Origin of the sequence: Peribacillus sp. Aquil_B1 (assembly GCF_022603275.1) — a bacterium.
Lineage (GTDB): Bacteria > Bacillota > Bacilli > Bacillales > DSM-1321 > Peribacillus.
Genome location: NZ_JAKXEE010000009.1, coordinates 1 through 55,552, shown reverse-complemented (window position 1 = coordinate 55,552; position 55,552 = coordinate 1). Strand labels below are relative to the sequence as shown.

The 55,552-nt window shown below is 41.1% G+C and carries 71 protein-coding genes and 2 other annotated features (1 of these 73 cut by a window edge); of the genes, 68 read left to right on the top strand and 3 right to left on the bottom strand.

From position 1 onward, the window contains the following. The 61 genes from disA to rpsI form a co-directional block, all read left to right on the top strand. A protein-coding gene (gene disA, locus MPH60_RS26780) for a DNA integrity scanning diadenylate cyclase DisA (protein WP_241593922.1) crosses the window boundary here: on the top strand, nt 1–918 show its 3' portion. 156 nt of this gene lie to the left of the window's left edge; only the last 918 of its 1,074 coding nucleotides appear in the window; the start codon falls outside the window, past its left edge; its stop codon occupies nt 916–918. A gap of 226 nt (nt 919–1,144) precedes the next feature. After that, nucleotides 1,145–2,224, top strand: a complete 1,080-nt coding sequence (locus tag MPH60_RS26775) for a PIN/TRAM domain-containing protein (RefSeq protein ID WP_241593924.1) — start codon at nt 1,145–1,147, stop codon at nt 2,222–2,224. 21 nt (nt 2,225–2,245) lie between these two features. Continuing rightward, on the top strand, nt 2,246–2,935 hold the full coding sequence (ispD, locus tag MPH60_RS26770) for a 2-C-methyl-D-erythritol 4-phosphate cytidylyltransferase (RefSeq protein WP_241593925.1): 690 nt from the start codon (nt 2,246–2,248) through the stop codon (nt 2,933–2,935). Between the two features lie 14 nt (nt 2,936–2,949). Then, a complete protein-coding gene (gene ispF / locus MPH60_RS26765) occupies nt 2,950–3,429 on the top strand; it encodes a 2-C-methyl-D-erythritol 2,4-cyclodiphosphate synthase (protein WP_241593927.1) in 480 nt (159 codons plus the stop codon). Between the two features lie 90 nt (nt 3,430–3,519). Next, nucleotides 3,520–4,977, top strand: a complete 1,458-nt coding sequence (gene gltX / locus MPH60_RS26760) for a glutamate--tRNA ligase (RefSeq protein WP_241593929.1) — start codon at nt 3,520–3,522, stop codon at nt 4,975–4,977. A 42-nt stretch (nt 4,978–5,019) separates the two neighbouring features. Further along, nucleotides 5,020–5,268, top strand: a binding site (T-box leader). An 84-nt stretch (nt 5,269–5,352) separates the two neighbouring features. After that, nucleotides 5,353–6,003: a serine O-acetyltransferase gene (gene cysE / locus MPH60_RS26755; RefSeq protein ID WP_101225864.1), complete on the top strand. Its 651-nt coding sequence runs from the start codon at nt 5,353–5,355 to the stop codon at nt 6,001–6,003. A gap of 1 nt (nt 6,004) precedes the next feature. After that, nucleotides 6,005–7,402 carry a cysteine--tRNA ligase gene (gene cysS, locus MPH60_RS26750; RefSeq protein WP_241593936.1) on the top strand — a complete coding sequence of 466 codons (1,398 nt, stop codon included), beginning with the start codon at nt 6,005–6,007 and terminating at the stop codon, nt 7,400–7,402. 3 nt (nt 7,403–7,405) lie between these two features. After that, complete coding sequence (locus MPH60_RS26745) at nt 7,406–7,828, top strand: Mini-ribonuclease 3 (protein ID WP_241593938.1); 423 nt, start codon at nt 7,406–7,408, stop codon at nt 7,826–7,828. Next, nucleotides 7,825–8,568 carry a 23S rRNA (guanosine(2251)-2'-O)-methyltransferase RlmB gene (gene rlmB, locus MPH60_RS26740; RefSeq protein ID WP_137016895.1) on the top strand — a complete coding sequence of 248 codons (744 nt, stop codon included), beginning with the start codon at nt 7,825–7,827 and terminating at the stop codon, nt 8,566–8,568. Before MPH60_RS26745 ends, rlmB begins: the two co-directional genes overlap by 4 nt. Nucleotides 8,569–8,572: 4 nt before the next feature. Beyond that, nucleotides 8,573–9,082: an NYN domain-containing protein gene (locus tag MPH60_RS26735; RefSeq protein ID WP_034305067.1), complete on the top strand. Its 510-nt coding sequence runs from the start codon at nt 8,573–8,575 to the stop codon at nt 9,080–9,082. 85 nt (nt 9,083–9,167) lie between these two features. Then, nucleotides 9,168–9,800 carry an RNA polymerase sporulation sigma factor SigH gene (gene sigH / locus MPH60_RS26730; protein WP_094246690.1) on the top strand — a complete coding sequence of 211 codons (633 nt, stop codon included), beginning with the start codon at nt 9,168–9,170 and terminating at the stop codon, nt 9,798–9,800. A 201-nt stretch (nt 9,801–10,001) separates the two neighbouring features. Further along, nucleotides 10,002–10,151 (top strand): 50S ribosomal protein L33, encoded by a 150-nt coding sequence (gene rpmG, locus MPH60_RS26725; protein ID WP_101225867.1) that lies wholly within the window; start codon nt 10,002–10,004, stop codon nt 10,149–10,151. Nucleotides 10,152–10,201: 50 nt separating this feature from the next. Next, nucleotides 10,202–10,384, top strand: a complete 183-nt coding sequence (gene secE / locus MPH60_RS26720; protein WP_034305062.1) for a preprotein translocase subunit SecE — start codon at nt 10,202–10,204, stop codon at nt 10,382–10,384. Nucleotides 10,385–10,639: 255 nt separating this feature from the next. After that, entirely contained in the window at nt 10,640–11,173 is a 534-nt protein-coding gene (nusG, locus tag MPH60_RS26715) for a transcription termination/antitermination protein NusG (RefSeq protein WP_048677866.1), read from the top strand. 174 nt (nt 11,174–11,347) lie between these two features. Next, nucleotides 11,348–11,773 (top strand): 50S ribosomal protein L11, encoded by a 426-nt coding sequence (gene rplK / locus MPH60_RS26710; RefSeq protein ID WP_034305057.1) that lies wholly within the window; start codon nt 11,348–11,350, stop codon nt 11,771–11,773. A 104-nt stretch (nt 11,774–11,877) separates the two neighbouring features. After that, nucleotides 11,878–12,570, top strand: a complete 693-nt coding sequence (gene rplA / locus MPH60_RS26705) for a 50S ribosomal protein L1 (protein ID WP_076372881.1) — start codon at nt 11,878–11,880, stop codon at nt 12,568–12,570. 50 nt (nt 12,571–12,620) lie between these two features. After that, nucleotides 12,621–12,771: a sequence feature (ribosomal protein L10 leader region), on the top strand. A 39-nt stretch (nt 12,772–12,810) separates the two neighbouring features. Further along, nucleotides 12,811–13,311, top strand: coding sequence for a 50S ribosomal protein L10 (gene rplJ / locus MPH60_RS26700; protein WP_241593940.1), 501 nt, complete (start codon nt 12,811–12,813; stop codon nt 13,309–13,311). Between the two features lie 62 nt (nt 13,312–13,373). Further along, nucleotides 13,374–13,733, top strand: coding sequence for a 50S ribosomal protein L7/L12 (gene rplL / locus MPH60_RS26695; RefSeq protein ID WP_241593942.1), 360 nt, complete (start codon nt 13,374–13,376; stop codon nt 13,731–13,733). A gap of 195 nt (nt 13,734–13,928) precedes the next feature. Next, a complete protein-coding gene (locus MPH60_RS26690) occupies nt 13,929–14,534 on the top strand; it encodes a class I SAM-dependent methyltransferase (protein WP_241593964.1) in 606 nt (201 codons plus the stop codon). A gap of 238 nt (nt 14,535–14,772) precedes the next feature. Continuing rightward, a complete protein-coding gene (gene rpoB / locus MPH60_RS26685) occupies nt 14,773–18,342 on the top strand; it encodes a DNA-directed RNA polymerase subunit beta (protein ID WP_241593943.1) in 3,570 nt (1,189 codons plus the stop codon). 183 nt (nt 18,343–18,525) lie between these two features. Further along, the gene (gene rpoC, locus MPH60_RS26680; protein WP_241593944.1) at nt 18,526–22,125 is read left to right on the top strand and encodes a DNA-directed RNA polymerase subunit beta'; all 3,600 of its coding nucleotides are present in this window, start codon (nt 18,526–18,528) and stop codon (nt 22,123–22,125) included. 291 nt (nt 22,126–22,416) lie between these two features. Then, nucleotides 22,417–22,665, top strand: coding sequence for a 50S ribosomal protein L7ae-like protein (locus tag MPH60_RS26675; protein ID WP_034305040.1), 249 nt, complete (start codon nt 22,417–22,419; stop codon nt 22,663–22,665). 104 nt (nt 22,666–22,769) lie between these two features. Continuing rightward, the gene (gene rpsL, locus MPH60_RS26670) at nt 22,770–23,192 is read left to right on the top strand and encodes a 30S ribosomal protein S12 (RefSeq protein WP_034305038.1); all 423 of its coding nucleotides are present in this window, start codon (nt 22,770–22,772) and stop codon (nt 23,190–23,192) included. Between the two features lie 41 nt (nt 23,193–23,233). After that, on the top strand, nt 23,234–23,704 hold the full coding sequence (rpsG, locus tag MPH60_RS26665; protein ID WP_048677878.1) for a 30S ribosomal protein S7: 471 nt from the start codon (nt 23,234–23,236) through the stop codon (nt 23,702–23,704). Nucleotides 23,705–23,748: 44 nt separating this feature from the next. After that, nucleotides 23,749–25,827 carry an elongation factor G gene (gene fusA, locus MPH60_RS26660; RefSeq protein WP_053537044.1) on the top strand — a complete coding sequence of 693 codons (2,079 nt, stop codon included), beginning with the start codon at nt 23,749–23,751 and terminating at the stop codon, nt 25,825–25,827. A gap of 121 nt (nt 25,828–25,948) precedes the next feature. Next, nucleotides 25,949–27,136: an elongation factor Tu gene (gene tuf / locus MPH60_RS26655; protein ID WP_054398381.1), complete on the top strand. Its 1,188-nt coding sequence runs from the start codon at nt 25,949–25,951 to the stop codon at nt 27,134–27,136. A gap of 420 nt (nt 27,137–27,556) precedes the next feature. Continuing rightward, complete coding sequence (rpsJ, locus tag MPH60_RS26650; protein ID WP_019244375.1) at nt 27,557–27,865, top strand: 30S ribosomal protein S10; 309 nt, start codon at nt 27,557–27,559, stop codon at nt 27,863–27,865. Nucleotides 27,866–27,905: 40 nt separating this feature from the next. Further along, complete coding sequence (gene rplC, locus MPH60_RS26645; RefSeq protein WP_076372869.1) at nt 27,906–28,535, top strand: 50S ribosomal protein L3; 630 nt, start codon at nt 27,906–27,908, stop codon at nt 28,533–28,535. A 25-nt stretch (nt 28,536–28,560) separates the two neighbouring features. Further along, entirely contained in the window at nt 28,561–29,184 is a 624-nt protein-coding gene (gene rplD, locus MPH60_RS26640; RefSeq protein ID WP_034305025.1) for a 50S ribosomal protein L4, read from the top strand. Beyond that, entirely contained in the window at nt 29,184–29,468 is a 285-nt protein-coding gene (gene rplW, locus MPH60_RS26635) for a 50S ribosomal protein L23 (RefSeq protein WP_034305023.1), read from the top strand. Before rplD ends, rplW begins: the two co-directional genes overlap by 1 nt. A gap of 26 nt (nt 29,469–29,494) precedes the next feature. Next, nucleotides 29,495–30,325, top strand: a complete 831-nt coding sequence (rplB, locus tag MPH60_RS26630; RefSeq protein WP_034305021.1) for a 50S ribosomal protein L2 — start codon at nt 29,495–29,497, stop codon at nt 30,323–30,325. 60 nt (nt 30,326–30,385) lie between these two features. Next, nucleotides 30,386–30,664 (top strand): 30S ribosomal protein S19, encoded by a 279-nt coding sequence (gene rpsS, locus MPH60_RS26625; protein WP_034305018.1) that lies wholly within the window; start codon nt 30,386–30,388, stop codon nt 30,662–30,664. A 17-nt stretch (nt 30,665–30,681) separates the two neighbouring features. Then, nucleotides 30,682–31,023, top strand: coding sequence for a 50S ribosomal protein L22 (gene rplV / locus MPH60_RS26620; protein WP_034305017.1), 342 nt, complete (start codon nt 30,682–30,684; stop codon nt 31,021–31,023). A 3-nt stretch (nt 31,024–31,026) separates the two neighbouring features. Further along, a complete protein-coding gene (gene rpsC, locus MPH60_RS26615) occupies nt 31,027–31,683 on the top strand; it encodes a 30S ribosomal protein S3 (protein ID WP_034305014.1) in 657 nt (218 codons plus the stop codon). Nucleotide 31,684: 1 nt separating this feature from the next. Beyond that, the gene (gene rplP / locus MPH60_RS26610; RefSeq protein ID WP_034305012.1) at nt 31,685–32,119 is read left to right on the top strand and encodes a 50S ribosomal protein L16; all 435 of its coding nucleotides are present in this window, start codon (nt 31,685–31,687) and stop codon (nt 32,117–32,119) included. After that, nucleotides 32,109–32,312, top strand: coding sequence for a 50S ribosomal protein L29 (gene rpmC, locus MPH60_RS26605; protein WP_034305010.1), 204 nt, complete (start codon nt 32,109–32,111; stop codon nt 32,310–32,312). Before rplP ends, rpmC begins: the two co-directional genes overlap by 11 nt. 18 nt (nt 32,313–32,330) lie before the next feature. After that, entirely contained in the window at nt 32,331–32,594 is a 264-nt protein-coding gene (gene rpsQ / locus MPH60_RS26600) for a 30S ribosomal protein S17 (protein WP_048677887.1), read from the top strand. Nucleotides 32,595–32,635: 41 nt separating this feature from the next. Further along, a complete protein-coding gene (gene rplN / locus MPH60_RS26595; protein WP_034305005.1) occupies nt 32,636–33,004 on the top strand; it encodes a 50S ribosomal protein L14 in 369 nt (122 codons plus the stop codon). Between the two features lie 43 nt (nt 33,005–33,047). Next, entirely contained in the window at nt 33,048–33,359 is a 312-nt protein-coding gene (gene rplX / locus MPH60_RS26590) for a 50S ribosomal protein L24 (protein WP_214751051.1), read from the top strand. Between the two features lie 29 nt (nt 33,360–33,388). Further along, nucleotides 33,389–33,928: a 50S ribosomal protein L5 gene (rplE, locus tag MPH60_RS26585; RefSeq protein ID WP_048677889.1), complete on the top strand. Its 540-nt coding sequence runs from the start codon at nt 33,389–33,391 to the stop codon at nt 33,926–33,928. A 25-nt stretch (nt 33,929–33,953) separates the two neighbouring features. Then, on the top strand, nt 33,954–34,139 hold the full coding sequence (locus MPH60_RS26580) for a type Z 30S ribosomal protein S14 (RefSeq protein ID WP_034304998.1): 186 nt from the start codon (nt 33,954–33,956) through the stop codon (nt 34,137–34,139). 30 nt (nt 34,140–34,169) lie between these two features. After that, the gene (rpsH, locus tag MPH60_RS26575) at nt 34,170–34,568 is read left to right on the top strand and encodes a 30S ribosomal protein S8 (RefSeq protein WP_034304995.1); all 399 of its coding nucleotides are present in this window, start codon (nt 34,170–34,172) and stop codon (nt 34,566–34,568) included. 30 nt (nt 34,569–34,598) lie between these two features. Then, complete coding sequence (rplF, locus tag MPH60_RS26570; RefSeq protein WP_192207445.1) at nt 34,599–35,135, top strand: 50S ribosomal protein L6; 537 nt, start codon at nt 34,599–34,601, stop codon at nt 35,133–35,135. Nucleotides 35,136–35,167: 32 nt separating this feature from the next. Continuing rightward, on the top strand, nt 35,168–35,530 hold the full coding sequence (gene rplR, locus MPH60_RS26565; protein ID WP_101225873.1) for a 50S ribosomal protein L18: 363 nt from the start codon (nt 35,168–35,170) through the stop codon (nt 35,528–35,530). Nucleotides 35,531–35,552: 22 nt separating this feature from the next. Beyond that, nucleotides 35,553–36,053: a 30S ribosomal protein S5 gene (gene rpsE, locus MPH60_RS26560; RefSeq protein ID WP_034304987.1), complete on the top strand. Its 501-nt coding sequence runs from the start codon at nt 35,553–35,555 to the stop codon at nt 36,051–36,053. A 16-nt stretch (nt 36,054–36,069) separates the two neighbouring features. Further along, nucleotides 36,070–36,252 carry a 50S ribosomal protein L30 gene (gene rpmD / locus MPH60_RS26555; RefSeq protein ID WP_034304984.1) on the top strand — a complete coding sequence of 61 codons (183 nt, stop codon included), beginning with the start codon at nt 36,070–36,072 and terminating at the stop codon, nt 36,250–36,252. Nucleotides 36,253–36,284: 32 nt separating this feature from the next. Next, nucleotides 36,285–36,725: a 50S ribosomal protein L15 gene (gene rplO, locus MPH60_RS26550; protein WP_034304982.1), complete on the top strand. Its 441-nt coding sequence runs from the start codon at nt 36,285–36,287 to the stop codon at nt 36,723–36,725. After that, the gene (gene secY, locus MPH60_RS26545) at nt 36,725–38,020 is read left to right on the top strand and encodes a preprotein translocase subunit SecY (protein WP_034304981.1); all 1,296 of its coding nucleotides are present in this window, start codon (nt 36,725–36,727) and stop codon (nt 38,018–38,020) included. The genes rplO and secY overlap by 1 nt, the downstream gene beginning before the upstream one ends. Before the next feature lie 58 nt (nt 38,021–38,078). Next, entirely contained in the window at nt 38,079–38,732 is a 654-nt protein-coding gene (locus tag MPH60_RS26540; protein ID WP_137016891.1) for an adenylate kinase, read from the top strand. 565 nt (nt 38,733–39,297) lie between these two features. Beyond that, nucleotides 39,298–39,516, top strand: a complete 219-nt coding sequence (gene infA / locus MPH60_RS26530) for a translation initiation factor IF-1 (RefSeq protein ID WP_028390440.1) — start codon at nt 39,298–39,300, stop codon at nt 39,514–39,516. 40 nt (nt 39,517–39,556) lie between these two features. After that, complete coding sequence (gene rpmJ / locus MPH60_RS26525) at nt 39,557–39,670, top strand: 50S ribosomal protein L36 (RefSeq protein WP_003156543.1); 114 nt, start codon at nt 39,557–39,559, stop codon at nt 39,668–39,670. Between the two features lie 22 nt (nt 39,671–39,692). Further along, nucleotides 39,693–40,058: a 30S ribosomal protein S13 gene (rpsM, locus tag MPH60_RS26520; protein WP_034304978.1), complete on the top strand. Its 366-nt coding sequence runs from the start codon at nt 39,693–39,695 to the stop codon at nt 40,056–40,058. Between the two features lie 22 nt (nt 40,059–40,080). Next, nucleotides 40,081–40,470 carry a 30S ribosomal protein S11 gene (gene rpsK, locus MPH60_RS26515; protein WP_028390438.1) on the top strand — a complete coding sequence of 130 codons (390 nt, stop codon included), beginning with the start codon at nt 40,081–40,083 and terminating at the stop codon, nt 40,468–40,470. Nucleotides 40,471–40,647: 177 nt separating this feature from the next. Continuing rightward, nucleotides 40,648–41,592: a DNA-directed RNA polymerase subunit alpha gene (locus tag MPH60_RS26510; protein ID WP_034304976.1), complete on the top strand. Its 945-nt coding sequence runs from the start codon at nt 40,648–40,650 to the stop codon at nt 41,590–41,592. An 83-nt stretch (nt 41,593–41,675) separates the two neighbouring features. Then, nucleotides 41,676–42,038, top strand: coding sequence for a 50S ribosomal protein L17 (rplQ, locus tag MPH60_RS26505; protein ID WP_034304973.1), 363 nt, complete (start codon nt 41,676–41,678; stop codon nt 42,036–42,038). Between the two features lie 366 nt (nt 42,039–42,404). Then, nucleotides 42,405–43,244 (top strand): energy-coupling factor ABC transporter ATP-binding protein, encoded by an 840-nt coding sequence (locus MPH60_RS26500; protein WP_241593945.1) that lies wholly within the window; start codon nt 42,405–42,407, stop codon nt 43,242–43,244. After that, nucleotides 43,220–44,086, top strand: a complete 867-nt coding sequence (locus MPH60_RS26495) for an energy-coupling factor ABC transporter ATP-binding protein (RefSeq protein ID WP_241593946.1) — start codon at nt 43,220–43,222, stop codon at nt 44,084–44,086. Before MPH60_RS26500 ends, MPH60_RS26495 begins: the two co-directional genes overlap by 25 nt. Further along, nucleotides 44,086–44,886 carry an energy-coupling factor transporter transmembrane component T family protein gene (locus MPH60_RS26490; protein WP_241593948.1) on the top strand — a complete coding sequence of 267 codons (801 nt, stop codon included), beginning with the start codon at nt 44,086–44,088 and terminating at the stop codon, nt 44,884–44,886. Before MPH60_RS26495 ends, MPH60_RS26490 begins: the two co-directional genes overlap by 1 nt. An 11-nt stretch (nt 44,887–44,897) precedes the next feature. Beyond that, on the top strand, nt 44,898–45,638 hold the full coding sequence (gene truA / locus MPH60_RS26485; RefSeq protein ID WP_241593951.1) for a tRNA pseudouridine(38-40) synthase TruA: 741 nt from the start codon (nt 44,898–44,900) through the stop codon (nt 45,636–45,638). A 267-nt stretch (nt 45,639–45,905) separates the two neighbouring features. Next, nucleotides 45,906–46,343, top strand: coding sequence for a 50S ribosomal protein L13 (rplM, locus tag MPH60_RS26480; RefSeq protein ID WP_034304960.1), 438 nt, complete (start codon nt 45,906–45,908; stop codon nt 46,341–46,343). A 20-nt stretch (nt 46,344–46,363) separates the two neighbouring features. Beyond that, nucleotides 46,364–46,756, top strand: a complete 393-nt coding sequence (gene rpsI, locus MPH60_RS26475) for a 30S ribosomal protein S9 (RefSeq protein ID WP_034304957.1) — start codon at nt 46,364–46,366, stop codon at nt 46,754–46,756. A 140-nt stretch (nt 46,757–46,896) separates the two neighbouring features. Here rpsI and MPH60_RS26470 read toward each other — a convergent pair whose 3' ends face one another. Next, nucleotides 46,897–48,342, bottom strand: coding sequence for a DHA2 family efflux MFS transporter permease subunit (locus MPH60_RS26470; protein WP_241593953.1), 1,446 nt, complete (start codon nt 48,340–48,342; stop codon nt 46,897–46,899). A 171-nt stretch (nt 48,343–48,513) separates the two neighbouring features. Here MPH60_RS26470 and MPH60_RS26465 point away from each other — a divergent pair, with 171 nt between their 5' ends. The 5 genes from MPH60_RS26465 (at nt 48,514) to MPH60_RS26445 (ending at nt 52,606) form a co-directional block, all read left to right on the top strand. Further along, entirely contained in the window at nt 48,514–49,062 is a 549-nt protein-coding gene (locus MPH60_RS26465) for a TetR/AcrR family transcriptional regulator (protein WP_241593954.1), read from the top strand. Nucleotides 49,063–49,205: 143 nt separating this feature from the next. Beyond that, complete coding sequence (locus MPH60_RS26460; RefSeq protein WP_241593956.1) at nt 49,206–49,736, top strand: ECF transporter S component; 531 nt, start codon at nt 49,206–49,208, stop codon at nt 49,734–49,736. A 445-nt stretch (nt 49,737–50,181) separates the two neighbouring features. Continuing rightward, nucleotides 50,182–50,607: a DUF2521 family protein gene (locus tag MPH60_RS26455; RefSeq protein WP_241593958.1), complete on the top strand. Its 426-nt coding sequence runs from the start codon at nt 50,182–50,184 to the stop codon at nt 50,605–50,607. 83 nt (nt 50,608–50,690) lie between these two features. Then, nucleotides 50,691–51,407: an N-acetylmuramoyl-L-alanine amidase CwlD gene (gene cwlD / locus MPH60_RS26450; protein WP_241593959.1), complete on the top strand. Its 717-nt coding sequence runs from the start codon at nt 50,691–50,693 to the stop codon at nt 51,405–51,407. 140 nt (nt 51,408–51,547) lie between these two features. After that, nucleotides 51,548–52,606, top strand: a complete 1,059-nt coding sequence (locus MPH60_RS26445) for an Mrp/NBP35 family ATP-binding protein (RefSeq protein ID WP_098373554.1) — start codon at nt 51,548–51,550, stop codon at nt 52,604–52,606. Between the two features lie 44 nt (nt 52,607–52,650). Here MPH60_RS26445 and gerD read toward each other — a convergent pair whose 3' ends face one another. Next, nucleotides 52,651–53,211, bottom strand: a complete 561-nt coding sequence (gerD, locus tag MPH60_RS26440) for a spore germination lipoprotein GerD (RefSeq protein WP_101225885.1) — start codon at nt 53,209–53,211, stop codon at nt 52,651–52,653. 137 nt (nt 53,212–53,348) lie between these two features. On the opposite strand from gerD, the gene MPH60_RS26435 reads away from it, so the two are divergent. After that, a complete protein-coding gene (locus MPH60_RS26435; protein ID WP_241593961.1) occupies nt 53,349–54,029 on the top strand; it encodes a KinB-signaling pathway activation protein in 681 nt (226 codons plus the stop codon). Between the two features lie 92 nt (nt 54,030–54,121). On the opposite strand, the gene pdaB is transcribed toward MPH60_RS26435, so the two are convergent. Further along, the gene (gene pdaB, locus MPH60_RS26430; protein ID WP_241593962.1) at nt 54,122–54,874 is read right to left on the bottom strand and encodes a polysaccharide deacetylase family sporulation protein PdaB; all 753 of its coding nucleotides are present in this window, start codon (nt 54,872–54,874) and stop codon (nt 54,122–54,124) included. 132 nt (nt 54,875–55,006) lie between these two features. On the opposite strand from pdaB, the gene MPH60_RS26425 reads away from it, so the two are divergent. Next, nucleotides 55,007–55,243, top strand: a complete 237-nt coding sequence (locus tag MPH60_RS26425) for a hypothetical protein (RefSeq protein WP_241593963.1) — start codon at nt 55,007–55,009, stop codon at nt 55,241–55,243. The last annotated feature ends 309 nt before the right edge of the window (nt 55,244–55,552 follow it).

The following is a 55,552-nucleotide window of genomic DNA, read 5'->3' as shown; positions in this document are numbered from 1 at the left end:
GATGGCGGCTTTGAAATCAACTGCAGGTGTACCCCAAGCACATTATATGAGTTGGCGAAGATGGACGGGGCCATCATTTTAAATGAAACGGCCGATAAGATCATTTTTGCAAATGCCCAATTAGTACCGGATAATAGCACACCTTCCACTGAAACGGGAATGCGGCATAGGACAGCGGAACGTGTGGCAAGGGAGACCAAGTCGTTGGTCATCGCAATCTCACAACGTCGGAATGTCATCACTTTATATCAAGGCAATTTCCGGTATGCCCTTAAAGATATAGGTGTCATACTCGCTAAGGCTAATTTGGCCATCCAGACCCTGGAAAAATACAAGGTGGTCCTGCAGCAGAGCATATCGGTTTTAGGAGCGCTCGAGTTTGAGGAAATCGTGACCTATGCCGACCTTTTGCAGGTATTTCACCGTTATGTAATGGTGCTTAGAATCAAGGCCGAGCTACTAACGTACCTTAATGAGCTTGGTACGGAAGGAAGATTGATCCGTTTGCAAATGAATGAAATACTGGCAGATATTGAAACGGAAGGAAAATGGCTTATCAAGGATTATACCTCCAGCAATGATGAAAATCCCGAGGAAATCATTTTTAGGCTTCAAGAGTTGGCCATGCAGGAAAAACTGGATGAAAGCATTCTTCTGAAGGTGCTGGGTTATCATGGATACATACATCTTGATGAGTCAGTACATCCCCGTGGTTACCGTATTCTTCATAAAATCCCACGCCTGCCGGGTTTGATCATCGAAAATTTAGTGAAACAGTTCGGAAGCTTTAGTGAAGTCAATAAAGCTACGGTTGAAAACCTTGACGATGTGGAGGGTATAGGCGAAGTCCGCGCCAATAAAATCAAAGAAGGACTCCGCATTTTAAAAAATCAGCTGGTCACAAATAGAAGGATGTAAGGAGCAGCTTCCCTTTTACATTCACCTGAACCAGCTTGAAATTGATTGGTGTTTATTTTTGACACTCAAAACTCAGGGTGCTAGGCTAATATTACGAAAAAGAGAAGAAGTCGTATTTGTAAATCCACTAATTCATTAAGTGAATTTAACGTATATAATGAAAACGAATTTTCGAAGGTTTCATTTTATTTTATTGGTCAATAATGAGTAGAGGGAGGTGAAAGGGATGTTAAAACGCATTATACAAGCATGCTTCTTAATAGTCGGCGGAACACTTGGTATGTTATTAATTCCTGAATTATTAATTGTTTTACATGCAGGCGATATTGCTTTATTAAACAATCCTTATGTAAGTGTACTGTTGGGTGCCATTATCTTTTATCTTATAACTTTTTGGGCAGTAGATCATGTGATCTATTTTATGAAGTGGCTGGAGGAACAGCTTGTTAAGATACCGATTACGGATATAATCTTTGGCAGCGTCGGCCTTTTAGTGGGACTGCTTGCGGCGTTCTTGGTTGGCTCCGCCTTCAGTGCCATCAAGGTGGTACCTATCATCCTTACGCTTTTATTTGGTTATCTTGGTTTTCAGGTGGGCTTTAAAAAACGTGATGAGCTATTGAGTTTATTCATGAAAAGCAATAAGAAAAAGAATACGGATGGTGAAGCAAGCGAAGAGGATGAAGAGGGGAATAGCAAGCGGCTGAAGATTCTCGATACTAGCGTCATCATTGATGGTAGAATTGCGGATATCTGTCAGACGGGCTTTCTGGAGGGTACCATAGTCATTCCTCAATTCGTATTAAACGAACTGCAGCACATTGCCGATTCATCTGATGCATTGAAAAGGAATCGCGGAAGACGCGGTTTGGATATCTTGAATCGGATTCAAAAAGACCTACCGATTAAAGTGGAGATGTACGAGGGGGATTTTGAAGACATTCAGGAAGTGGACAGTAAACTGGTGAAGCTTGCCAAAATATCGGGCGGAATGGTCGTTACCAATGATTTCAATTTAAACAAAGTATGCGAGTTTCAAAATGTGGCGGTCCTTAATATCAATGACCTGGCCAATGCCGTTAAACCTGTTGTACTTCCTGGGGAAGAGATGAATGTTCAAGTCATCAAGGACGGGAAAGAGCAGAATCAGGGCATCGCTTATTTGGATGATGGGACGATGATCGTAGTCGAGGGTGGCCGTGACCATATCGGGAAACGGATCGATGTACTTGTCACAAGTGTATTGCAAACCTCTGCAGGCCGGATGATATTTGCTAAACCGAAACTATTAGAAAAAGCATTATAAAGAAGAGTAGGAGAAACCGTTATGTTTTATGAAGTAGTGATACCTGCAGCTGGACAAGGCAAAAGAATGAAGGCGGGCAAGAATAAACTTTTTATTGAACTATCGGGTATCCCGATCATTGTTTATACACTGCGTGTTTTCGAAGAAGATCCTGACTGTCGGGGGATTATCCTTTCGATAAACCCGGCAGAAAAGGATTATTTCAATCAATTGATAGCAGCGTATGGGCTTAAAAAGGTCAAGAAACTGGTCATGGGCGGCAAGGAGCGCCAACAAAGCGTGTATAATGGACTGCAACATGCAGAAGAAGACATCATCCTGGTCCATGACGGTGCCCGCCCTTTTATCAATCTTGGGCAAATCAGTGAATTGACTACTGCAGCCTCCCTGCATGGAGGTGCCGTAATTGCAGTGCCCGTTAAGGATACGATTAAAAAAGCGGCAAACAAAGAGGTAGTTGAAACGGTGGAACGATCAAGCTTGTGGGCGGTGCAAACTCCACAAGCTTTTCGTGTATCCATATTAAAAAGTGCGTATGAACAGGCAGAAGCTGAAGCATTTTTAGGGACGGATGATGCAAGTTTGCTAGAGCGGATCAATGAACAGGTAGTTATTATTGAGGGCAATTATGATAATATTAAAATTACGACTCAGGAAGACCTTTATTTTGCAGAAGCGATTTTACATAAACAACAACATGGAAAAAGATGATTGGGGAGAATGATATGTTTAGAATAGGACAAGGATATGACGTTCATCAGCTTGTAGAAGGAAGACCTTTGATTATTGGAGGGATTACGATTCCGTATGAGAAAGGCTTGCTAGGGCATTCTGATGCGGATGTCCTTCTGCATACTGTTGCTGATGCCTGCTTGGGTGCAATTGGTGCAGGGGATATCGGTAAGCATTTTCCGGATACCGATCCTGAATTTAAAGATGCCGATTCGGCAAAACTGCTGCAGTATATTTGGGCAATTGTAAAAAAAGAAGGATATTCCCTAGGCAATGCGGACTGTACAATCATTGCCCAAAGCCCGAAAATGGCACCGTATATTGAGGGGATGCGAGGCAGGATTGCTGAACTTTTAGATGCGTCGATAGACAGAATTAATGTAAAGGCGACCACTACCGAGAAACTTGGATTTACAGGCAGGAGCGAAGGAATCGCTGCACAGGCTGTAGTCTTATTGGTTAAATCAAACTAAATTCGTTTTTAGGGTGGATGCCTTTATCCCAATGTATTTAAATGATAATATATACAATAGAATAGAACGACTGGGAGGTCTATATATATCATGAGCAGTGATATTCGAGTTCGCTATGCACCGAGTCCGACTGGACATTTACATATTGGTAATGCACGGACTGCTTTATTTAATTATTTATACGCACGAAATAAAGGCGGGAAATTCATCATCCGTATTGAAGATACCGACCAAAAGAGAAATATTGAAGGCGGAGAGGAAAGTCAGCTTAAATATTTGAAATGGCTTGGTATGGATTGGGATGAAGGTGTTGATGTTGGCGGTGAATACGGGCCATATCGTCAATCCGAAAGGAACGACCTTTATCAGGAATTGTATCAAGAGCTTTTAGATAAGGGTTTGGCATATAAATGCTATTGTACGGAAGAAGAGCTTGAAGCAGAGCGTGAAGGACAGGTCGAACGCAATGAAACGCCAAAATATTCAGGGAAGTGCAAGCATTTAACTGAGGAAGAGCAAGCGGAACTATTGGCTCAAGGAAGAAAACCGAGCATTCGCTTTGCCGTTCCGGCTGGGAAGGTCCTTACTTTCAAAGATATGGTCAAGGATGAGGTTTCGTTTGAAGCAGATGGCTTTGGTGATTTTGTTATCGTTAAAAAGGATGGCATTCCAACCTATAACTTTGCAGTGGCCGTCGATGATCATTTGATGAAGATTTCCCATGTCCTTCGCGGTGATGATCATATCTCCAATACTCCAAAACAATTGATGATTTATGAAGCTTTCGGCTGGGAACCGCCGGTATTCGGACATATGACGCTGATTGTAAACGAAAGCAGGAAGAAACTGAGTAAACGTGATGAGTCGATCATTCAATTCATTGAGCAATATGAAGAGCTTGGTTACGTACCTGAAGCGTTATTCAACTTCATTACATTACTAGGATGGTCTCCGGTCGGGGAGGAAGAGATTTTCACGAAGGAAGAATTCATTAATAGTTTTGATGCGGACCGGCTGTCTAAATCACCTGCACTTTTCGATAAACAAAAGCTTACATGGATGAATAACCAATATGTGAAGCAATTGGACGTCAATCGTGCAGTGGAATTGTCAATGCCCCACTTAATTAAAGCCGGGAAGGTTTCAGAGACACTGACCGCCGAAGAAGAAGAGTGGGTACATGGGCTAGTTTCCCTTTTTCAAGAGCAGATGAGCTATGGAGCGGAAATAGTCGAGCTATCTGAACTGTTTTTCAAAGATGAGGTCGTGTTCGAGGAAGAAGCTAAGGAAGTGCTGGCTGAAGAACAGGTACCGGAAGTCATGAAGGCTTTCCTTCAGGAGATTGAAGGGCTTGAAGAATTTAACGCGGATGAAATCAAGAAGTCGATTAAAGCCGTTCAAAAAGGCACAGGTCATAAAGGAAAAAAATTATTCATGCCGATAAGGGCTGCCGTCACGGGTCAAACACATGGTCCTGACTTGCCTAAGGCGATTTCATTACTGGGCAAGGAAAAAATTAAACAGCGTATTCAGAGTATTTTATATTAACAATTTGTCGAAAATGTAATATAGTATTTAATAATCTTACAAAAGAACGCGTAGATGGGGAGAAGTAAGTGAACGAAGCTTTTTAGAGAGAACCATAACCTGCTGAAAGTGGTTCAAGCCTCTCGTTTTCTGAAATGCACCCTTGAGTCCTTTGCTGAACTAACTTATAGTAGGCACAGGCGGAATTTCCTCCGTTACAGGGATTAAAGTTGGGGATGAAAAAACAGGTAAAAGCTTTATCTGGTTTTTACATTCCAAACAGAGTGGAACCGCGCTTCAAGCGTCTCTGTCTATTTGGACAGAGACGCTTTTTTATATGCTTTAAAAGCTTCAAAAGGGGATGTTGAAAAAGGAAGGAACATAGGGGGAATCATTTTGTTAAAGATGTTTAAAGAGGATATCGAAGTGGTTTTTGATCAAGATCCTGCTGCGCGCAGCTATTTGGAAGTCATATTGACCTACGCGGGTTTACATGCGATTTGGAGTCATAGGATGGCTCATGCACTATTCAAGAAGAAATTCTTTTTCCTGGCAAGAAGTATATCTCAAATCAGTCGTTTTTTTACCGGAATTGAAATTCATCCAGGGGCTACGATTGGCCGTCGTTTCTTCATTGACCATGGAATGGGGATCGTCATTGGCGAAACGTGTGAAATTGGCGACAATGTATCTGTCTTTCAAGGTGTAACCCTTGGGGGAACAGGAAAGGAAAAGGGAAAACGTCATCCTACCATAAAGGATAATGTCCTGATTGCTACAGGAGCAAAAGTTCTGGGTTCCATCACTGTTGGGGAAAACTCAAAAATCGGTGCAGGATCGGTTGTTTTAAAGGAGGTGCCACCAAATTCTACGGTGGTTGGCATTCCAGGTAAAGTGGTCATTCAAGATGGTATCAAAATTAACAAAGACCTAAATCATTGTGATCTTCCTGATCCAATCGCTGATCGCTTTAAGGAACTGGATAGTGAACTCAGGGCCTTAAGAGAGAAGCTGGCTGAACAGAAGCAGGAAGAAAGGAGTCTATAATATGGCGATTAAAATATATAACACAGCAACAAGAAAAAAGGAAACCTTCGTCCCGATTGAAGAGGGAAAGGTGAAGATGTATGTATGCGGGCCCACTGTCTATAATTACATTCATATAGGGAATGCAAGACCGGCAATCGTATTCGATACCGTTCGGAGGTATTTGGATTACCGTGGATATGATGTGCAATTCGTTTCGAACTTTACGGATGTGGATGATAAGCTGATTCGCGCGGCAAAAGAATTGGGTGAAGATGTCCCGACCATCTCAGAGCGTTTCATCAAGGCTTATTTTGAAGACGTGTCGGCATTGGGCTGCAAAAAAGCGGATGCTCACCCAACCGTAATGGAGAACATGGACGCAATCATTGAATTCATCTCGGCATTAATTGAGAAAGGATTCGCTTATGAATCTGAAGGGGATGTATATTACCGCACACGTAAGTTTGAGGGATATGGAAAGCTTTCACATCAATCCATAGATGAGCTGCGAGTGGGGGCCCGTATTGAAATAGGGGAGAAAAAACAAGATGCCCTTGATTTTGCCCTTTGGAAAACGGCCAAGGATGATGAAATATCTTGGGAGAGCCCATGGGGTAAGGGGCGTCCTGGCTGGCATATCGAATGCTCTGCAATGGTCAAAAAGTATTTGGGCGATACGATCGATATTCATGCAGGGGGCCAAGATTTGGCTTTCCCGCATCATGAAAATGAAATTGCACAATCCGAAGCATTGACGGGTAAGACCTTTGCGAATTATTGGATGCATAACGGGTATATAAATATTGAGAATGAAAAAATGTCTAAGTCCTTAGGCAATTTCGTCCTTGTGCATGACATCATTCAGAAGCATGATCCACAAGTGTTACGCTTCTTCATGTTATCTGTACATTACCGTCATCCCATCAATTATAGCGAAGAAGTGCTTGAAAATGTAAAAGCGTCCCTTGAACGCTTAAGGACATCTTATCAAAACTTAAAGCATCGTCTTCAAGTAAGTGACGGATTGACTGAGAATAATGATGTTTGGTTGGAGAAGCTTAATGAATTACATGAACAATTCATTAAGGAAATGGACGATGATTTCAACACCGCTAATGCAATATCCATGCTCTTTGAACTTTCTAAACAAGCGAATTATTACTTGATGGAGAAAAACACAGACAAGGAAGTGATTAATGCTTTCCTTGATAAATTCAACATCTTATTTTCTGTTATGGGGTTATCCCTTGAAGAAGAGGGGCTTTTGGATGAAGAAATTGAAGGGTTGATACAGCAGAGAATTCAAGCGCGGAAAGACCGCAATTTTGGGTTATCTGATGAAATTCGTGATCGCTTGAAAAACATGAATATCATATTAGAGGACACCCCTCAAGGTACAAGATGGAAAAGAGGGTAAGTAATGCTTCATTACGATAGTAAGGTAGATGCAAAAATGCTGAACAGTCTTGCTTTAGCATATATAGGTGACGCCGTATACGAAACATATATACGGCATCACCTCATTCAAAAAGGAACGGTCAAGCCCAATCTACTTCACAAAAAAGCTACATCTTTTGTAGCGGCTAAAGCGCAAAATAAAATCATTCACTTTTTCCTGGAGTCAGATTGGTTATCGGAAGAGGAATCCGCTGTCGTTCGGCGCGGCCGAAATGCAAAATCCGGTTCTGTACCGAAGAATACAGATGTGCAAACGTATCGCTACAGTACGGCCTTCGAGGCACTTATGGGATTTTTGTATTTATCCGGCCGTATAGAAAGAATGGAAGAACTCATCAAAAAATCCATTGAATACATTGAAGAAGAAAAGGGGAGTAACCCATGAGCGAAGAATATATCATTGGCAGAAACCCCGTATTGGAAGCTCTGCGCTCCGAGCGGGATATTAATAAAATTTGGATAGCCGAAGGCTCGCAAAAAGGCTCGATGCAACCACTCATCGGTCTGGCGAAGGAAAAGAAGGTATTCGTGCAGATCGTACCGAAGAAAAAAATTGACCAAATGGCAGAAGGCATCCATCAAGGCGTTATCGCACAAGTGGCTGCATATGAATATGTGGAGCTGGATGATTTATTCGCAAAAGCGGCTGAACGGGACGAAGCACCTTTTTTCATGATTCTTGATGAAGTTGAAGATCCGCATAATTTAGGGTCGATCATGAGGACGGCTGATGCAGTCGGTGCCCATGGAATCATCATTCCAAAAAGGAGAGCTGTTGGCTTGACGGCAACAGTGGCAAAAGCCTCGACGGGTGCAATCGAATATATTCCGGTAGCTCGCGTTACAAATTTGGCAAGAGCGGTGGAAGAGTTGAAAGAGCGCGGGGTATGGATAGTCGGTACCGATGCGAAAGGCAGCGATGATTACCGTAACATGGATGGAAAGATGCCTATCGGACTTGTTATCGGCAGCGAAGGAAAAGGAATGGCCCGGTTAATGAAGGATAAATGTGATTTTCTCGTCCGTCTCCCTATGGCAGGTCAAGTAACTTCGTTAAATGCATCGGTAGCAGCCGGTTTATTGATGTATGAGGTTTATAGAAAAAGAAATCCTCTAGGGCAATGATGAAATGAATATTCTGTTGGTGGACGGTTATAACATTATTGGAGCTTGGCCGGAACTGAGAGAATTAAAGGAACGGGATCTTGCTGCTGCAAGGGACCGGCTGATAGAAATGATGGCGGAATATCAAGCATTTACCGGATACCGTGTAATTGTCGTATTTGACGCTCAATATGTTCAGGGAATTGCCCGCATATTCAAAAATCACAAAGTTGACGTAATTTTTACAAAAGAAAATGAAACGGCGGATGAAAGAATAGAAAAGATGGCGATTGAACTGAATAATGTCAAAACGCAAATTCAAGTGGCAACCTCTGACTTCACGGAACAGTGGGTGATCTTCGGCCAAGGGGCCCTAAGGAAATCCGCTCGTGAACTGCTTATTGAAATGGAAGAAATTCAAGGCGAAATCAAGAAAGATGTAAGAAAAACAACGACGATAAGACCCGTGGCTAAAATTCCTTTAAGTGAAGAAGTGGCAGAAATTTTTGAAAAATGGCGCCGGGGTAAAATTTGAACCATTGACGGGTAAATTTTACCTGCTGTATAATATTTCTATCTGAGTCAGGTCAGGGGGATATAATGTGGGTCTCAAATTCGGAATGAAGCTGAACGAAAAGTATCTGCAGTTTGAGGATGATGAATTGATAGGGTTGGTGCACACTGGAGACAGTGAAGCGCTGGATTATTTGATCCAAAAGTATCGTAATTTTGTAAGAGCTAAGGCAAGGACTTATTTCTTGATTGGTGCCGATAAGGAAGACATCGTGCAAGAAGGTATGATTGGTTTATATAAGGCCGTCCGTGATTTTAAAGGGGATAAGTTATCTTCTTTTAAAGCATTTGCAGAACTATGCATTACAAGGCAGATCATTACAGCTATCAAAACAGCAACACGTCAAAAACATATTCCGCTCAATTCCTATGTTTCCCTGGACAAGCCCATTTATGATGAGGAATCGGATCGAACTCTAATGGATATTATATCGGGTACGAAAGTTTTGGACCCGGAAGAACTGATCATCAACCAAGAAGAGTTTGACGATATCGAATTAAAGATGGCCGAGCTCCTGAGTGATCTTGAGAGAAAAGTGTTAGCTCTTTACCTGGATGGACAAACTTACCAAGAAATTTCAGAAGAGCTGAACCGGCATGTTAAGTCGATCGACAACGCCCTTCAGCGGGTGAAAAGAAAGCTCGAGCGCTATCTGGAAGTAAGGGAAATCAGTTTATAATCCCTCCGCTTTTTCCGCTTAATTTCATCTGTCCCTTCTCCACATGGAAGTTTATTATTCACAAAGATTTTTAATGGATGTTAAGTAAACCGATATTTTGATTTCCGGTGTCCATAATCGTCGAAACCCGCTTTGATATTGACAATAAAAAACAGCCGTGATAAGGTTTTATGGATATAGTAGATAGGATAGGTGTATCTAATGCGAAAAAAAATAGTTCTTGCCTGCACGGATTGCGGTACAAGGAATTATAGTTATGAGAGCAAACAATCGACAAGCGGCGAACGGCTGGAAATCAAGAAATTTTGCAGTACGTGCAACTCACACTCGATTCATAAAGAAACGAAATAACCGTTCTATAAATAGATTGACAGAAGCTTCTAATGCTTGGAGGTACATTCATGAAACGTTTTACCGAATTTTTCAGCGGAGTCGCTCGCGAAATGCAAAAAGTAAGCTGGCCGAAACGCAAGGAGCTTACCAAATATACAATCGTGGTGGTAACGACTGTAGTATTTATGGCTTTATTCTTTACAGTGGTGGATTTGGGCATTTCCGAATTAATTCGCTTAGTTATTGAATAAGAGATTCGAAAATAAGGTATAATAGTGATAGAATAATATGTGTCAGCAGAAAAGCCCGGAAACGGGTTTTTTAATTTGTCTTTTTTAATAAGTGAAGAAGTTCAAAATCGAGCACTGCTGTAATATGTCAATCACAATATATTCTAGTTAAGTCGGAATGACGCCGTATGGTTTTTTGGCTAAAACGTTCAAAGATAAAGATTAATAAAGAAAATGATTGATTGCAGGGAGGGAAGGACGTTAAAGTCCTAACACATGGAAAAGAATTGGTATGTAGTTCACACCTATTCAGGTTATGAGAACAAAGTTAAGGCTAACTTGGAAAAACGTGTTGAAACTATGGGGATGGAAGACAAGATCTTTCGCGTTGTAGTTCCAGAAGAAGAAGAAACAGAAGTGAAAGATGGCAAAAAGAAAGTGACCAAAAAGAAAGTATTTCCAGGATATGTGCTGGTTGAGATCATCATGACTGATGATTCATGGTATGTTGTCCGGAATACGCCTGGAGTAACTGGTTTCGTAGGTTCATCTGGAGCTGGTTCAAAACCGACTGCATTGCTGCCGGAAGAAATTGAAGTCGTTCTTAAGCGAATGGGCGTAGATGAAAGCAAAATCGAGGTTGATTTTGAAATCGGTGATACGGTTCAAGTTAAGGAAGGACCATTTGCAACATTTGCAGGCCCTATTGAAGAACTTGATAAAGATAAAGGTAAAGTAAGGGTTCTAGTCAATATGTTCGGCCGTGATACACCGGTTGAACTTGATTTTAATCAAGTGGAAAAATTATAAACGGAAAAAAACTTGAAATTGCCTTTTGAAAGTGGTAAAATTTCAAAGGTCAGTATGTTTCAATTTTTAGGCCTCAACGATACAAGCATTCTTTATTAATATATAAAGAATTCAAGATGAGTGGGAGGGTATTACCCTATTACCACATCACGGACTTATAAGGAGGTGTGTCTCGTGGCTAAAAAAGTAATTAAAATGGTTAAATTGCAAATTCCTGCTGGTAAAGCGAATCCGGCACCGCCAGTCGGTCCTGCATTAGGTCAAGCTGGTGTAAACATCATGGGATTCTGTAAGGAGTTCAACGCTCGTACAGCAGATCAAGCTGGTCTAATTATTCCTGTTGAAATCACGGTATTTGAAGACCGTTCATTTACATTCATTACAAAAACTCCACCGGCTGCAGTATTGCTTAAGAAAGTAGCTGGCATCGAGTCTGGTTCTGGTGAACCTAACCGTAATAAAGTTGCTACAGTCAAGCGTGATCAAGTGCGCGAGATTGCTGAAACTAAAATGCCTGACCTAAACGCTGCAAGCGTTGAAGCTGCAATGCGTATGGTTGAAGGTACTGCTCGCAGCATGGGTATCGTCATCGAAGACTAATCCATGTAATTGCTATTTGTTTCTACGGGGTTGCGATTGATACTCGCAACCTTTATTCGTGGGAGGTCATTCCGTTAAAACCACAATTTAGGAGGATTTATATCATGGCTAAAAAAGGTAAAAAGTATCTTGAAGCAGCTAAGCTTGTTGAAGTATCTAAGGCTTATGCTGTAACTGAAGCAATCGAAGTTGCTAAAAAAGCAAACTTCGCAAAATTCGATGCGACTGTTGAAGTTGCTTTCCGTTTAGGCGTAGACCCTAAGAAAGCTGACCAACAAATTCGTGGAGCTGTTGTTCTTCCGAATGGTACTGGTAAAACTCAACGCGTATTAGTATTCGCAAAAGGCGAAAAAGCAAAAGAAGCGGAAGCTGCTGGTGCTGACTACGTTGGCGAATCTGACTACATCAACAAAATCCAACAAGGATGGTTCGAATTCGATGTAATCGTTGCGACTCCAGACATGATGGGTGAAGTTGGTAAACTTGGACGTGTATTAGGACCTAAAGGTTTAATGCCTAACCCTAAAACTGGCACAGTAACTTTCGATGTAACGAAAGCTGTTAATGAAATCAAAGCTGGTAAAGTTGAATACCGCGTAGATAAAGCTGGTAACATCCACGCTCCAATCGGTAAAGTATCTTTCGAAGATGCTAAACTAGTGGAAAACTTCACTACTATCTATGATACATTATTGAAAGTTAAACCTGCGGCTGCTAAAGGAACTTACATGAAAAACGTTTCTGTAACAACTACAATGGGCCCTGGTGTGAAAGTTGATCCTTCTACTTTCAAATAAATAATTGACATACCAAAACTATTATTGTTATAATAAGTTTTGTTGTGAATAAATGAATACTATTTGTACCGTAGACAGTAGGTGCTCATTACGAGCTTAATTCCCTGCCGAGGTAATTCGATAATAATAGTCCTGGACTATGACTTTTGAAATTACTGCCTTCATGTCTGCAATAGAGATGAAGGCTTTTTCTTTGAAACGGTATAAATGTTTTCAAGCAAATCTACAGGAGGTGTAAGGATGAACGCAATTATTGAACAAAAGCAAAAAATCGTTGCTGAGATTTCTGATAAGTTAACTTCAAGCCAATCAACAGTAGTTGTTGACTACCGTGGATTGACTGTTGCTGAAGTAACAGAACTTCGTAAGCAACTTCGTGAAGCTGGCGTTGAGTTTAAAGTTTACAAAAACTCTTTGACTCGCCGTGCTGCTGAAAGTGCTGAACTTAGCGCTTTGAACGAATCATTAACAGGTCCAAACGCAATTGCATTCTCAACTGAAGATGTTATTGCGCCAGCAAAAATCCTTAACGATTTTGCGAAAAAACATGAAGCTTTAGAAATCAAAGCTGGAGTTATCGAAGGAAATGTTGCAACTGCTGAAGAAATTAAAGCTCTTGCAGAACTACCTTCACGCGAAGGCCTACTTTCAATGCTACTCAGCGTGCTACAAGCACCTATGCGCGGACTTGCTCTTGCTACAAAAGCTGTTGCAGAGCAAAAAGAAGAACAAGGCGCGTAAGCTGACCGCTTATTTAGCCTGCTGATTCAAAAAAAACCAACCATTTCGAGGAGGAAATAAAAATGACTAAAGATCAAATCATTGAAGCAGTTAAAAACATGACTGTTTTAGAATTAAACGACCTTGTAAAAGCAATCGAAGAAGAATTTGGCGTAACTGCTGCTGCACCTGTAGCTGTAGCTGCTGCTGGTGGCGCTGCTGCTGAAGAAAAAACTGAGTTTGATGTAATCCTTACATCTGCTGGAGACCAAAAAATCAAAGTTATCAAAGCTGTACGTGAAGTTACAGGTCTTGGACTTAAAGAAGCAAAAGAACTTGTTGACAACACTCCAAAAGCAATCAAAGAAGGCGCTTCTAAAGAAGAAGCTGAAGAAATCAAAGCTAAACTTGAAGAAGTTGGAGCTGGCGTTGAAGTTAAGTAATCTTGCATAAACAAAAAGCTCGCTATCACTGGCGGGCTTTTTTTCTTCATTTTTAAAGAAATGACGGAAATTAGCCGTTGATGGTTTGATAACGAGGATTTCGTTATTCCGACATTCCGGCATGCAAGCAACCATTCTTCAATTCTCTTCTCTCATTAAATCTTCAATATTCCTTTCTGATAGGGGGAGATGACTCTGACAGAGCATTACTACTCACATAAACCGGATGTCGTAAGCAATCCGAAGTTTTGGGATTTCACATTAAAGGGACGTACATTTCGCTTCAAAAGTGATAATGGTGTTTTTTCGAAAAAGGAAGTTGATTTCGGATCGCGTCTTTTGGTTGAGAGTTTTAACCTAAATGAGGCTGTAGAAGGAAATATTCTCGATGTTGGTTGCGGTTATGGACCAATTGGAATATCGATTGCGGCAGCTTATCCCGATAGAACGATAGAAATGATTGATATAAATAGCCGGGCAGTTGAATTGTCAAAAGAGAATGCTGCATCTAATGGGATCGCAAACGTGAAGATTTACGAAAGTGATCGTTTTGACAAAGTTGCCTCCAATCAATTCGCAGTGATTCTTACGAACCCTCCCATTCGCGCAGGTAAAAGTGTAGTCCACGAAATTTTAGAAGAAAGCTATCGCAGTTTGGTAGCTGGTGGAGAATTATGGGTTGTCATTCAAAAAAAACAAGGAGCTCCATCCGCAATGGATAAAATGGAGCAATTATTTGGGAATGTTGAGGTGCCCGTTAAGAAAAAGGGTTACTATATACTATTATCCAAAAAGGTTTGACTCTAAATTTTCGCTATGTTAGTATTATAAAATGCATATATATAATTCCGTAACTATGCAATTTTTATACCATTGATGTATAATCAATGGATAATATGGGAAAAATATATAAATAATAGTTCGTTTTATGAGAAATAGTGGTTTTTAAAATAAAAACCATTTTCTTTTTGTCTATGGAAATGATTCCTTTTCCGAGGCAAATGGATCCTTATAACGCTTGATTTAAGGGGTGAATCAGTTGACAGGTCAACTTGTTCAGTATGGACGACACCGCCAACGTAGAAGTTATGCAAGAATCAGTGAGGTTTTGGATCTTCCGAATCTGATTGAAATTCAAACAGCTTCTTATCAATGGTTTCTAGATGTAGGTTTAAAGGAAATGTTCCAGGATATTTCTCCTATTGAGGATTTTACAGGTAATTTATCGTTAGAATTCATCGATTACAGCTTAGCTGAGCCGAAGTATTCTGTAGAAGAAACAAAGGAACGCGATGTTACGTATTCTGCACCACTTCGTGTGAAAGTGCGCCTTGTTAACAAAGAAACAGGGGAAGTGAAAGACCAGGATGTATTTATGGGTGACTTCCCGCTGATGACTGAAACAGGTACATTTGTCATCAATGGTGCTGAACGGGTAATTGTATCCCAATTAGTGCGCTCACCGAGTGTTTACTATAATGGGAAAATGGATAAAAACGGTAAGCTTGGATTCTCTGCGACCGTTATTCCTAATCGTGGCGCATGGCTCGAATATGAAACAGACGCCAAGGATGTTGTGTATGTTCGAATCGACCGCACCAGGAAATTACCAATCACTGTATTGATGCGTGCTCTTGGATTCGGAACAGATCAAGAAATCATCGATTTGATCGGAGACAACGAATACCTTCGCAACACTCTTGAAAAGGATAACACCGAGAGTGTGGAAAAAGCATTACTGGAAATCTATGAGCGTCTACGCCCAGGTGAACCGCCTACTGTCGAAAACGCGAAAAGTCTTTTAGTATCACGCTTTTTTGATCCAAAACGTTATGATCTAGCTAATGTAGGCCGTTATAAAATAAACAAAAAACTGCATATCAAGAACCGTTTATTCGGACAACGTATTGCAGAGACTTTGATTGATCCTGAAACAGGTGAAATCATCGTTGAAAAAGGTACAATGCTTGATCGTCGGACTCTTGATAGGATCCTGCCTCATATCGAAGGCGGAATCGGATTCAAAACATTCCATCCATCAGGTGGTGTAGTGGAAGAAGAAACTCTTCTGCAACCTATTAAAGTGTTTGCACCAAACGATGCTGAAGGCGAAAAAGTGATCAATATCATCGGTAATGCCTATGTGACCGACCAGGTCAAAAACATTACACCGGCTGATATCATTTCTTCCATTAGTTATTTCTTTAACTTATTGCATGGTGTGGGAATCACGGATGACATTGACCATTTAGGTAACCGTCGTCTGCGTTCCGTTGGTGAATTGCTGCAAAACCAATTTAGAATTGGTTTATCACGTATGGAGCGTGTTGTTCGTGAAAGAATGTCCATTCAGGATACGAATACAATCACTCCGCAGCAACTAATCAACATTCGCCCGGTCATTGCATCCATTAAAGAGTTCTTTGGAAGCTCACAGCTTTCCCAATTCATGGATCAAACGAATCCGCTTGCTGAATTGACGCACAAACGTCGTCTATCTGCATTGGGACCTGGTGGTCTGACACGTGAGCGTGCTGGCTTTGAAGTACGTGACGTTCATTATTCCCACTATGGCCGCATGTGTCCGATTGAAACGCCTGAGGGACCGAATATTGGTTTGATTAACTCGTTATCCAGTTTTGCAAAGGTAAACCCATATGGCTTCATTGAAACACCATATCGTCGTGTGGACCCTGAAACAGGTAGAATTACAAGCCAAATCGATTACTTAACAGCTGATGAGGAAGATAATTATGTAGTTGCCCAAGCGAATGTACGACTGTCAGATGACGGCTCATTCCTTGATAATGATGTTGTTGCACGTTTCCGCGGTGAAAATACCGTTGTTCCGCGTGACCGCGTAGATTACATGGATGTATCTCCTAAACAAGTTGTATCTGCTGCGACTGCATGTATTCCTTTCTTGGAAAACGATGACTCCAACCGTGCCCTTATGGGAGCGAACATGCAACGTCAAGCAGTTCCTTTGCTTCAACCGGAAGCCCCTCGAGTCGGAACGGGTATGGAGTATGTTTCAGCGAAAGACTCCGGTGCTGCTGTAATCTGTAAACACCCTGGTATTGTAGAGCACGTTGAATCACGTGAAGTATGGGTACGTAGGGTAAGTGAAGTAGACGGACAGCAAGTAAAAGGAAATCTTGATAAATATCGTCTATTAAAATTCATTCGTTCCAACCAAGGAACGTGCTATAATCAACGCCCTATCGTCAGTGTTGGCGACAACGTCGTAAAAGGTGAAATTCTTGCTGATGGTCCTTCAATGGAAAAAGGTGAGTTGGCACTTGGACGTAACGTATTGGTAGCCTTCATGACATGGGATGGATATAACTATGAAGATGCCATCATCATGAGTGAACGATTGGTTAAAGATGATGTGTACACTTCTATTCATATTGAAGAATATGAATCTGAATCACGCGATACAAAATTAGGGCCTGAAGAAATCACCCGTGATATCCCTAACGTAGGGGAAGATGCGCTTCGTAATCTTGATGAGCGCGGAATTATCCGTGTGGGTGCTGAAGTGAAAGACGGAGACCTTCTCGTTGGTAAAGTAACGCCTAAAGGTGTAACGGAATTGACTGCAGAGGAACGTCTATTACATGCAATCTTCGGTGAAAAAGCACGTGAAGTAAGGGATACATCACTTCGTGTACCTCACGGCGGCGGAGGAATCGTTCTTGATGTTAAAGTATTCAACAGAGAAGACGGCGATGAACTGCCTCCTGGTGTAAACCAACTCGCACGTGTATACATCGTTCAAAAACGTAAAATCCATGAAGGCGATAAAATGGCTGGACGACATGGTAACAAAGGGGTAATCTCCAGGATTCTTCCTGAAGAAGATATGCCTTATTTACCGGATGGCACTCCAGTCGACATCATGTTAAACCCATTGGGTGTACCTTCGCGTATGAACATCGGTCAGGTGCTGGAGCTTCACTTAGGTATGGCTGCACGCGCACTTGGCATCCATGTAGCATCTCCTGTATTTGATGGTGCCACAGAGGAAGATGTTTGGGGTACGATTGAAGAAGCCGGGATGTCCCGTGATGCAAAAACCGTCCTTTATGATGGCCGTTCAGGTGAAGCATTCGATAACCGTGTATCAGTTGGTGTCATGTATATGATCAAACTGGCACATATGGTCGATGATAAACTTCATGCACGTTCAACTGGTCCTTATTCCCTTGTTACGCAGCAACCACTTGGTGGTAAAGCGCAATTTGGTGGACAGCGTTTCGGTGAGATGGAAGTATGGGCACTTGAAGCTTATGGTGCTGCTTATACATTACAAGAAATCCTAACCGTTAAATCAGATGATGTCGTGGGTCGTGTGAAAACGTACGAAGCGATTGTCAAAGGTGAAAATGTCCCTGAACCAGGCGTTCCTGAGTCCTTCAAAGTATTGATTAAGGAGCTTCAAAGTTTAGGATTGGATGTTAAAATCCTCAATGCCGAAGATCGTGAAATTGAAATGCGTGATTTGGAAGATGAAGACGAAGCCAACCAAGCAGACAAATTAAGCCTTGATTCAGAAACTAAAGATATGGTTGCTTCCGAAGTAGGGGCACCTGTCAAAGAATAAAATTAAATAAAACATATCTAGTTATATAGTACCCGCTCTGACTGGCAGCGAGATGTTCATTTGAAGATCATGCTGCCTTGTTAGAGCCTTATTGATTCAATCAACCATCATCCGGTGTAAGATTGCCTGATATTTGACGGCAATCAAGGGTTAAACCTGGAGATTAAAAGGGAGGTAGGCCCCTTGTTAGACGTTAATAATTTTGAGTATATGAAAATTGGTCTTGCTTCACCAGACAAGATTCGTTCTTGGTCCCATGGAGAAGTTAAAAAACCAGAAACAATCAACTATCGTACGCTAAAGCCAGAAAAAGACGGTTTATTCTGTGAGAGAATTTTTGGACCTCAAAAGGACTGGGAATGTCATTGCGGAAAATATAAACGTGTTCGTTATAAAGGCGTAGTCTGTGATCGTTGTGGCGTTGAAGTCACTCGTGCGAAGGTGCGTCGTGAGCGTATGGGTCATATTGAGCTGGCAGCTCCAGTTTCACACATATGGTATTTTAAAGGAATTCCTAGCCGTATGGGACTTGTACTTGACATGTCTCCACGGGCTTTGGAGGAAGTTATTTACTTTGCATCTTACGTCGTAACGGAAACGGGCGATACAACTTTAGAAAAGAAACAGCTTCTTTCCGAAAAGGAATATCGTACATACCGTGAAAAATACGGTAAGAAATTCCAAGCTGCCATGGGTGCGGAAGCTATTAAAAAACTTTTACAAGATATTGATACGGAAAAGGAAGTAGAGTCGTTGAAAGAGGAGCTTAAAACAGCTCAAGGACAACGCAGAACCCGTGCAATCAAACGCTTGGAAGTGCTTGAGGCATTCCGTAACTCCGGAAATGAGCCTTCATGGATGATCCTTGACGTGCTTCCGGTCATTCCGCCGGAACTTCGTCCTATGGTTCAACTTGATGGGGGACGTTTTGCCACATCTGATCTAAATGATTTATATCGCCGTGTTATCAACCGTAATAATCGTTTGAAACGATTACTGGATCTTGGGGCACCAAGCATTATCGTTCAAAATGAGAAGCGTATGCTGCAAGAAGCTGTCGATGCTCTTATCGATAATGGCCGTCGCGGCCGTCCGGTAACTGGACCTGGTAACCGTCCGTTAAAATCTTTATCTCACATGTTAAAAGGTAAACAAGGTCGTTTCCGTCAAAACCTTCTTGGTAAACGTGTTGATTACTCTGGCCGTTCCGTTATCGTAGTAGGACCAAACTTAAAGATGTACCAATGCGGTCTTCCTAAAGAAATGGCGATTGAATTATTCAAACCATTCGTTATGAAGGAGCTTGTTCAAAGAGGCCTAGCGCATAACATCAAATCCGCTAAGCGCAAAATTGAACGTTTATCTCCTGAAATATGGGATGTGCTTGAAGAAGTTATTAGAGAACACCCAGTACTATTGAACCGTGCACCGACTCTTCATAGACTTGGTATCCAAGCGTTTGAACCAACTTTGGTTGAAGGTCGCGCAATTCGTTTGCATCCGCTCGTATGTACAGCTTACAACGCTGACTTTGACGGTGACCAAATGGCGGTCCACGTTCCTCTATCTTCTGAAGCCCAAGCCGAAGCACGCATGCTTATGCTTGCAGCACAGAACATTTTGAACCCTAAAGATGGTAAACCTGTCGTTACACCTTCTCAAGATATGGTATTAGGTAACTATTACTTAACATTGGAAAGAGAAGGCGCTATCGGCGAAGGTATGATCTTTAAAGATACAAGTGAAGCATTGCTTGCATATCAAAACGGATATGTACACTTACATTCCCGTTGTGCCGTACATGCATCATCACTGAATAATGAAACATTCACTGAAGAACAAAACCGCCAACTGCTTATTACCACTGTTGGTAAATTGATCTTCAATGAAATTTTACCAAAATCATTCCCGTATATTAACGAACCGACACGATATAATTTGGAAACCAAAACTCCAGAGAAATACTTTGTGGAAAAAGGCGCTAATATCCCTGAATTGATTAAGGCTCAACCTGCTATCGATCCTTTCAAGAAAAAAATTCTTGGAAATATCATCGCGGAAGTCTTTAAACGCTTTAAAATTACCGAAACATCCAAAATGCTTGACCGGATGAAAGATCTTGGATTCAAATATTCGACAAAAGCCGGTATTACCGTTGGTGTGGCTGATATTGTCGTTCTAAAAGAAAAACAAGAAATCATTACTGAGGCTCAAACCAAAGTGGATAACGTCTTGAAACAGTTCAGACGTGGTCTAATTACAGAGGATGAGCGTTATGATCGCGTCATTTCCATCTGGAGTGCTGCCAAGGATACCATCCAGTCCAAACTTATGGACTCACTGGACCGACGCAACCCGATCTTCATGATGAGTGACTCCGGTGCCCGTGGTAATGCTTCCAACTTTACGCAGCTTGCTGGTATGCGTGGTTTGATGGCCAACCCGGCTGGACGTATCATTGAATTACCGATCAAATCAAGTTTCCGTGAAGGTTTAACAGTGTTGGAGTACTTCATCTCTACACATGGTGCGCGTAAAGGTCTTGCCGATACAGCCCTTAAAACGGCCGATTCCGGTTACCTTACCCGTCGACTTGTTGACGTTGCCCAAGATGTCATCATCCGTGATGACGATTGTGGAACGGACCGCGGCTTGAAAATTTCAGCCTTGAGAGAGGGTACTGAAATAATCGAGCATCTTGAAGAGCGCCTAGTTGGCCGTTATGCAAGAAAAGCGATCAGACATCCGGAAACAAATGAAGTAATCGTGGCTGAAAACGATCTTATTACTGAAGATCTTGCTAATTATATTGAATCACTTGGAATTGAAACGGCATGGATCCGTTCTGCCTTTACATGTAACACCAGCCATGGTGTATGTAAAAAATGTTATGGACGCAACTTGGCTACAGGTCAAGAAGTTGAAGTGGGCGAAGCAGTCGGTATCATTGCCGCTCAATCCATCGGAGAACCTGGTACACAGTTAACGATGCGTACATTCCATACAGGTGGGGTTGCCGGGGACGATATCACTCAAGGTCTTCCTCGTATCCAAGAAATATTTGAAGCGAGAAATCCTAAAGGTCAAGCTGTCATTTCCGAAATCGAAGGAACGATTGTTTCGATCAATGAAATTCGGGATAAACAACAGGAAATCGTCGTTCAGGGTGCTGTTGAATCACGCACGTATACTGCACCGTACACAGCTCGTTTAAGAGTAACTGTTGATACACCTGTCCGTCGTGGTGAAGAGTTGACAGAGGGTTCCATCGATCCGAAAGAATTGCTTAAGGTTACAGACGTGCTTACTGTTCAGGAATACCTGCTACATGAAGTTCAAAAAGTATACCGGATGCAAGGTGTTGAAATCGGTGATAAACATATCGAGGTAATGGTTAGACAAATGATGCGTAAAGTCCGTGTGCTTGATGCAGGTGAAACTGAAGTGCTTCCAGGAACATTATTGGATGTTAACCAGTTCACTACTGCAAACACAGATGCATTGCTGACCAATAAATTACCAGCTACAGGCCGCCCTGTATTGCTAGGTATCACAAAAGCATCTCTAGAAACGGATTCCTTCTTGTCCGCAGCGTCATTCCAAGAAACGACTAGAGTCTTGACTGATGCAGCAATAAAAGGAAAACGTGATGAATTACTTGGTCTTAAAGAAAATGTCATCATCGGTAAACTTGTCCCTGCGGGAACGGGAATGCTTAGATACAGAAAAGCAAACCCTGTCGTCGTTGGTGACGAAAGTGCCGATACAGTAACAGTGGATTAAAGGAAAAAGGACCAGCTCATTCATTTACTGAAAACCGCACTCCTGTTTCCTATTGGAGCTGAAGGATCAGAATTTATTGAGCTGGTCTCTCTTATTACTCATGGCCGACTGAAAAGCCGTATGGGGATTTGATATATTCCGTTTAGACACATTGATAATCTTGATAGAATTATGTAAGGAAAACCTTTTGCTAGAATTATTTTTTTGAAAGAAGTTGACAGTATCCGACTTATAATGATACTATAGCAAAGGTGCTCCTATGTTACCCTGTAACTTTGGAGGATATGGACCATGTCTTATGAAAAAGTAATACAGGCAAAGTCAGTGATTATAGGGACGAAGCAAGCAGTTAGAGCTCTTAAAAACAATTTAATTCAAGAAGTTATCATCGCTGATGATGCAGATATATACTTGACTGGGCGTGTCGTTGAGACTGCCAAAGAATTGGATGTTCCTATCACATATGTTGATTCGATGAGAATGCTTGGCAAAGCATGTGGTATTGATGTCGGAGCAGCAACTGTTGCCATCAAAAAGTAAAGATGTTTTTGCAATTATATTTGCAAAGACTTTGTTTTTACCCATTTATGAACCACCTGGATGTGTGGTACTAGAAATGAAAACGTGAAGGGAGGAAAAATGTAATGCCTACTATTAATCAATTAGTGCGTAAAGGACGCGAGTCTAAAGAGGTTAATTCAAAATCTCCAGCACTTAACAAAGGCTACAACAGCTTTAAAAAAGCACAAACTAACGTATCATCTCCGCAAAAACGTGGTGTTTGCACTCGTGTGGGTACTATGACACCGAAAAAACCAAACTCCGCGTTACGTAAATATGCGCGTGTACGTTTAACAAACGGTATCGAGGTAACAGCTTATATCCCAGGTATCGGTCACAACCTACAAGAACACAGCGTGGTTCTTATCCGTGGCGGTCGTGTAAAAGATTTACCAGGGGTACGTTACCATATCGTACGTGGTGCTCTTGATACAGCTGGAGTTAACAATCGTATGCAAGGCCGTTCTAAATACGGTACTAAGCGTCCGAAAGCAGCAAAAAAATAATCTTAAACAAAAATTGAACTTTCTTGAAAGGAGGAAATACAATGCCTCGTAAAGGACCTGTAACGAAAAGAGACGTATTACCAGATCCAATATATAATTCAAAACTTGTGACTCGCTTAATCAACAAATTAATGGTTGATGGACAAAGAGGTAAATCACAAAAAATTCTTTACTCTGCATTTGATTTAATCAAAGAACGTACTGGCAATGAGCCGATCGAAGTTTTCGATCAAGCACTTAAAAACATCATGCCTGTACTAGAAGTAAAAGCACGCCGTGTGGGTGGAGCTAACTACCAAGTACCAGTTGAGGTGCGTCCAGACCGCAAATCGACTCTAGGACTTCGTTGGTTAGTAAACTACTCTCGCCTTCGTGGAGAAAAAACGATGGAAGAGCGTTTAGCTTATGAAATCATGGATGCTGCCAACAACACTGGAGCAGCAGTTAAGAAACGTGAAGATACACACAAAATGGCTGAAGCCAACAAAGCTTTCGCACATTATCGTTGGTAAGATTAATCACTATAAAATCCTTATAGAAGGAAGGAGAAAGACAAATGGCAAGAGAGTTCTCCTTAGCAAACACTCGTAATATCGGTATCATGGCTCACATCGATGCCGGTAAAACGACAACAACAGAACGTGTTCTATATTACACTGGTAAAATCCACAAAATTGGTGAAACGCACGAAGGTGCATCTCAAATGGACTGGATGGAACAGGAACAAGAACGCGGAATCACGATCACTTCCGCTGCAACAACTGCACAGTGGAAAGGTCACCGTGTAAACATCATCGATACACCGGGACACGTAGACTTCACAGTTGAAGTTGAACGCTCTTTGCGCGTACTTGATGGAGCTGTAGCTGTACTTGATGCCCAATCAGGTGTTGAGCCTCAAACTGAAACAGTTTGGCGCCAAGCTACGACTTACGGTGTACCACGTGTCGTATTCGTAAATAAAATGGACAAAATCGGTGCAGATTTCTTGTATTCAGTTGGAACAATCCATGACCGTTTACAAGCTAACGCTCACCCAGTTCAGTTACCAATCGGAGCAGAGGATCAATTCTCTGCAATCATCGACCTTATTGAAATGAAAACTCATTTCTATGGTAATGACCTAGGAACTGACATCACTGTCGGTGAAATTCCTGAAGAACACCGGGAATTAGCTGAAGAATACCGTGAAAAGCTAATTGAAGCAGTAGCGGAAGTAAATGAAGACTTAATGGAAAAATACCTTGGCGGCGAAGAAATCAGCATTGCTGAATTGAAAGCAGCTATTCGTACAGCAACCGTTAATGTTGAGTTCTTCCCAGTTATTTGCGGATCAGCTTTCAAAAACAAAGGTGTTCAATTAATGCTTGATAACGTTATCGACTTCCTTCCTTCTCCATTGGATGTACCAGCTATCAAAGGTACATTACCGGATTCAGAAGAAGAAGTGGAACGTCATTCAGATGATTCTGAACCGTTCTCAGCTTTAGCGTTCAAAGTTATGACTGACCCTTACGTTGGTAAACTTACATTCTTCCGTGTGTACTCTGGTACTTTAGAATCCGGATCTTATGTAATCAACTCAACTAAAGGAAAACGTGAACGTATTGGACGTATCCTTCAAATGCACGCTAACAGCCGTGAAGAAATCTCTACTGTATACGCAGGGGATATCGCAGCTGCCGTCGGATTGAAAGATACTACAACTGGAGATACTCTATGTGATGACAAGAACCAAGTAATTCTTGAATCCATGGTATTCCCAGAGCCAGTTATCTCACTTTCAGTTGAACCGAAATCAAAAGCAGACCAAGACAAAATGTCTCAAGCTTTACAAAAGCTACAAGATGAAGATCCAACATTCCGTGCGCATACTGACCAAGAAACTGGTCAAACAATCATCGCTGGTATGGGTGAACTTCACTTGGACATCCTTGTTGACCGTATGCGTCGTGAATTCAAAGTGGAAGCAAACGTTGGTGCTCCTCAAGTAGCATACCGTGAAACTTTCCGTGGTTCAGCTAAAGTCGAAGGTAAATTCGTTCGCCAATCTGGTGGTCGTGGACAATTCGGACACGTATGGATCGAATTCGGTCCAAACGAAGAAGGTAAAGGTTTCGAATTTGAAAATGCTATCGTCGGTGGTGTAGTACCACGTGAATACATCCCTGCTGTACAAGCTGGATTAGTTGATTCACTTGACCGTGGTGTACTTGCTGGTTACCCGCTAGTCGACATCAAAGCAAAATTATTTGACGGATCTTACCATGACGTTGACTCCAATGAAATGGCATTTAAAATTGCTGCGTCAATGGCACTTAAAAATGCAGCATCTAAATGTAGTCCTGTCATCCTTGAACCAATCATGAAAGTGGAAGTAGTTATTCCAGAAGATTACCTAGGCGACATCATGGGAGATATCACATCTCGTCGTGGTCGTGTAGAAGGTATGGAAGCTCGCGGTAACACGCAAATGGTTAAAGCGATGGTTCCTCTATCTGAAATGTTCGGATATGCTACATCTTTACGTTCTAACACTCAAGGACGCGGAACATTCTCTATGCACTTCGATCATTATGAAGAAGTACCTAAGAGCATTTCTGAAGAAATCATCAAAAAAAATAAAGGTGAATAATTGATTTTCATCTCTTATTAAAGTATAACTATCTTATGTAAGCTGTGATGGAAGAATTAGTCTTCTTTCACAGCCCCTATATACTTAATCTTTTATTTATAATTTTAAGGAGGAATTCCTAATGGGAAAAGCTAAATTTGATCGTTCAAAACCGCACGTTAACGTTGGAACAATTGGTCACGTTGACCATGGTAAAACAACTCTAACTGCTGCAATCACAACTGTACTTGCTAAATCTGGTGGAGCAGAAGCTCGCGCTTATGACCAAATCGATGGTGCTCCAGAAGAAAGAGAACGTGGTATCACAATCTCTACTGCACACGTTGAGTACGAAACAGCTACTCGTCACTATGCACACGTTGACTGCCCAGGACATGCTGACTATGTTAAAAACATGATCACTGGTGCTGCACAAATGGACGGCGGAATCTTAGTAGTATCTGCTGCTGATGGCCCAATGCCACAAACTCGTGAGCACATCCTTCTTTCTCGTCAAGTAGGTGTACCTTACCTAGTAGTATTCATGAACAAATGCGACATGGTAGATGACGAAGAACTTCTTGAATTAGTAGAAATGGAAATCCGTGATCTTTTATCTGAATACGAATTCCCTGGCGATGACATTCCAGTTATCAAAGGATCTGCACTAAAAGCTCTTCAAGGTGAAGCTGCTTGGGAAGAAAAAATCCATGAATTAATGACAGCTGTTGATGAGTACATCCCAGAACCAACTCGTGACACTGACAAACCATTCATGATGCCAGTTGAGGATGTATTCTCAATCACTGGTCGTGGAACTGTTGCTACTGGTCGTGTTGAGCGTGGACAAGTTAAAGTCGGTGACGTTGTTGACATCATCGGTTTCAACGAAGAGTCTAAACCAACAACTGTAACTGGTGTTGAAATGTTCCGTAAACTTCTTGACTATGCTGAAGCTGGTGACAACATCGGTGCACTTCTTCGTGGTGTATCCCGTGAAGATATCCAACGTGGACAAGTTCTTGCTAAACCAAGCACTATCACTCCACACACAAAGTTCAAAGCTGAAGTTTATGTTCTTTCTAAAGAAGAAGGTGGACGTCACACTCCATTCTTTACAAACTACCGTCCTCAGTTCTACTTCCGTACAACTGACGTAACTGGTATTTGTAACCTTCCTGAAGGCGTAGAAATGGTTATGCCTGGAGACAACATCGAAATGACTGTAGAACTTATCGCTCCAATCGCTATCGAAGAAGGTACTAAATTCTCTATCCGTGAGGGTGGACGTACTGTAGGCGCTGGCGTAGTTGCTACAATCCAAGAGTAATTGATTCATAAAAGAATATTGGAAGGGACGCCTTCCGGGAGAAGCAGATGGGACGCCATCTGCTTCTTTTCTTTTTCTAAGAAATATTGAATCTTTCTTCTATAATACATGTAAAAAATGAAGTGTATTTAATGGGTATCATGGAGATTTTCGAATTGAAGAAAATGGATATGAAAGACCATATAGAATGTACTTGTAAATACTTGTGATAGTATGTATAATAATAAAAGTGTGCTGCACAAGAAAAATTCAAGTATAACTTGCATTCTGATTGTGTTTTATGTATAATAGACAATGTTGGTCTTTGACTGCGATGATATGGAAGGTTGCTGACACACCCGGCCGCTTTGCCATGGCGAGTGTGTGGGAAATTTCCATTGAGAAGGTCTATTTCAAAATAGGCGAAAAGGAGGGAAAATTATGGCAAAACAAAAAATTCGTATCCGTTTAAAAGCATATGATCACAGAATTCTTGATCAATCTGCTGAGAAAATTGTTGAAACTGCAAAACGTTCTGGTGCGGCTGTATCTGGTCCAATTCCATTACCTACTGAAAGATCGGTATATACGATCCTACGTGCGGTTCATAAATACAAAGATTCTCGTGAACAATTCGAAATGCGTACGCATAAACGTCTAATCGACATCGTTAATCCAACTCCACAAACAGTTGATTCATTGATGCGTTTAGATTTACCATCAGGCGTTGACATTGAAATCAAATTATAATTCATATAAATATGAACAATTACTCTAGGAGGTGTGACTTATGACCAAAGGAATCTTAGGAAGAAAAATCGGTATGACTCAAGTTTTTGCTGAAAACGGTGAACTTATTCCGGTAACAGTTATCGAAGCTGCTAATAACGTGGTTCTTCAAAAGAAAACTGTTGAAACTGATGGCTATGAAGCAGTTCAAGTTGGTTTTGAAAACAAACGCGAAAAGCTTTCTAACAAACCTGAAAAGGGCCATGTTGAAAAAGCAAATACTACTCCTAAGCGCTTCATTCGCGAATTCCGCGGAACGGATCTTACTGAATATGAGATCGGTCAAGAAGTCAATGTAAGTATTTTCGCTGAAGGCGATTTAGTAGATGTATCAGGAATTTCAAAAGGTAAAGGATTCCAAGGCTCTATCAAGCGTCATGGACAATCCCGCGGACCTATGTCTCATGGTTCTCGTTACCACCGTCGCCCAGGTTCAATGGGTCCTGTAGCTCCAAACCGCGTATTCAAAGGTAAACTTTTACCAGGACGTATGGGTGGAGAGCAAATCACTGTTCAAAACTTAGCTATCGTTAAAGTTGATGTTGAACGTAACCTACTATTGATCAAAGGTAATGTACCTGGTGCTAGAAAAGCATTGATCAAAGTTAAATCTGCTGTTAAAGCAAAGTAATTTCTGAGAAAGGAGGAGCAATAGAATGCCAAAAGTTACATTGTTCAACCAAACAGGTTCACAAGTTGGCGACATCGAACTAAATGAATCCATCTTTGGTATCGAACCTAATAATCACGTATTATTTGAAGCAATCATCATGCAACGAGCTTCCTTACGTCAAGGAACTCATAAAGTTAAAAACCGTTCTGAAGTAGCAGGCGGTGGACGTAAACCTTGGAAACAAAAAGGAACTGGACGTGCGCGTCAAGGTTCTATCCGTTCTCCACAATGGCGTGGCGGTGGCGTTGTTTTTGGACCAACTCCAAGATCTTACGCTTACAAGCTACCTAAAAAGGTACGTCGTTTAGCTATTAAATCTGCATTGTCTGCAAAGGCATTGGAAGAGAACATTTTGGTACTTGAAAGCTTGTCTTTCGAAGCTCCAAAAACAAAAGAGTTTGTAGCTGTACTTAAAAACCTTTCTGTTGATACTAAAACGTTAGTAGTTACTGACGGTTTAGATGAGAAAGTTGCTCTTTCTGCACGTAACATCCCTGGTGTTACTGTAGTTGAAGCTGATGGTCTTAATGTTCTTGATGTTGTTTCACACAACAAATTGATCTTGACTAAATCAGCTGTCGAAAAAGTAGAGGAGGTGCTTGCATAATGGATGCACGCGATATCATTAAGCGCCCCGTAATCACTGAACGCTCTTCAGACATAATGGCTGAAAAGAAATATACTTTTGAAGTTGATGTTAGAGCTAATAAAACTCAAGTTAAAGATGCTGTTCAAGAAATTTTCGGCGTTAAAGTTGAGAAAGTAAACATCATGAACTACAAAGGTAAATTCAAACGCATGGGCAAACATGCAGGCTATACTAACAAGCGCCGTAAAGCTATTGTTAAATTAACTGCTGACAGCAAAGAAATCGAGCTATTCGAGGCTTAATTCATTAGAGAAGGAGGGAAATACAAATGGCGATTAAGAAGTATAAACCTACCTCTAACGGTCGACGTAATATGACAACTTCCGATTTTGCTGAGATCACTACAGACAAACCGGAAAAATCATTACTTGCTCCTTTACACAGCAAAGGCGGCCGTAATAACCAAGGTAAGTTAACAGTTCGTCATCAAGGTGGCGGCCACAAGCGTCAATACCGTATCATCGATTTCAAACGGAATAAAGATGGTATACCAGGACGCGTTGCTACTATTGAGTACGATCCAAATCGTTCTGCAAACATTGCATTAATTAATTACGTTGATGGAGAAAAACGTTATATCCTAGCTCCGAAAAACCTAGAAGTAGGTTTGGAAGTTATGTCAGGTCCAGAAGCTGACATCAAAGTGGGTAACGCACTTCCTCTTATTAACATCCCAGTTGGTACAGTAATTCATAACATCGAACTTAAACCAGGAAAAGGTGGACAATTAGTCCGTTCAGCAGGTACATCTGCTCAAGTACTTGGTAAAGAAGGTCGTTATGTACTTGTACGTTTAAACTCAGGTGAGGTTCGTATGATTCTTGCTACTTGCCGTGCTTCAATCGGTCAAGTTGGTAATGAACAACATGAACTAATCAACATTGGTAAAGCTGGTCGTAACCGTTGGTTAGGTAAACGCCCAACAGTTCGTGGATCTGTAATGAACCCGAATGATCACCCACACGGTGGTGGTGAAGGTAAAGCGCCAATCGGACGTAAATCACCAATGTCTCCATGGGGTAAACCTACTCTTGGATTCAAAACTCGTAAGAAGAAAAACAAATCCGATAAATTTATCGTACGTCGTCGTAAAAAATAACGGGATTGACCTACGGTTCATATATAGAACCGTAGAACAGTCACGAAGGGAGGTACTCGCATGGGTCGTAGCTTAAAAAAAGGGCCTTTTGTTGATGATCATTTATTGGTAAAAGTTGAAAAATTAAATGAAGCTGACAAGAAACAGGTAGTAAAAACTTGGTCTCGTCGCTCAACAATCTTCCCGCAATTCATCGGACACACAATCGCCGTTTATGACGGTCGTAAGCATGTGCCGGTTTATGTTACAGAAGATATGGTAGGTCACAAACTAGGCGAATTCGCGCCTACACGCACTTATAAAGGTCACGCAAGTGATGACAAGAAAACAAGACGTTAATGAGAGGAGGGCATCTCATGCAAGCTAAAGCTGTCGCTAAAACAGTTCGTATTGCTCCTCGTAAAGTGCGTTTAGTCGCAGATTTAATTCGAGGAAAACAAGTAGGTGAAGCAGTAGCGATTCTTCGCTTAACACCAAAATCTGCTTCTCCAGTCGTAGAAAAAATTCTGAAATCTGCTATCGCAAATGCAGAACATAACTACGAAATGGATATTAATAACCTAGTCGTTTCAGAGGCATACGTTAACGAAGGACCAACATTAAAACGTTTCCGTCCTCGCGCTCAAGGTCGTGCGAGTGCAATTAACAAACGTACTAGTCATATTACAATCGTTGTATCAGAAAAGAAGGAGGGGTAATCTGTGGGTCAAAAGGTAAATCCAATCGGTATGCGTATCGGGATAATCCGTGACTGGGAATCCAAATGGTACGCTGATAAAGACTACGCAGTTCTTTTGCATGAAGACATCAAAGTTCGTGAATATATCGCGAAACGTCTAAATGATGCTTCTGTTTCAAAAGTTGAAATCGAACGTGCAGCTAACCGTATCAATGTATCTGTCCACACTGCTAAACCAGGAATGGTTATCGGTAAAGGCGGTACTGAAGTCGAAGCACTTCGTAAAGCTTTGAACCAGTTGACTGGCAAAAGAGTTCATATCAATATCATCGAAATTAAAAGAGCAGATCTTGATGCAAAATTGGTTGCAGAAAACATCGCTCGTCAATTAGAAAACCGTGTTTCATTCCGTCGCGCTCAAAAGCAAGCTATCCAACGTACTATGCGTTCTGGAGCAAAAGGAATCAAAACTCAAGTTTCTGGTCGTCTTGGCGGTGCTGATATTGCTCGTGCTGAACATTACAGCGAAGGAACAGTTCCACTTCACACACTTCGTGCAGACATAGACTATGCTCATGCTGAAGCAGATACTACTTACGGTAAGCTAGGCGTGAAAGTTTGGATCTACCGTGGAGAAGTTCTTCCTACTAAGAAGAAATCTGAGGAAGGAGGAAAATAATATGTTATTGCCAAAACGCGTAAAATACCGTCGTGAACACCGCGGTAAGATGAGAGGGATGGCTAAAGGCGGCACTGAAGTTCATTTCGGAGAATTTGGACTTCAAGCTCAAGAAGCTTCCTGGATCACGAACCGTCAAATCGAAGCAGCTCGTATTGCGATGACTCGTTATATGAAACGTGGAGGGAAAGTTTGGATCAAAATCTTCCCAAGCAAACCTTACACAGCTAAGCCGCTTGAAGTACGGATGGGTTCCGGTAAAGGTGCTCCTGAAGGTTGGGTAGCAGTAGTTAAACCGGGCAAAGTTATGTTTGAAATCTCTGGTGTATCTGAAGAGGTGGCAAGAGAAGCATTGCGCCTTGCAGCACACAAACTTCCAATCAAATGCAAGTTTGTAAAAAGAGAGGAAATTGGTGGTGAAACAAATGAAAGCTAATGAAATCAAAGATCTAACCACTGCTGAAATTGAACAAAAACTAAAATCTCTTAAAGAAGAACTATTTAATCTTCGTTTCCAGTTAGCTACTGGACAACTTGAAAATACAGCTCGCATCCGTGAAGTTCGCAAATCGATTGCTCGTATGAAAACAGTTGTTCGTCAAAGAGAGATCGGTGTCACTAATCGATAATGAATGGAGGTTTGCAGAATGAGCGAACGCAACCAACGCAAAATCTACACTGGACGCGTAGTATCCGACAAAATGGATAAAACAGTTACAGTTGTTGTAGAAACCTATAAAAAGCATTCTTTATACGGTAAACGCGTGAAATACTCTAAAAAGTTTAAAGCTCATGACGAGCTAAACGAAGCTAAAGCAGGCGACGTAGTACGTATCATGGAAACTCGTCCACTTTCAGCTACAAAACGCTTCCGTCTTGTAGAAGTAGTAGAAAAAGCAGTAATCATTTAATATAGTTCGGATTAAGCTAATTCCGAAGGGAGGTACCGTACATGATTCAACAAGAATCTCGTTTAAAAGTCGCTGACAATTCTGGTGCTCGTGAAGTGCTAACAATTAAAGTCCTAGGTGGTTCTGGCCGTAAAACTGCAAACATCGGTGATATCATCGTTTGTACAGTCAAACAGGCAACACCAGGAGGCGTTGTTAAAAAAGGTGAAGTCGTTAAGGCTGTTGTTGTCCGTACAAAACGTGGTATGCGTCGTCCTGACGGTTCTTACATTCGTTTCGATGAAAACGCATGTGTAATTATCCGTGACGATAAGAGCCCACGTGGAACACGTATTTTTGGACCTGTTGCTCGTGAATTACGTGACAATAGTTTCATGAAAATCGTTTCTCTTGCTCCAGAAGTTCTATAATATGTAAAATTTGTATAAAGCCTTTCAAGGAGGTGCCAAGCTAATGCATGTTAAAAAAGGTGACAAAGTCGTAGTCATCTCTGGTAAGGACAAAGGCAAACAAGGAACAATTCTTTCAGCATTTCCGAAACAAAATCGTGTGCTTGTTGAAGGAATCAACATCGTGAAAAAGCATTCCAAGCCATCTCAACTTAATCCACAAGGTGGAATTATCAGCAAAGAAGCTGCTATTCACGTATCCAATGTAATGCCACTTGATCCTAAATCAGGTAAACCGACTCGTGTTGGATATAAGATCGAAAATGGTAAAAAAGTACGCGTAGCTAAAATTTCAGGTGAATCTTTAGATAAATAAGTCATAAATGAAGGGAGGTACACTAAGCAATGAGCCGCCTTAAAGAAAAATTCAAAAGTGAAATTACACCGTCATTGATGGGTAAATTCAACTATCAATCAGTAATGCAAGTACCAAACATTGAGAAAATCGTTATTAACATGGGTGTGGGTGACGCAGTTTCTAACTCGAAAGCTTTAGATACAGCTGTTGAAGAACTTACATTGATCACTGGTCAAAAACCAGTTATAACAAAAGCAAAAAAATCAATCGCAGGCTTCCGTTTGCGTGAAGGTATGCCTATCGGAGCGAAAGTTACATTACGTGGAGAGCGTATGTATCAATTCCTTGATAAGCTAGTATCTGTATCTTTACCGCGTGTACGTGATTTCCGCGGCGTTTCAAAGAAATCCTTTGACGGACGTGGGAACTATACATTAGGCGTTAAAGAACAACTTATCTTCCCTGAGATTGATTACGATAAAGTGAGCAAAGTTCGTGGTATGGACATCGTTATCGTAACGACTGCCAACACTGACGAAGAAGCTCGTGAACTACTTACTCAAGTTGGAATGCCGTTCCAAAAGTAATCTCTAAATAAAGGGAGGCGAAATCGTGGCTAAAAAGTCTATGATCGTAAAGCAAAAACGCGAACAGAAGTTTAAAGTACAAGAATATACACGTTGCGAACGTTGCGGACGTCCACATTCAGTATTACGTAAATTTAAACTTTGTCGTATTTGTTTCCGCGAACTTGCATATAAAGGACAAATTCCTGGCGTTAAAAAAGCTAGCTGGTAAAACCCGAGTTTGGGAAGGAGGTAAAATATAATGGTCATGACAGATCCTATTGCAGATATGCTTACTCGCATCCGTAATGCGAATATGGTTCGTCACGAAAAACTGGAAGTTCCTGCTTCAAAGATCAAAAAGGAAATTGCTGAGATCTTAAAAAGTGAAGGCTTCGTACGTGACTTTGAATTAATCGAAGACAACAAACAAGGTATCATCCGTATCTTCTTAAAATACGGTGCAAACAACGAACGTGTTATCACTGGTCTAAAACGTATCAGCAAACCTGGTTTGCGTGTATATGCAAAAACTGGAGAGGTACCACGCGTTCTTAACGGTTTAGGTATCGCAATTGTTTCTACTTCTCACGGAGTTTTAACAGACAAGGAAGCTCGCTCTAAACAAGTTGGCGGAGAAGTTTTAGCATACGTTTGGTAATACATTTTCACAAGAATGGAGGTGCACATTATGTCTCGTATAGGTAAAAAACCTATTGAAATCCCTGCAGGCGTGACAGTTACTATTACTGGAAGTGAAGTAACTGTTAAAGGACCTAAAGGTGAATTAACTAGATCATTCAATCCTGACCTTTCAATCGTTGTTGAAGAGAACGTGTTAACTGTTACACGTCCATCTGACGAGAAGGCTCACCGTTCTTTACACGGTACTACTCGCGCACTTATCTCTAACATGGTTGAAGGTGTATCAACAGGTTTCGTAAAATCACTTGAACTTATTGGGGTTGGGTACCGTGCGCAAAAGCAAGGTAACAAGCTTGTCCTTAACGTAGGATATTCCCACCCTGTAGAAATAGAGCCAGAAGCTGGCGTTGAAGTCGAAGTTCCTTCTAATACAAAAGTAATCATCAAAGGTGCAAGCAAAGAACGTGTAGGAGCTCTAGCAGCTAATATCCGTGATGTTCGCCCGCCTGAGCCGTATAAAGGTAAAGGTATCCGTTACGAAGGCGAATTCGTTCGTCGTAAAGAAGGTAAAACTGGTAAGTAATGCCGCATAAGTAAACGAAAGGAGTGACGTAAATGATTACGAAGCTTGATAAAAATGCTACTCGTCAGAAAAGACATGCGCGTGTACGTGCTAAGCTTTCTGGAACAGAAGCTCGTCCTCGTTTAAATGTGTTTCGTTCAAACAAACACATTTACGCACAATTAATTGACGATGCAAAAGGCGTAACATTGGCAAGTGCTTCAACTCTTGATAAAGAGATCAATATCGAAGCAGGTAGCAATGCTGAAGCAGCTCAAAAAGTTGGCGAACTTATTGCGAAACGTGCTGTTGAAAAAGGTTTCAAAGCTGTGGTGTTTGACCGCGGTGGTTACCTCTTCCATGGTCGTGTAAAAGCATTGGCTGACGCTGCTCGTGAAAACGGCTTAGAATTTTAATGGATAAGGAGGGACATAACAGATGCGTAGCATTGATCCTAATAAATTAGAACTTGAAGAACGCGTAGTTACAGTTAATCGTGTAGCTAAAGTTGTTAAAGGCGGACGTCGTTTCCGTTTCACTGCACTAGTTGTTGTTGGTGATAAAAATGGTCATGTTGGATTTGGTACTGGTAAAGCTCAAGAAGTTCCGGATGCTATCCGTAAAGCTATTGAGGATGCTAAGAAAAATCTAATTACTGTACCGATGGTTGGTACTACTATTCCTCACCTTGTGAACGGTCGCTATGGCGCAGGTCACATTCTATTGAAACCAGCTTCTGAAGGTACAGGAGTAATTGCTGGTGGTCCTGTTCGTGCGGTACTTGAATTAGGCGGAGTTAGCGATATCTTGTCTAAATCACTAGGTACTAATACACCTATTAATATGGTTCGCGCAACAATTGAAGGATTGAAGCAATTGAAACGTGCTGAAGACGTAGCTAAGTTACGTGGAAAATCAGTACAAGAACTGTTAGGATAAGGAGGGAAATCGAATTATGGCTAATAAATTAGAAATCACCCTCACTCGCAGCTTGATTGGTCGTCCTGAAGATCAACGTGTTACAGTTAACACTTTGGGTTTACGCAAAATGCATCAAACGGTTGTTCAAGAAGATAACCCTGCGATTCGCGGTATGATTACCAAAGTTGCTCATCTTGTTACTGTAAAAGAACAATAAAATAATTTTTAACTTAACAAGGAGGTGCCAACATGAAACTTCATGAGTTAAAAGCTGCAGAAGGTTCTCGTAAAGAACGTAAACGTAAAGGTCGCGGTATTGGATCTGGTAACGGTAAAACAGCAGGTAAAGGACACAAAGGACAAAACGCTCGCTCCGGCGGCGGTGTGCGTCTTGGATTTGAAGGGGGTCAAACTCCTCTATTCAGACGTTTACCTAAACGTGGATTTACCAACATCAACCGTAAAGACTATGCTATCGTGAATCTTGATACGTTAAATCTTTTCGAAGACGGTACTGAAGTAACACCAGCTCTTTTACTTGAGACTGGGGTTGTAAGTAAAGAAAAAGCAGGAATCAAAATTCTTGCCAAAGGAAGCATTGAGAAAAAGCTTACTGTTAAAGCTCACAAATTCTCGTCTACTGCTAAAGAAGCTATCGAAGCTGCTGGCGGTAATACAGAGGTGATCTAATGTTTCGCACGATCTCCAATTTTATGCGCGTGGGTGAAATAAGGAATAAGATTATTTTTACCCTTCTAATGTTAATCGTCTATCGCATCGGTACATTTATACCTGTACCGCATGTGAATGCCGATTTTCTCGCTGAACAGGACCAGCTGAGCGTCATCGGTCTTTTAAATACCTTTGGCGGCGGAGCACTGCAAAACTTCTCTATATTAGCGATGGGTATCATGCCATACATCACGGCATCCATCATCGTTCAGCTGTTACAGATGGATGTTGTTCCTAAGTTCACTGAATGGTCTAAACAAGGGGAAGCAGGGCGCCGTAAATTAGCTCAATTCACTCGTTACTTCACTATTATCCTAGGATTTATCCAAGCAGTTGGTATGTCTTATGGGTTCAATAATATGTCAGGTGGACAGTTGATTGAAAATCCTGGAATTGCAACATACTTGCTTATTGCGACTGTCTTAACGGCAGGAACAGCTTTTCTTTTGTGGTTAGGGGAGCTGATCACTGCTAAGGGTGTGGGTAATGGGATCTCCATCATTATCTTTGCTGGTATCGTAGCTAGTTTGCCAACTACGGCAAATCAGATTTACGCCCAACAATTTGAAAATGCCGGTGATCAATTATTCTTACGAATCATAACGATTATCCTCATTGTTTTAGCAGTATTAGCAATCGTGGTTGCTGTTATCTTCATTCAGCAGGCATTACGTAAAATTCCTATTCAGTATGCGAAACGTGCTGCGGTAGGTCGTACACAAATGGGTGGCCAGTCTACTCATTTACCATTGAAAGTAAATGCTGCGGGGGTTATTCCGGTAATCTTTGCAATGGCATTTATCATTACTCCCACTACAATCGCTTCTTTCTTTGGAAAGAACAGCGTGACTAGTTGGATATCAACAAATCTTGATTACACCAAGCCAATTGGTATGATCATATATGTTGCTCTTATCATTGCTTTTGCGTATTTTTATGCATTCATTCAGGTTAACCCTGAACAAATGGCTGAGAATTTGAAAAAGCAAGGCGGCTATGTGCCGGGGATTCGTCCAGGTAAGAGTACACAAGAATATTTAACACGTGTTTTATACCGTCTGACGTTTGTAGGCTCTATATTTTTAGCCATCATTGCCGTTTTACCGGTATTTTTCATTAAGCTTGCTGATCTGCCTCAATCTGCACAGATTGGTGGAACCAGTTTGCTGATCGTAGTGGGGGTTGCCCTTGATACGATGAAGCAGCTGGAATCACAACTTGTGAAGAGACACTATAAAGGCTTTATAAAGTAATGAGTTTTGGGAACGGCTTGTTCCCTTTACCCATTATAGAGTTTGAGGGGGAAGAAAATTGAATCTAGTGTTAATGGGTCTGCCTGGTGCTGGTAAAGGCACTCAAGCCGAACAAATCGTAGAAAAATATAATATCCCTCATATCTCTACTGGAGATATGTTCCGAACAGCTATCAAAGATGGAACAGAATTAGGTCTAAAGGCAAAATCATTCATGGACAAAGGCGAATTGGTACCTGATGAAGTTACCATTGGCATCGTACGTGAACGGTTAAGCAAGGAAGACTGCCTAAAAGGATTTTTGCTTGATGGATTTCCACGTACTGTGGCACAGGCGGAAGCACTTGAAGGGATTCTTACTGATTTAGATCGCAAAATGAATTTTGTCATTAATATCGATGTTGATAAAAGCATCTTAATGGAAAGATTGACAGGACGTCGTATTTGCAAATCATGTGGTGCGACATACCATCTTGTTTTCAATCCTCCTGCTAAAGATGATGTATGCGACCGTTGCGGCGGAGAATTATATCAACGTGCCGACGACAATGCAGAAACGGTTCAAAATCGCTTAGATGTGAATTTGAAACAAACCAAGCCACTTCTTGATTTCTACGGAGATAAAGGATACTTGGTCAACATTAACGGACAGCAAGATATTAATAAGGTATTTGAAGATATCGATGTGTTGCTTGGTGCTTTACAAAATTAATCATTCGTATTGATTTATGAAATTCATACCATTTTTATAACTTACTAGTTAAACTTGGTGCATTCCTATAATACAAAGGGTATAATGGATTTCGCGAGAGCATTCGCACATTTATTAATCAGGTTCTTGTACTTGGTATTCCCTGAATTGGGCGATTACTTTTTAAGTGATCTTCATGGACATATCCGGTCGGCAAAATTGATGAAGAAATGCAGTGACTCTATTGGGATTCCTAAAGAGTCGTGATATAGAGGGTTGAAAGAAGCTATGTCAGGCGTGCGCCTTTCAAACATCTCCCATGCTATTCAAACCTATGTCGAGACTAATTGCTTCTCTATTTCGAGAGTATGTCGGTCACGGAATCGGTCAAGACTTACATGAGGGCCCATAAATTCCTCATTTCGGTCCAACTGATAAAGGTCCTCAGTTTAAGCCTGGTTCTACAAAATGGTGAATACTTGATGCAGAATTGTAAGACTTATGAGGATGATTGGACTGTAGTAATGTTGACGGAAAGATGTGTACCTTTAATAGGTTCACGCATAGAGAAGGGAGAATCACTTTAATGGCGAAAGATGATGTAATTGAAGTAGAAGGCACAGTACAAGAGACTTTGCCAAATGCAATGTTTAAGGTAGAATTAGAAAATGGTCATACTGTTTTAGCTCATGTATCCGGTAAAATTCGTATGCACTTTATTCGCATTTTGCCTGGAGATAAAGTTACGGTTGAGCTTTCCCCGTATGATCTAACTCGCGGCAGAATCACATACCGGTTCAAATAATCCGGTTTCGCTCCGATCTGTATAAGGAGGTTAGATAGCAATGAAAGTCAGACCATCAGTCAAACCAATCTGCGAAAAGTGTAAAGTTATCCGCAGAAAAGGTAAAGTTATGGTTATTTGCGAAAACCCTAAACATAAACAAAAACAAGGCTAAATAGAAGGAGGTGCACTCAAGCATGGCACGTATTGCTGGAGTAGATATTCCCCGTGACAAACGTATTGTTATCTCATTAACATATATATATGGTATTGGAAAACAAACAGCGATCAAGATTCTTGCAGAAGCAGGCGTTTCTGAAGAAACTCGCGTTCGTGACTTAACGGAAGACGAATTGAACAAAATTCGTGATATCATTGACAAGCTTAAAGTAGAAGGCGACCTTCGTCGTGAAATCTCCCTAAACATCAAACGTTTAATGGAAATCGGTTCTTACCGTGGTTTACGTCACCGTCGTGGTCTTCCTGTTCGCGGTCAAAATACAAAAAACAATGCTCGTACGCGTAAAGGACCTCGTCGTACTGTAGCTAACAAGAAAAAATAATTAGTAAAGGAGGTTACTTTTCATGGCACGTAAAACTAATACACGTAAACGTCGTGTGAAAAAGAATATAGAAACTGGTATTGCACATATTCGTTCAACATTCAATAACACTATCGTTACGATCACTGACTCTCATGGTAATGCTATTTCTTGGTCAAGTGCTGGAGCTCTAGGATTCCGTGGATCTCGTAAATCCACTCCGTTCGCTGCACAAATGGCTGCTGAAACAGCTGCTAAAACATCAATTGAACATGGTATGAAAACTCTTGAAGTTACAGTTAAAGGACCTGGTGCTGGACGTGAGGCTGCTATTCGTGCACTTCAAGCTGCTGGCCTAGAAGTAACTGCAATTAAAGATGTAACTCCAGTTCCACATAACGGATGCCGTCCACCAAAACGTCGCCGTGTTTAATTTTTCTGTATAGATTTTGTATTCCTGTCAATAATGGGATATAATACTGAGTTTGCGTTCTTACAGAGGATTAATTTTCAGTTGTTGCGCACAGCGGGAACGTATACATGGGGAATTTCGGTTTAAGTGAATTCGTTTACTTGCCGGGGTTTTGACGTTTTGAAGGAGGGTTTATTGATGATCGAAATAGAAAAACCAAAAATCGAAACGGTTGAAATCAACGACGATACCAAATACGGTAAATTCGTCGTAGAGCCACTAGAGCGTGGGTATGGTACTACATTGGGTAACTCCTTACGTCGTATCCTTTTATCCTCACTCCCAGGTGCTGCTGTCACAGCTATACAAATTGATGGAGTGCTACATGAGTTCTCAACAATTGAAGGCGTCGTGGAAGATGTAACATCTATCATTCTTAATGTGAAAAAACTAGCTCTTAAGATTTACTCTGATGAAGAGAAGACGCTGGAAATTGACGTTCAAGGTGACGGAGTCATCACGGCTGCTGATATCACTCATGATAGTGATGTAGAAATTCTTAATCCGGATTTATATATTGCTACAATTGGTAAAAACGGTCATATGCGTATGCGTTTATCTGCACGTCGCGGCCGCGGCTACACTCCTGCTGTTCAAAACAAGAGAGAAGACCAGCCAATTGGTGTAATTCCAATCGATGCTCTTTACACTCCAGTTTCACGCGTATCTTTCCAAGTTGAAAATACACGTGTTGGACAGTTGTCTAACTTTGACAAGTTAACGTTCGATGTTTGGACTGATGGCAGTACTGGTCCGCAAGAAGCGGTAGCACTTGGAGCTAAGATTTTAACAGAGCATTTAAATATCTTTGTTGGTTTAACCGATGAAGCTCAAAATGCTGAAATCATGGTTGAAAAAGAAGAAGATCAAAAAGAAAAAGTTCTTGAGATGACGATCGAAGAATTAGACCTTTCTGTTCGTTCTTACAACTGCTTGAAACGTGCTGGAATCAATACCGTTCAAGAGCTAGCTCATAAAACGGAAGAAGATATGATGAAAGTACGTAATCTAGGACGTAAATCACTTGAAGAAGTGAAAGCGAAACTAGAAGAATTAGGCTTAGGTCTTCGTAAAGACGACTGATAACATGGCGGAATCAATCCATTATGTTGTGAGCCTTGTTATAGACACACAATATAGAACTTCAACAAAGGAGGGAATCTCTAATGGGTTACAGAAAGTTAGGACGCACTAGCGCACAACGTAAAGCATTACTTCGTGATTTAGCTACGGATCTTATTATCCATGAGCGCATTGAAACTACTGAAGCACGTGCAAAGGAATTACGTTCTGTAGTAGATAAAATGATCACTCTTGGTAAACGTGGTGACTTGCATGCACGCCGTCAAGCTGCATCTTTCATCCGTAACGAAATCGCTGACGCTGAGAATGGCACAGATGCCCTTCAAAAACTATTCAGTGACGTGGCTCCACGTTATGAAGAACGTCAAGGTGGATACACTCGTATCATGAAAGTTGGTCCACGCCGCGGTGACGGTGCACCAGTCGTGGTTATTGAATTAGTTTAATAACAACGATGAAAAAGGGCGGGACAAATGAATATACTCACTTGTTCTATGCCCTTTTTCTTTTTTTTAAATAGAAATTCTGTACTTTAGAAATTCGCATTGAGTGTTACGATGGCTGGCGGAACCTGTATCATGCAGGGAGCCTTCACGTCTAGCTCAAGCATCCCTTCCCGCTTTTGATAAGCGATTATAAGATAACCTGTTTTTCGTAACAGGCCCGCTGTTAGCTGCTCTTAATTTACCGAAAATTCTTTCGGTGGAAGGGGTGCAGCGTTTTTTTATATTTTCAGAAGGAAAATCACTATATTTATTTTGAGTGAGCAGAGTTTAGTTTAGACGAGTGCAGTCGAGAATGAGGAGGGCCACATGGTGAAGAAGCTGGTTTCTTTAAATAATATTGTTTTTAAATATGAGGGTCAGTCTCGAAACGCCTTGGATGATGTTTCTTTTGATATTCATCAGGGGGAGTGGCTTGCGATTGTCGGACATAATGGCTCTGGCAAGTCGACATTAGCGAAGTTACTGAATGGTCTTCAGTTCGCTAACTCAGGTACCATTACGATTAATGATCAACTTTTGACAGAAGAATCCGTTTGGGATGTACGCCAGAAAATTGGCATGGTTTTTCAAAACCCAGATAATCAATTTGTAGGCACTACAGTTCAGGATGATGTGGCTTTTGGTTTAGAAAACGCCGGTGTTTCTCAGCAGGTTATGGTGGATCGTGTTCATGGTGCGTTAAATAAGGTTAAAATGAATGCCTTTCTTAATCAAGAGCCGCACCATCTATCCGGCGGTCAAAAGCAAAGAGTGGCCATAGCAGGTGTAATAGCCCTGCAGCCAGACATAATCATCTTAGATGAAGCAACCTCCATGCTTGACCCAAGAGGCCGTGAAGAAGTGCTTGAAACAGTTAGGGAATTAATGCAGGAAAACGATATTACTGTCATATCAATCACCCATGATCTTGAGGAAGCTGCGAAAGCTGACCGAATGATAGTCATGAACCAAGGTCGGTTATATCGTGAAGGATCGCCTCAGGATATTTTTGAATTAGAGGAAGAATTGATAGCTCTTGGTCTGGATATTCCCTTTTCAGTGAAACTAACCAAGGAGTTACAAAAAAATGGTGTTCGTGTAGTTGATGGGCATTTGACAGAGGAAGAGTTGGTGAAGGATTTATGCGAATTACACTCGATGATGTAGAATACCGCTATCAGGTGAATACTCCTTTTGAACATCTAGCCCTTCATGATGTCAATATTTCAATGGAGCCGGGAACCTATACCGCAATCATCGGGCATACAGGGTCCGGGAAATCCACGCTACTGCAGCATTTGAATGCTCTTTTAAAACCGACGAAGGGTCGGGTTTTCATTGGGGATCGGACGATTGAAGCCGGAAGAAAAGAAAAGGTTTTGCGGCCAATAAGACAAAAGGTCGGAATTGTTTTTCAGTTTCCGGAACATCAGTTATTTGATGAAACGGTTGAAAAGGATATATGTTTCGGTCCGATGAACTTTGGCGTTTCTGAAATCGATGCTAAGAAACTGGCCAGGAAAGCCATCGCGCAAGTCGGTTTGAATGAGGAAGTTCTTGAAAAATCTCCATTCGACTTATCCGGCGGACAAATGCGACGGGTGGCCATCGCTGGGGTACTTGCCATGGAGCCGGAAGTATTGGTGCTTGATGAGCCTACAGCGGGTCTGGATCCGCGAGGACGTAAAGAAATCATGGATATGTTTTATGATCTGCATAAAGCAAGAGGCATTTCAACGATTCTGGTGACTCATAGCATGGAGGATGCAGCCAAGTATGCGGATGACATCATTATCATGCATAAGGGTACGGTTTTCAAAAAGGGGACCCCCCAGGAAATTTTCTCGGAGCCGGAACAATTAATGGAGCTTGGCCTGGATGTTCCTGATACGGTCCGTTTTCAGCTAAAGCTCCAGAAGGAACTTGGTGTTCGATTTGATCATCCATGTCTTAATATCGGTGATTTAGCGATAGAAATAGATAAAGCCATGAAACGGGGGAACCGCTGATGCTGGATAAAATGATTATCGGGCGTTATGTCCCTGCAAATTCACTGATGCACAAGATGGATCCAAGGGCTAAATTGCTCCTTGTGTTCCTGTTTGTTTGTGTCGTCTTTTTGGCGAATAATGTCGTTTCTTACGGTTTGCTTGCTGTATTCACCATCCTTTTGATCATTCTTTCCAAAATACCGCTCCGTTATCTTTATAATGGGTTAAAACCAATCTTTTTCTTGATTGTATTTACATTCCTTCTCCATATATTTTTTACGAAAGAAGGGGAATTGCTTTTTGAATACGGTTGGTTTGAAATCTATGAAGGCGGTTTGATTCAAGGTTTTTTCATATCAGTAAGATTTACATTATTAATCCTTGTTACGTCACTTTTAACTTTGACGACATCCCCGATATCCATTACAGATGGAATGGAAGAGCTGTTGGGGCCCTTGAAAAAGTGGAAGATGCCTGTACATGAACTGGCATTGATGATGTCCATTGCGCTTCGTTTCATTCCAACGCTAATGGAGGAAACGGAAAAAATCATGAAGGCCCAAACTGCAAGAGGCGTTGACTTTTCATCTGGCCCGATAAAGGACAGGGTTAAATCGATTGTACCGCTGCTTGTTCCTTTATTTGTTAGTTCGTTCAAACGGGCTGAGGAATTGGCAACTGCCATGGAATCAAGAGGATACCGTGGCGGGGAAGGCCGCACGAAATATCGCCAATTGAACTGGAAGATGAGTGATAGTCTTTTGATGGTCTCAATCGGTGTTCTAACGGTCATGTTATTTTTATTACGTTCATACTAAGGAAGAGTACTATGCCAAAATATAAATGTGTGATCGCTTATGACGGCACGGATTTTGCTGGTTATCAGGTGCAGCCTGAGAAGCGCACCATACAAAGTGAATTCGAGGCAGTCTTGGCCCAAATGCATAAAGGCACAATTATAAAAGTGACTGCTTCAGGCAGGACAGATTCAGGAGTCCATGCAAAGGGGCAGGTACTTCACTTTGAATCACCCCTTACATTCCCTACGGAAAATTGGGTAAAGGCGTTCAGCGCCCTTCTTCCGACCGATATCATCGTTCTGGAAGTCGACATCGTGCCTGACGATTTTCATGCAAGGTTCCATACGACCGGGAAAGAGTACCGTTATGTCATAGCCCGCTCGAAACTGCGGGATCCGTTCCAGCGAAATTACGCTTATCATTATCCCTACCCGTTAGATGGGGAGGCGATGAAGGAAGCAATCTCCTACTTGATTGGGACACATGACTTTACAAGTTTTTGTTCGGCCAAGACGGAAGTAGTCGATAAAGTTCGGACGATACAAGTGATGGATTTTGAAGAGAGCGATGGTTTCATGGTTTTCCGCTTCGTTGGCGAAGGTTTTTTGTATAATATGGTGCGTATCTTGGTTGGGACGCTCCTCGATGTCGGCAGCGGCAAGATGTCACCCCGTGATATGAGCGGGATTTTGGCCAAAAAGGACCGCAGTTTTGCAGGGAAAACAGCACCGGCCCAAGGCTTATATTTATGGAAAGTATTTTACAAATAAAATTATTTTCGAAGTGATTCCAGTTTTTTTACAACTGGGAAACGAGATGAACTCAGTAATGGAGCGGTTTGACGCTTCACTGACCTTTTCATGGAGTTGCAGAGAGTGTTTTATAGACAACTTATCCTAGTGTAACATTCCCTTGACAATGAATCTGGGAGAAGTTAATATAATATGGTATGTATTTTAATCCCACGATAAGCCCCGGAAGTTTATTGTGATTGAAAATAAATATAAAAAATTAAAAAGTTTTTTAGGAGGTTAACCATGCGTACGACATTTATGGCGAAAGCTAATGAAGTAGAACGTAAATGGTATGTGATTGACGCTGAAGGCAAAACTTTGGGTCGCCTTTCTACTGAAGTAGCATCCATCTTACGTGGTAAACATAAACCAACTTTTACACCGAACATTGACACTGGTGATCATGTAATTCTAATCAATGTTGAAAAAATCCACTTGACTGGTAAAAAATTGACTGACAAAATTTATTACCGTCACACTATGCATCCAGGCGGTCTTAAAACTAGAACTGCTCTTGAAATGCGTACAAACTACCCTGAGAGAATGCTTGAACTTGCTATCAAAGGTATGCTTCCAAAGAATTCTCTTGGTCGTCAAATCTACAAAAAATTACACGTATACGCTGGAGCTGAGCACCCACACGCTGCTCAACAACCAGAAGTATACGAATTACGCGGATAATTACTAAGGAGGTTACTATCTTGGCACAAGTTCAATATTATGGTACTGGTCGCCGTAAGAGCTCAGTAGCTCGTGTACGTTTAGTACCAGGCGAAGGTCGCATCGTTATTAACGGTCGTGACATCAATGAATATATTCCTTTCGCAGCATTACGTGAAGTTGTAAACCAACCACTAGTTGCAACAGAAACTACTGGAAATTACGACGTTCTAGTAAACGTTAGCGGTGGTGGATACACTGGTCAAGCTGGAGCAATCCGTCACGGTATCGCTCGTGCATTGCTTCAAGTTGATCCAGAATACCGTCCATCTCTTAAAACTGCTGGTTTACTAACTCGTGACCCACGTATGAAAGAGCGTAAAAAATACGGTCTTAAAGGCGCACGTCGTGCACCTCAGTTCTCAAAACGTTAATTCTATTACCGTTTCAAAGACTCTCAACCATTTTGGTTGGGGGTCTTTTTTATGCCCGGAAAATGTGTGTACCTGAAATATAAAAAGCATATCCGGGATCTCCCGGATATGCTTTATTTTCCATACTCCATTTTAATCATTTAGTTATGAGATTCACCTTGGTTTTTTTTGATTACGGCTTTTCCCGGCATGAAGCATGCAACAATTAACGCCACAAAAGATAAGATTAACATGAATACATAGGCTTCACTTGAGCCAAAGATGGAAGCTAATGCCTTTAGTTGAATAGCTGAAATATTTTCATTCATTGATAGCTCAGAAGCATGCGAAGTTGCCTGCATTGTATACACTGTGATGACAACGGCCGTCCCGATGGCACCTGACAATTGGCGAATGGTATTATTTACAGCTGAACCATGGGAGCCCAATTCTCTTGGTAAAGCATTCAACCCCGCTGTATTTAATGGCATGGTAATGAAGCTCAAACCAATTCGTAATATTATGGTACGCACCATGATGTAGCTATAGGTTGTGGATTCACTTATATCTATGACTCCCCACATCGAAACAATGATGAATATCAAACCTGTAATAAAGAGTGGTTTAGCACCATATTTATCAAACATTTTACCTGTGACAGGGGATAAGAAGGCATTGATCACTGCTCCGGGTAGAAGCAGCAAACCTGCTTCAAATGCTGTAAAACCTCGTCCATTCTGCAGGTAGATTGGTAAAAGAATTAAATCGGCATACATGATCATCGTAATTAGTACATTGATGATGGACGTAAGCGTGAAAACTTTATACTTGAATACAGATAAATTTAATAGTGGATCGCTGGATTTCATTTGACGTAAACAGAATAGGGTCGACACGATTATTCCGATGATTATTGCAGTAAGGACTACGGGATCATTCCATCCCTTGCTTCCTGCGCTGCTAAATCCAAATAATATACAGCCAAAACCAATCGTCGATAAAATGACACTTATGATATCCAATTTTGCTTTTGTTGTCTCGGTAACATTCATTAAATATTTGAACGCTAGAACGATGACGATTAGTAAAAATGGAATTAACCCAATGAATAGCCATCTCCATGAAACATATTCAATGATGAAACCAGATAATGTAGGGGCTATGGCTGGAGCGAAGATTATCGCAAAGCCGATTGTCCCCATAATGCTTCCGCGCTTTTCGCTAGGATATAAATATAAAATGACAGTCATCATTAGAGGGATCATAATCCCGGCACCAATTGCTTGAATCATTCTGCCCGTTAACAGCACCCCAAAATTCCCCGCACATGCGCAAAGGACAGAGCCAATGAGCAAAAAGGACATCGAGCTAATAAATAGCTGCCTTGTTGTAAACCGTTGCATTAAAAAGGCAGTGATTGGCACTAAGACACCGTTCACTAGCATAAAGCCTGTTGATAACCATTGTACAGTTGCAGCCGTTACATCAAATACCTCCATTAAACCACTCAAAGCAACATTTAATAAAGTCTGATTTAATGTTGATAAAAAACACCCGGCTATCAGTACAATTAATAAAACTTTTTTATTTTTTTCAGATATGTCCATTCGTAAACCCCTTCATTTTTGACTTGCATTCTCAACACCGTGTCGATAAAATCGATGGTAACAAAAAAATATGTTGCTTACCATGAACAGTTTTCTTGAAAATGTTCACTAATCGACATAGAAATATATGCTGTTGAGAAAGTCAGGAAAAAATCAATAAAGGAGTTTAAAATGTCTATACCTAAAAAAGAAGACCCTCGTACAATTCGGTCAAGGGAAATGTTTAAGAATGCTGTCATTGCTCTCTTATGCGAGGACCCCATAATTACAAATTTAACGGTTCAGAAAATTGCAGCCAAAGCAGGGTTGAATCGGACAACATTCTACCTGCATTATCAGGATATTCAAGATTTACTAACGCAAATCACGGAAGAGATTTTAAATGAGCTTTCCGATAAAATTTTTGCTTTATTACATGCAAAAGATTTATCGGAAAAACAACAGCTAACACAATTGCTTGATTATTTATATATCCATCGAAATTATTTGCTTATTTTATTTAAAACGAATCAGTTCGAGGAACAATTGTTTTCATTATTAAAGCAATTGGTGGAAATAAGAAGGAAGAATACCAAGAAGGATTTACCTGCTGATTATGTTGATATTGACATTAAAACGGCCTCATTGGTAGGCATTATAATATGGTGGTTAAGAAAGGGGCTTCATTTTAGTTCAGATTATATTGCCAATCAAATTTATTTGATGTACAGGGTGCAATGATGTTGGGGTGTTTTTTATTCCGGAAAAAGATTTGACCGCATTTTCAGCATCAAATATGTAATACTGAATTTTTTGTAAAATCCATATTTATTAAGTCTCTGTTTAAGAGTATGATAATACTTAAAAAAGGAAGAGGACTTCATATGAATTCAACATACTCACCGATTGAAGCAACTAAAACAAAAGCCTTGGTCATCAATGCGCTATTCATTGCGTTAACCCTTGTAGCGACAATGTTCATCAACATCAAGCTCCCAATAATGGGTAACGGAGGCCTGATCCATCTGGGTAACGTTCCCCTTTTTATAGCAGCTTTGGTATATGGCAAAAAAACAGGGGCGATAGCAGGCGCCTTTGGTATGGCCTTCTTCGACCTATTCTCTGGTTGGGCAGCATGGGCACCGTTTACGTTCGTCATCGTAGGAGCAATGGGCTTTCTAGCAGGCCTTATATCTGAAAAGGTACCAGGAAAAAGAGAACTTGTATACACTATCGCCGTTGCCGTTGCATTGATTATAAAAATCGTCGGCTACTATTTCGTCGAAGTTATTCTTTATGGTAACTGGATACAGCCATTTGGCTCCATCCCCGGAAACGTAATGCAGGTAGTTATAGCTGGAATAATTGTAGTGCCGCTTGCTGGACGATTAAAGAAAAGAGCTGGACAGATATAAAGTGGAACATGGGTATCCATTTCAAAACATCGTGTAGGCACCACCATTGAATTTCTGACAGTTTAAAAGTTAGATAAAAGGACATCCGTTTACCATGGATGTCCTTTTATCTTAATAAAATTCAAATTGTATTGATCAAGATCCAAAGAGACACGCGCAGTGAGCGACCCAAGTCGGTAAGGTCAGCCTCGGGTAGCGGCCTGAGTGGCGAGTTATGGGTGATGGTTCCAAGTTTTCTGCCAGTAAACATCATCCGAAAGTGCTTTTGCCCTTTGACAGGCTTATGGAAGATAGCGTATGACATATCGAATTAAATTACCTGCCGAACCTATCCTCATTAATTTTTGCCAATGGAATAAATGAATGGTTCAAATTAGAACGCTAAAACTAAATTATGTCTTGGGAAATAATTTTGGGAAATGGGGAATTGCCCCGGAGGTGAATTATGGCTGTGATATTAGGTTTACAGGAGATGCAAAGGGAAAGGCAATTGAAGTTCGAACGCAAGCTGCTCAGGGAACTTTCTATCGAGGATATGAAGGGAAGGATTCAGCGTTACTTCGGACAGGATTTGATGGATGTTTTGGAGGAAGGATACTTTGATGTTGCCATCGAGGCTTATTTATTAGGAGCGAACTATAGTAAGTTTGGCTATTATGGTGAGTCGGAAGAAGATGTAAGGTCAAGGTGCTGGAAGGAAGAGAAGTTTTTGGTCGATACTCTTTTTAACTTCATTTTGTATTGGCGGGAAGTTACAGCGAATAATGCTTTTGATGAAGGGTTGTTTTATTGCTGTGAAGGATTTGTGGGGGATTGGTGGCTGGACGGCTTTAAGACTGGTGAAAAACGATATAAAATGAAACTGCATTAAGAAAGGAAAATTCCCATTCCATGTTCTAATTCCATGGTTTGTCCCATACTTTTTAGTAGAGAGATCATGGAAGGGGAACGGTCATGCGCAGAAAGCTGAAATATACAGGAATCGCTATGGGATTGTTTGTCCTTTTTTTAATTGTGACTTTTAAATTTGTTGAAGATGATTCTTGGGACTCCTGGAATCTTCCGTTGGCAGGTAAGGTCATCATTCTGGATGCAGGTCACGGAGGAATGGACGGCGGGGCAAATGTACAAGAGGTTATGGAAAAGGAAATTGCCCTATCCGTTTCATTAAAGGTCAGGGACTATTTACAGGAACAGGGTGCCCTTGTCATCATGACACGTGAGAAGGATGAGGATTTGGCACAGGGAAATACAAAGGGGATCCGCCAGCGAAAACAGGAGGATCTACGGAATCGGGTTGAAATGATCAATGATTCGGAAGCGGACTTATTTTTAAGCATTCATTTGAACTCTTTTCCATCAGCATCATCGAAAGGTGCCCAGACCTTTTATACAAATAGGTTTGAGGAAAATGAACAGGTGGCAAAATTCATTCAGACTGAAATCATCAGAAACCTGGAAAATACAAAGCGTGATGCAAAAACGATTAATCATGTGTATTTAATGAATTATGCCAAGAAACCGGGGGCACTTGTGGAAATTGGCTTTCTTTCCAATACCGAGGAAAGGGAACGCCTAATCAGTGATAAGTATCAAGAAAAGGTTGCCAGTTCGATTTATATGGGCATTTTACGGTACTTTACAGAGGAAAAAATATCGGATGAAGAGTGATGTCTGGGTCTTGTAAGGTACAAGACCTTTTTATTATGGGGAAAATTATCAGGTTTCGCATGCGGGTAAGAAAATAAGTTTTCTTTCCGTTATATGTTATACTGAAAAATGGGAAAATAAAATTCAAAGGGGTGCTCGACTTGTTAACAGAAGAGAAAGTACTGAATTTATTAAAGGATCTTAAAGACCCTTTTCTACATAAAAACCTTGAAGAGACAAATGGAATTATAGAAATCAAAATAAAACCCGAAAAGAATCATGTAAGCGTTAAACTGGCGATTGCGAAAACGGGGACTGCCGAACAAATGCAAATGCAATCGGAAGTTGTGGACTTGCTGAAAACGAACGGAGCGGAATCGGTAGGTATACGTTTTACGGAGCTTTCAGAAGAGGAGTTAGCCAAGCATCGTGAAAGCATTCCTCAGGATGAAGCGGACCAAGGGTTGCTTGGGCCTAACAGCAAGACACAATTCATCGCGATCGCCAGTGGTAAAGGCGGGGTGGGAAAATCTACGATTTCAGTGAATTTCGCTACTTCACTTGCTCGTTTGGGTAAAAAGGTCGGACTGGTTGACGCCGATATTTACGGATTCAGCGTACCTGATATGATGGGGATAACAAAAAGACCGGTTGTTCGCGGGGAAAAAATCATTCCTGTAGAACGGTTTGGCGTTCAAGTTATCTCAATGGGCTTTTTTGTAGAGGATAACGCGCCGATCATCTGGAGAGGACCGATGCTGGGTAAAATGCTTAACAGTTTCTTTAACGAAGTGGAATGGGGAGATTTGGACTATTTGGTCCTTGACTTACCGCCGGGTACAGGCGATGTTGCTTTGGACGTTCATACGATGCTCCCTTCATGTAAAGAAATCATCGTTACAACACCGCATCCGACTGCAGCCTTCGTTGCGGCAAGAGCTGGTGCCATGGCCATCAAGACAGAACACGAAGTCATTGGTGTCATAGAGAACATGTCATTCTTCGAAAGTAAAACGACGGGTGAAAAAGAATATGTCTTCGGAAAAGGCGGCGGAGAGAAGCTTGCAGAAGAGCTTCGTACAGAAGTTTTAGGTCAACTTCCCCTGCAACAGCCGGATTGGAACGAAGAGGACTTTGCTCCATCCATTTACGCAGCGGACCATAGGCTCGGAAGAATTTACGAAGATATTGCTAAGAAAGTCATTGAAAAACTACAATAAAAATAAGGCTGATTCCGATTGGAATCAGCCTCATTTCGTTCTTTTTACTTTTTCTCCTTCTCGGCTGCTTTAGTGGCTGCTTTATCCAATTTCTCTTGCATTTTAGCTTGGACGAGAGGACTCTCCATGGTTTCGATGATCAGCTCTTTATAGACCGACCGCATCTCCTTGGTTTTTAATAACTTATTCATTTCTTTTTCCATATCCGGTTCTTTCATTATTTCCATAAGCATTCCACGATACTGAGGATCAGCAGTTAAGTCCTTCAAAACCTTTTTATGTTCGTCTTCTAATGCTTTAGCATATGCGGAAGCGAATTCGGGATCATTAAATGTCTTTTTCCAAAATTCCTTCCCTTTATCTGAAGTGACCATATCTTCAATGGATTTCTTAATGTCATCCGAATCCATAATAAGTTCAGCTTTCGTTTTATCATCAGTAATGATATCCTGGATGGCCTTTTTTCCATCATCTGTCTTCAAGATATCGACGACCATCTTCTTTGTCTCTTCATATTCCATTTTTTCTGCGCCTGCTCCATTTTGAGCACAACCGGAACAAACGAGTAAGAATGACGTGAAAAGCAAAGCAACTCCCACTCTCATACGCAGGGCCCCTTTCATCCTTCTTACTGTTAATATGGTTCCAATCGGCGATATTATTCCTTGGTGGAATAAGTGGATTTTTCCAAATTTGGTTGGTACAATTAAGGAAATGAAATAGAAATGTATGGAGGAAAACAATGAACAGCCGTAATTTAGTTAAATTGTTTTTAACAACATTGCTTATAGGTGGTGTAACGGGCGGAGTTGTAGGTTTCTTGGCCCGGTGGAGTGAGTTTAAGCCTTATTTCTCTTCTTTTGATGTCAGTGCCATCTTATCAACGTTTATTTGGTTATTCGGTGTTGGATTAATTTTCAGTGTCATAAGCCAAGCCGGCTTTTTTGCCTATTTAACGATACATCGTTTTGGTCTGGGAGTATTTAAAAGCGCTTCCTTATGGAATGCCGTTCAACTTGTACTCATTCTTTTTGTTGTTTTCGATCTTGTTTACCTGCGATATCTTAGCTTTGGTTCAGGCGAAGGGATCAGTTCCTACATCGTGTTAGCATTGGTTGTATTGGCCTTAGGGCTTGTTACAGCTTATTTCAAAATGAAACAAACGAATAAACAGTCGTTCATACCAGCCTTGTTTTTCATGGTCGTGTTCACGGTTTTGGAGTGGTTACCTGTCCTAAGTGCCAATGATGAAAGCTGGCTTTACTTCATGCTGTTTCCATTGCTGGTCTGCAATGCCTATCAATTATTGGTCCTGAGCAAATTGATTGAAATTTCACAAAAGGAATTGGCCAGTAAAAGAGAGCGTAAGCAAACTCCGGCAAAGGGAAAGATGAAAGCCGGTGAACTTGGTAAAGGCAGCTGACCTATATGTAAGTCAGGGCATACATAAGGAAGTAAACATAAAAACTGCGTACTAAAGGTTCATGGAGACCATTAGTACGCAGTTTTTTCAGTTCAGCGAATTTCCTCACTGCTTGCTGATGAATTGGAAATCATCTCTGAAACGTTAACGAAGTTTAAATTTTTTGATCGAAGTTCACCTATTAACTCCGGTAAAGCCTTATTCGTTTGTTTTGCTGAGTCTGAAGCATGTAATAAGATGATATCACCCTTTTGGGCCTTGGTGATGTTCTGTACGATTCGATCCACACCCGGATTGGTCCAATCCTTTGAATCGATGCTCCAATGGACAACAGTATATCCGAATTTCTCGCTGATCTTTAAAAGGCGTTTATCAAAGTGACCGGTGGGAGCGCGTAAAAGTTCTATATTCTTTATATTAAGTTTTTTAAATGCTTCCTGCGCTTTAGAAATATCCCGGATGATTTCCTGATCCTCCATTTCGGAATAATCCTTATAATCGTAACCAAGGATGCCGATTTCATATCCCTCTTTCACGATTTCCGCTACTATGTCCGGATGACGTTCAGCCCAGGATCCTGAGAGGAAAAATGTGGCGGATTTAATTTTTTCCCTTTTTAATGTCTCTATTATCGGAGCGGCTTTCTCGTCACCCCAGCCGATATTGAACGTGATCGCAACATTCTTTTCCCCTTTATAAACAGCTTTCGGCCCATCTTCTGTAGAAAAAACGGGGGCATGAAGAATGTTTTGTACAAAAAGGAACCAGGCGGTAAAAAGTGCCGTAAGTAATATTAACGAATAATATTTGATCTTCTTGGCTTGAAGCACCATGAAAAATTTCATTAATCCATCCCCTTGTCCAAAGTACTCTTGTCTTCAAATTTATGCGCAAGGATTATTGTTATGCAAAAAAATCAGTTGAAAATTCATAAAAATGCTGGCAATGGGGAATGCTGTCTGGTGGAGGTGTGAACTATGCTCGGTTTATTGATTAATGACAAGGAGAAGATGGAATTGGAGTACCTTTTAAAAAGAGAGATGGATGAAATACTATTCGATCTGCAGGATGACAGAATCGATCACTTAGTCAAAAGGGCAATAAACGAGAAATATAACATCCTTTTCAGCCTGTTTAAAAGGATGAGCACCGAGGAGGAATGCCTAATGTATATGAGGGGAAAAAAGAATTTGTCCAAAGGGAATCAGTCATGAGATTCAAAAGTGAATTATATTTAAAAAATCTATTGACTATTGATTTATACGCTGGTATATTATAAAAGTTGCTGCAACGTAAAAGCTTTTGAAAAAGAATGAAAAAAACTTTTAAAAAAAACTTATTGACGAAGTAGTAATAAGATGTTAAGATATTAAAGTCGCTAAGAGATGCGGCAAACAAATTGCTCTTTGAAAACTGAACAAAACAAAGCGCCAACGTTAAATTTTAAGTGAGCACACACTATCAAAAAAGCAAATGAGCAAGTCAAACATTTCTTCGGAGAGTTTGATCCTGGCTCAGGACGA

Excerpts from the sequence above, each read along its gene's own strand:
- MPH60_RS26775 (WP_241593924.1), top strand. The coding sequence starts at position 1,145 with ATGTTAAAACGCATTATACAAGCATGCTTCTTAATAGTCGGCGGAACA.
- ispD (WP_241593925.1), top strand. The coding sequence starts at position 2,246 with ATGTTTTATGAAGTAGTGATACCTGCAGCTGGACAAGGCAAAAGAATG.
- ispF (WP_241593927.1), top strand. The coding sequence starts at position 2,950 with ATGTTTAGAATAGGACAAGGATATGACGTTCATCAGCTTGTAGAAGGA.
- gltX (WP_241593929.1), top strand. The coding sequence starts at position 3,520 with ATGAGCAGTGATATTCGAGTTCGCTATGCACCGAGTCCGACTGGACAT.
- cysS (WP_241593936.1), top strand. The coding sequence starts at position 6,005 with ATGGCGATTAAAATATATAACACAGCAACAAGAAAAAAGGAAACCTTC.
- MPH60_RS26745 (WP_241593938.1), top strand. The coding sequence starts at position 7,406 with ATGCTTCATTACGATAGTAAGGTAGATGCAAAAATGCTGAACAGTCTT.
- rlmB (WP_137016895.1), top strand. The coding sequence starts at position 7,825 with ATGAGCGAAGAATATATCATTGGCAGAAACCCCGTATTGGAAGCTCTG.
- MPH60_RS26735 (WP_034305067.1), top strand. The coding sequence starts at position 8,573 with ATGAATATTCTGTTGGTGGACGGTTATAACATTATTGGAGCTTGGCCG.
- sigH (WP_094246690.1), top strand. The coding sequence starts at position 9,168 with ATGAAGCTGAACGAAAAGTATCTGCAGTTTGAGGATGATGAATTGATA.
- rpmG (WP_101225867.1), top strand. The coding sequence starts at position 10,002 with ATGCGAAAAAAAATAGTTCTTGCCTGCACGGATTGCGGTACAAGGAAT.
- secE (WP_034305062.1), top strand. The coding sequence starts at position 10,202 with ATGAAACGTTTTACCGAATTTTTCAGCGGAGTCGCTCGCGAAATGCAA.
- nusG (WP_048677866.1), top strand. The coding sequence starts at position 10,640 with ATGGAAAAGAATTGGTATGTAGTTCACACCTATTCAGGTTATGAGAAC.
- rplA (WP_076372881.1), top strand. The coding sequence starts at position 11,878 with ATGGCTAAAAAAGGTAAAAAGTATCTTGAAGCAGCTAAGCTTGTTGAA.
- rplJ (WP_241593940.1), top strand. The coding sequence starts at position 12,811 with ATGAACGCAATTATTGAACAAAAGCAAAAAATCGTTGCTGAGATTTCT.
- rplL (WP_241593942.1), top strand. The coding sequence starts at position 13,374 with ATGACTAAAGATCAAATCATTGAAGCAGTTAAAAACATGACTGTTTTA.
- MPH60_RS26675 (WP_034305040.1), top strand. The coding sequence starts at position 22,417 with ATGTCTTATGAAAAAGTAATACAGGCAAAGTCAGTGATTATAGGGACG.
- rpsL (WP_034305038.1), top strand. The coding sequence starts at position 22,770 with ATGCCTACTATTAATCAATTAGTGCGTAAAGGACGCGAGTCTAAAGAG.
- rpsG (WP_048677878.1), top strand. The coding sequence starts at position 23,234 with ATGCCTCGTAAAGGACCTGTAACGAAAAGAGACGTATTACCAGATCCA.
- fusA (WP_053537044.1), top strand. The coding sequence starts at position 23,749 with ATGGCAAGAGAGTTCTCCTTAGCAAACACTCGTAATATCGGTATCATG.
- tuf (WP_054398381.1), top strand. The coding sequence starts at position 25,949 with ATGGGAAAAGCTAAATTTGATCGTTCAAAACCGCACGTTAACGTTGGA.
- rpsJ (WP_019244375.1), top strand. The coding sequence starts at position 27,557 with ATGGCAAAACAAAAAATTCGTATCCGTTTAAAAGCATATGATCACAGA.
- rplC (WP_076372869.1), top strand. The coding sequence starts at position 27,906 with ATGACCAAAGGAATCTTAGGAAGAAAAATCGGTATGACTCAAGTTTTT.
- rplD (WP_034305025.1), top strand. The coding sequence starts at position 28,561 with ATGCCAAAAGTTACATTGTTCAACCAAACAGGTTCACAAGTTGGCGAC.
- rplW (WP_034305023.1), top strand. The coding sequence starts at position 29,184 with ATGGATGCACGCGATATCATTAAGCGCCCCGTAATCACTGAACGCTCT.
- rplB (WP_034305021.1), top strand. The coding sequence starts at position 29,495 with ATGGCGATTAAGAAGTATAAACCTACCTCTAACGGTCGACGTAATATG.
- rpsS (WP_034305018.1), top strand. The coding sequence starts at position 30,386 with ATGGGTCGTAGCTTAAAAAAAGGGCCTTTTGTTGATGATCATTTATTG.
- rplV (WP_034305017.1), top strand. The coding sequence starts at position 30,682 with ATGCAAGCTAAAGCTGTCGCTAAAACAGTTCGTATTGCTCCTCGTAAA.
- rplP (WP_034305012.1), top strand. The coding sequence starts at position 31,685 with ATGTTATTGCCAAAACGCGTAAAATACCGTCGTGAACACCGCGGTAAG.
- rpmC (WP_034305010.1), top strand. The coding sequence starts at position 32,109 with ATGAAAGCTAATGAAATCAAAGATCTAACCACTGCTGAAATTGAACAA.
- rpsQ (WP_048677887.1), top strand. The coding sequence starts at position 32,331 with ATGAGCGAACGCAACCAACGCAAAATCTACACTGGACGCGTAGTATCC.
- rplN (WP_034305005.1), top strand. The coding sequence starts at position 32,636 with ATGATTCAACAAGAATCTCGTTTAAAAGTCGCTGACAATTCTGGTGCT.
- rplX (WP_214751051.1), top strand. The coding sequence starts at position 33,048 with ATGCATGTTAAAAAAGGTGACAAAGTCGTAGTCATCTCTGGTAAGGAC.
- rplE (WP_048677889.1), top strand. The coding sequence starts at position 33,389 with ATGAGCCGCCTTAAAGAAAAATTCAAAAGTGAAATTACACCGTCATTG.
- rpsH (WP_034304995.1), top strand. The coding sequence starts at position 34,170 with ATGGTCATGACAGATCCTATTGCAGATATGCTTACTCGCATCCGTAAT.
- rplF (WP_192207445.1), top strand. The coding sequence starts at position 34,599 with ATGTCTCGTATAGGTAAAAAACCTATTGAAATCCCTGCAGGCGTGACA.
- rplR (WP_101225873.1), top strand. The coding sequence starts at position 35,168 with ATGATTACGAAGCTTGATAAAAATGCTACTCGTCAGAAAAGACATGCG.
- rpsE (WP_034304987.1), top strand. The coding sequence starts at position 35,553 with ATGCGTAGCATTGATCCTAATAAATTAGAACTTGAAGAACGCGTAGTT.
- rpmD (WP_034304984.1), top strand. The coding sequence starts at position 36,070 with ATGGCTAATAAATTAGAAATCACCCTCACTCGCAGCTTGATTGGTCGT.
- rplO (WP_034304982.1), top strand. The coding sequence starts at position 36,285 with ATGAAACTTCATGAGTTAAAAGCTGCAGAAGGTTCTCGTAAAGAACGT.
- secY (WP_034304981.1), top strand. The coding sequence starts at position 36,725 with ATGTTTCGCACGATCTCCAATTTTATGCGCGTGGGTGAAATAAGGAAT.
- infA (WP_028390440.1), top strand. The coding sequence starts at position 39,298 with ATGGCGAAAGATGATGTAATTGAAGTAGAAGGCACAGTACAAGAGACT.
- rpmJ (WP_003156543.1), top strand. The coding sequence starts at position 39,557 with ATGAAAGTCAGACCATCAGTCAAACCAATCTGCGAAAAGTGTAAAGTT.
- rpsM (WP_034304978.1), top strand. The coding sequence starts at position 39,693 with ATGGCACGTATTGCTGGAGTAGATATTCCCCGTGACAAACGTATTGTT.
- rpsK (WP_028390438.1), top strand. The coding sequence starts at position 40,081 with ATGGCACGTAAAACTAATACACGTAAACGTCGTGTGAAAAAGAATATA.
- MPH60_RS26510 (WP_034304976.1), top strand. The coding sequence starts at position 40,648 with ATGATCGAAATAGAAAAACCAAAAATCGAAACGGTTGAAATCAACGAC.
- rplQ (WP_034304973.1), top strand. The coding sequence starts at position 41,676 with ATGGGTTACAGAAAGTTAGGACGCACTAGCGCACAACGTAAAGCATTA.
- MPH60_RS26500 (WP_241593945.1), top strand. The coding sequence starts at position 42,405 with ATGGTGAAGAAGCTGGTTTCTTTAAATAATATTGTTTTTAAATATGAG.
- MPH60_RS26495 (WP_241593946.1), top strand. The coding sequence starts at position 43,220 with ATGCGAATTACACTCGATGATGTAGAATACCGCTATCAGGTGAATACT.
- MPH60_RS26490 (WP_241593948.1), top strand. The coding sequence starts at position 44,086 with ATGCTGGATAAAATGATTATCGGGCGTTATGTCCCTGCAAATTCACTG.
- truA (WP_241593951.1), top strand. The coding sequence starts at position 44,898 with ATGCCAAAATATAAATGTGTGATCGCTTATGACGGCACGGATTTTGCT.
- rplM (WP_034304960.1), top strand. The coding sequence starts at position 45,906 with ATGCGTACGACATTTATGGCGAAAGCTAATGAAGTAGAACGTAAATGG.
- MPH60_RS26470 (WP_241593953.1), bottom strand. The coding sequence starts at position 48,342 with ATGGACATATCTGAAAAAAATAAAAAAGTTTTATTAATTGTACTGATA.
- MPH60_RS26465 (WP_241593954.1), top strand. The coding sequence starts at position 48,514 with ATGTCTATACCTAAAAAAGAAGACCCTCGTACAATTCGGTCAAGGGAA.
- MPH60_RS26460 (WP_241593956.1), top strand. The coding sequence starts at position 49,206 with ATGAATTCAACATACTCACCGATTGAAGCAACTAAAACAAAAGCCTTG.
- MPH60_RS26455 (WP_241593958.1), top strand. The coding sequence starts at position 50,182 with ATGGCTGTGATATTAGGTTTACAGGAGATGCAAAGGGAAAGGCAATTG.
- cwlD (WP_241593959.1), top strand. The coding sequence starts at position 50,691 with ATGCGCAGAAAGCTGAAATATACAGGAATCGCTATGGGATTGTTTGTC.
- gerD (WP_101225885.1), bottom strand. The coding sequence starts at position 53,211 with ATGAGAGTGGGAGTTGCTTTGCTTTTCACGTCATTCTTACTCGTTTGT.
- MPH60_RS26435 (WP_241593961.1), top strand. The coding sequence starts at position 53,349 with ATGAACAGCCGTAATTTAGTTAAATTGTTTTTAACAACATTGCTTATA.
- pdaB (WP_241593962.1), bottom strand. The coding sequence starts at position 54,874 with ATGAAATTTTTCATGGTGCTTCAAGCCAAGAAGATCAAATATTATTCG.
- MPH60_RS26425 (WP_241593963.1), top strand. The coding sequence starts at position 55,007 with ATGCTCGGTTTATTGATTAATGACAAGGAGAAGATGGAATTGGAGTAC.